This window comes from Streptomyces sp. NPDC127108 (assembly GCF_042677545.1).
In the GTDB taxonomy this organism is placed as follows: Bacteria; Actinomycetota; Actinomycetes; order Streptomycetales; family Streptomycetaceae; genus Streptomyces.
The window spans coordinates 57672-114665 of the sequence record NZ_JBHXTE010000029.1; the positions used below are offsets into that span (position 1 = coordinate 57672).

Here is a 56994-nt window from a genome sequence, read left to right on the forward strand (position 1 = left end):
CGCTTCCGCGGGGTCGGAGTTCCACGGCGGCTCGGCGAAGGCCTCGGCGTAGACCTGCCGGATGCCGTCGCGGTGGGTGAGCAGGTCGGGGCCCGGCAGGCGGCGCACGAGGGTGTCGGTCATCAGGCGACCCTCGCGAACGTCGTCGTGGGGTGCAGCGCCGCGTACTCCAGGGGCGCGGACGGGTCGATCGACACGTCGAGGGGCGCCGGTGCGGCGCCCGCGCGGACCAGCAGGTCACCGACGGCGGCGATCATCGCTCCGTTGTCGGTGCACAGGCCGAGCGGCGGGACGCGCAGGGTGATCCCGGCCGCCCGGCAGCGCTCCTCGGCGAGGGCCCGCACCCGGGAGTTGGCGGCGACGCCGCCGACCACGACGAGGGTGTCCACGCCGTGTGCGGCGCAGGCGGCGACGGCCTTGCGGGTCAGGACGTCGGCGATGGCCTCCTGGAGCGCGGCGGCGCCGTCGGCGACCGGCAGGTCGCCGTCCGCGTGGCCCTCGGCCCAGCGTGCGGCGGCGGTCTTCAGGCCGGAGAAGGAGAAGGCGTACGGGTCGTCGCCGGGGCCGGTCAGCGGGCGCGGGAACACCACGGCGTCCGCGGCGCCGGAGCGCGCCGCACGGTCGACGGCGGGCCCGCCCGGGTAGGGCAGCCCGAAGACGCGGGCCACCTTGTCGAAGCACTCGCCCGCCGCGTCGTCCAGGGTGTCGCCGAGGTGCGCGATCGGGTCGCGGGCGAGGTCCCGGACGAGCAGCAGCGAGGTGTGGCCGCCGGAGACGATCAGGACGACGCAGGGGTCGGGCAGCGGGCCGTGCTCCAGGGTGTCGGCGGCGACGTGCCCGGCGAGGTGGTGCACTCCGTACAGCGGTACGTCCAGGGCGTAGGCGAGGGACTTCGCCCCGGCGAGGCCGACCTGGAGGGCGCCCGACAGGCCGGGGCCCGTGGTCACGGCGACCGCGCCGATGTCGCCGAGGCGCAGGCCCGCCGTGTCCAGGGCGCGGCGGACGACCGGGGTCAGCGCGTGCACGTGGGCGCGGGCGGCGATCTCGGGGACGACGCCGCCGTAGCGGGCGTGCTCGTCCATGCTCGACGCGACCGCGTGCCCGAGCAGGCGCCCGTCGCGGACGAGACCGGCGCCGGTCTCGTCGCAGGACGACTCGATGCCGAGCACGATCGGGGAGGCGCTCATGAGGGTTCTCCCGGCGCCGACGCCCACGCTGAGACCGCGGCCAGCCCCAGACCCAGCCCCAACCCCGACGCCGACCTCGGCACCGGCTCCCCCGCTGCCGACGTCACTCGGCTTCCGTCTCGCATCCGTCCTCGCCCCGCCTTCCCTCTGGCTCGCACCCGTCGCTCACCAGCACGTACTGCCCATGATCGGCCCCTACTGCCCCTCAATAGTAGTTGCAACCAATGTGCAATAAGGGTCGGACCCCAGGACCTCCTCAGTCCCGGGCGCTCCGGTCGAGCGCCGTCTCCACCAGGTGGCGCGCGTACTCCGCCGACAGGCCGTCGGGCCGGAACAGGATGCGGTACATGACCGGTGCGACCACGTGGTCCATGACCGCCTCGCGCGCCGGGAGCCCGTCCTCGCCGCGCTCGCGGGCGCGGTCGAGGACGAGGTCGACCTGCGCGGCGGCGTAGGCGGAGCACTGGCCCGCGTTGCCGCCGTCCGGGTCGCCGAGGAGCGCGTCCCGGATGTAGGCGCGGCCCGCGGTGGACGACATCTCGTCGAGGAACTGCTCGGCCCAGGCCGTGAGGTCGGCGCGCAGGGCGCCGTGGTCGGCGGGTTCCGTGTCGGGCCGCAGCCGTTCGACGGCCACGTCCGACAGGAGTTCCTGGAGGTCGCCCCAGCGGCGGTAGATCGTCGACGGGGTGACCCCGGCCCGCGCGGCGACCAGCGGGACGGTGAGCGCCGCGCGGCCCTGCTCGGCCTCGAGATCGCGGACGGCGGCGTGCACGGACGCCTGCACGCGGGCGCTGCGGCCGCCGGGGCGGGCCATGGGCTTGGGACTCATCCCGTCACCTTAACGCTAATTTCTAGCTTCTACGCTGGCGAGCGCACGGGGTCCCCCGGCATCGGGGCGGGCCCTTCAGGAGTCCCCGCAGTCACCGCCCCGCCCGAAGGGCACCCTCGTCCGGTGCGAGCCGCCCCGCGTCCGTCCGCGTCGCCTCGTACGCGCGCCCGACCCGCAGCACCGTCCCCTCCCCCAGCGGCCGGCCGATCAGCTGCATGCCGACGGGCAGGCCGCCCTCGCCCTGCCCGACGGGCACGGTCAGTGCCGGTACGCCCGTGATGTTCGCGGGCGCGGACAGGCGTACGTAGCTGTCGGACACGCTCTCCACGGAACCGTCGGCCCATTGCACGGACTGCTGCCCCACGGGTGCGGCGGTCAGCGGCACGGAGGGTGCGACGACTACATCGACCTCGGCGAGGAGTCGCGCCCAGGCCCGCCGCATCAGGGTGCGGGCGCGCTGGGCGCGCAAGTAGTCCCCGGCGAGTAGGAGTTCACCCGCCTCAAGGAGGACACGCACGTCGGGGGCGTACAGCTCGGGCGTCGCGCGGAGCGTCCCCTCGTGGTACGCGGTGGCCTCGGGGACCATCAGGCCCCACTGGACCGCCTGGACGTAGCGGGACATGGGGATGTCCACGTCGACGAGTCGGGCCCCGAGCTCGCGCAGCCGGTCGACGGCGTCGCGCACGGCGGACTCGACGCCGGGAGCGACGCGGTCGAAGTAGTACGTGCGCGGGACGCCCACGCGCAGTCCGGTCAAGTCGCTCTCGCCGTACGGGGGGTACGGCTCGCGGGGCACCGTGAGGCTGGCCGGGTCGCGCGGGTCGTGGCCGGTCAGGGCGGCGAGGACGAGGGCGGCGTCGTCGACGGTGCGGGTGACGGGGCCGACGTGGTCGAGGGACCATGACAGCGAGGTCACGCCGTGCCGGGGCACCAGGCCGTACGTCGGCTTGAGTCCGACGACGCCGTTGAGGGCGGCGGGGACCCGGATGGAGCCGCCGGTGTCGGTACCGATGGCGAAGGTGGCCGCGCCGGACGCGACGGCGACGGCGGAGCCGCCGCTCGATCCGCCCGCGACGCGGCCCGCGTCCCAGGCGTTCCGGGTCTGCGGGGTCGTCAGGCCGTAGGCGAACTCGTGGGTGTGGGTCTTGCCGAGGAGGACGGCGCCCGCGTCCGTGAGGCGGGCGGCGACGGTGCTGTCCTCGTCGGCCATGTGGTCGGCCCGGACGGCCGAACTCGCGGTCGTGGGCTGCCCCTTGACGTCGATGAGGTCCTTGAGGCCCATCGGGACGCCGTGCAGCGGGCCCCGGTGGCGCCCCGCGGCGATCTCGGCCGCGGCCTCGGCGGCGGCGCGTCGCGCCTCGTCCGCCCGCAGGCCGACGAAGGCGTGCAGTCGGCCCTCGACGGCCTGGGCGCGCTCCAGGACGGACTCGGTGAGCTCGACGGGGGACAGTTCCTTCGCGCGGATCGCCGCCGCCGCGTCGGCGAGGGTCAGCTCAAACGGTCGCATCGGACACCTCCGAGGCGATCAGGTCCACCGCATAGGCGGAGGCGGGCGGCACATCACCGAAGTCCAGTTCGCGCAGGGTGGCGACGACGGCCTGGATGTGGTTCGCGGTGGCGGTCACGACGTCCAGGCGCTCGCCTTCCAGGGGGAGTCCGGCGCGACGGGCCCACTGGGCGGCTTCCTGGGGGGTGAGGTCGGCGGGCGCGGGGGCCTCGGGGGGCATGGGTTCCTCCGGATCTGAGGCGGAGCCCCTCCGGGCGCCGCAAAAGCTAACCGCTTGCGTTAGTGGACAGTAGCCCCTAACGTCACTTAACGCAAAGGGATTGCTTTTAGTGATTCGCCGCCCGCCCGAAAGGCCCGCCATGCCTCCGCTGCCCCCGCCGCCCGCCACCTGGAACCTCGGCGGCATCACCGCCCACCGCGTCGACGAGGTGGCGCTCCCGCCCGAGACGGGCCCCTGGCTGCTGCCCGCCGCCACCCCGGACGTCGTCGCCGACGCCCCGTGGCTGCGCCCCGACTTCGCCGACGACGCGGGCACGCTCCACCTCAGCAGCCACAGCTTCGCGATCACCCTCGGCGGGCGCCGCATACTCGTCGACACGGGCATCGGCAACGGCAAGGAGCGTGCCAACCCGGCCTGGCACGACCTCGACACCGACTATCTGGACCGCCTGACCCGCGCCGGATTCGCACCCGACTCCGTCGACCTGGTCGTCCTCACTCACCTCCACGCCGACCACGTCGGCTGGAACACCCGCATGGAAGGCGGCAGTTGGGTGCCCACCTTCCCCAACGCCCGCTACCTCACCACCCGGACGGAATGGGACCACTGGGCGGCGGCGGACATGGAGCCGTCCCGGCGCCAGATGTTCCTCGACTCCGTCCACCCGATCCGGGACGCGGGCCTGCTCGACCTGGTCGACGTCTCGGCGGGCCCGGTCGAGGTCGCCCCGGGCCTGCGCCTCCTCCCCGCCCCCGGCCACACACCCGGCCAGGTCGCCGTCGAGCTGCGCGGTGACGACCGGACCGCCCTGATCACCGGCGACGCCGTCCACCACCCCGTCCAGCTGGCCAGGCCCGACATCGGCTCCTGCGTGGACATCGACCCCGCCCTCGCCGAGCGCACCCGGCGCGCCCTGCTCGCCTCGGTGGCGGACACCGACACCGTGCTGCTGGGCAGCCACTTCGCCGCTCCGACGGCGGGGCGGGTCGCCACCCAGGACGGCACACGCCTCCCGAACTCCACGTTCCGCTTCAACTCCGCATTGGCCCAGACCTATTGACGAAAGGTCTATACCTACTTACCGTCTGCCGCATCACGTCCCATCCGTAGCAAGGCCTCCCCGAGGGAGCACGCCATGATCGGTCGGTCGGTACGTCTGTTGGGAGCGGCCATCGCGCTGGCCTTCGCGGCGCAGCTGCCGGCCGCCGCGGCGCCGGACGCGCCCAGCGCGCCCAGGGCTCCGCAGGCGGACACCTGCGCGGTGAAGTCGAAACCCGCGGGCAAGGTGCTGCAGGGGTACTGGGAGAACTGGGACGGTGCCTCGAACGGCGTGCATCCGCCGTTCGGCTGGACCCCGATCACCGACTCCCGCATCGGCGCCCACGGCTACAACGTGATCAACGCCGCCTTCCCGGTGATCCGTTCCGACGGCACCGTGCTGTGGGAGGACGGCATGGACTCCACCGTGAAGGTGGCGACGCCCGCCGAGATGTGCCAGGCCAAGGCGAACGGCGCCACCATCCTGATGTCCATCGGCGGCGCGACGGCCGGGATCGACCTCAGCTCCAGCAAGGTCGCGGACCGCTTCGTCGAGACGATCGTGCCGATCCTGAAGAAGTACAACTTCGACGGGATCGACATCGACATCGAGACCGGCCTGGTCGGCAGCGGCAACATCAACCAGCTGTCGCCGTCCCAGTCCAACCTCATCCGCATCATCGACGGCGTGCTCGCCCAGATGCCGTCCGACTTCGGCCTGACGATGGCCCCGGAGACGGCCTACGTCACCGGCGGCAGCGTGGTGTACGGCTCGATCTGGGGCGCGTACCTGCCGATCGTCAAGAAGTACGCGGACAACGGCCGCCTGTGGTGGCTCAACATGCAGTACTACAACGGCAGCATGTACGGCTGCTCCGGCGACTCCTACTCCGCGGGCACCGTCCAGGGCTTCGTCGCGCAGACCGACTGCCTCAACAAGGGCCTGGTCATCCAGGGCACGACCATCAAGGTCCCCTACGACAAGCAGGTGCCCGGCCTGCCCGCCCAGCCGGGCGCGGGCGGCGGCCACATGTCGCCCGGCCTGGTGAGCCAGGCCTGGCGGAACTACAACGGCGCCCTGAAGGGCCTGATGACCTGGTCGATCAACTGGGACGGGTCGAAGGGGTGGACCTTCGGGGACAACGTGAAGGCGCTGCAAGGGCGTTGATGCACTGCGGTCTAGCTTGACCGGTGGGTCGACCGGCGGTCGGGGCCAGGCTCCGGCCGCCGGTCGCGTGTGCGTACGCCTGGCGGCGGGCGGGGTCCTGGCGCCGTATGTGGTCCCTGCGTCGTGTGTGGTCTCTGCGGCGTATGTGATCTCTGCGTCATGTGTGGCCCGTGCTCACCTTGTGTTCCCGCGTTCCGCGTCAAGGACGCGTCATGACTGCGCCGTCGCGCGTCAGGCCCCCGCCAACGCGGGCCGTGCGCGGGCCCGGCGGGGCGTGTCCTGGTGGCTCGGAGTCCGTGGGGCAGACCACGGGGGTGTACGGCGAGGTGGTCGGCGATGGACGGTGGCGAGGAGCAGACGCGTGGACGGCTGCCGGGAGAGCGGCGGGTCGTCGTCGGCGTGAGCGGCTCGCTGGGCAGCCTCACCGCGCTGCACCGGGGCGCCGACGAGGCACGCCGCACCGGCGCGGTACTCGTGGCCGTGCTCGCCTGGGTGCCGCCCGGCGGTGAACTGGCGCACCGGAAGGCGGCGTTCCCGCCGCCGGAGGACGCGCTGCGGCGCGCGGCGGCGGAGCGGCTGCTCGGTGCCGTCGACGACGCCTTCGGGGCCGACGGTCCTGGCATCCCCTGGGAGGGCTTCGTCGTGCGCGGCACGCCCGGGCCCGCCCTGGTGGAGAGTGCCGACCGGCCCGGGGACGTGCTGGTCATCGGCGCGGGGCGGCGCGGCGGGGTGCGTCATGTGCTGTTCCCGAACGTGGTCCGGTACTGCGTGGCGCACGCCTGCTGCCCGGTGCTCGCGGTGCCGCCCTCGCCGCTGCAGAGCGAACTGGCCGCCGTCCACCGCCGCCTCGGGCGCCGTCGGACGCTCCTCGCGAGGGATCTGACTGAGGGCAGGGCTTAGCTTCGAGACGAGCGCAACCCCGTCAGCGTCGCGTTACGGCGGCCCCCCTCGGCGTCAAGCACCCGTATGCGCGGTGGCCGGGCCCCCGACCAGCGGGCATAGCGTCACCGGCAGCACGAACGGCCACCCGGCCGGACGGCGCACATCACCATCTGCGAGGAGCACCACCATGTCTCCACTCGACCCCGCCGAGGACCCGGAGCCTTCCGAACCCGGACCGGCCGGACCCCAGCTCGTTCTCTGCGTACCCGTCCGGTCGGGCACCACGGGCTGTTCGGCCCGGTTCTTCCGCACCCCCCTGGGGGAGCGCACGGCCGTCGGCTTCACCTCCGAGGCACAGCTCACCGCCACACTCGGCGCGGGGCAACCCTGGATCCGGCTCGCCGAGCCCGCGCTGCGCGCCCTCGCCGCGCCTCTGGGCGTCACCACGGTCACCGTCGACCCCCAGCTCTCCGCGCCGGCCGTCGCGCCCGCCCCGAACACCCTGAATACCCTGAACTCCCTCAACATCCTGCAAGCCCTGAACGGCTGAGGAGGCGTCATGACTGTTTCCGTGGCTTCCACCCCGGCCCTCGGGCCGGACGCGTCCACCGGCTCCTCCGCCGACCGCGACGGCCTCTCCGTGTGGCCCCGCTCGGCCACCGCCGCCGCCGACGCCGACGTCCTCGTCGGCGGGGTCTCGCTGACGGAGGCCGCCGACCGTTTCGGCACCCCCGTCTACGTACTCGACGAGTCGGAGGTCCGCGAGCGCTGCCGCAGCTACCGGACCGCCTTCCCCGAGGCCGACATCGTCTACGCCGCCAAGGCGTTCCTGTGCCGCGCCATGGTGCGCTGGGTGCAGGAGGAGGGCCTGGGGCTCGACGTGTGCTCGGCCGGTGAGCTGGCGCTCGCCGCCGCCACCGGGTTCCCGCCCGAGAGGATCGTGATGCACGGCAACGCCAAGAGCCCGGAGGACCTGGGGTCCGCCGTGCGCCTCGGCGTCGGCCGGATCGTGGTCGACAGCACCTCGGAGATCGCACGCCTGGCCGCGATCGTGCCCGTGGGCTCCCGCCAGCAGGTCATGGTGCGGGTGGTGCCGGGCATCGCCGCGGGCGGGCACACCAAGGTGCAGACCGGGACCGAGGACCAGAAGTTCGGCCTGTCGATCACCGACGGCTCCGCGCAGCACGCCGTCGCCCGGGTCCTGGCCCAGCCCCGCCTCGAACTCGTCGGTCTGCACTGCCACATCGGCTCGCAGATCACCGCCGTCAAGCCCTACCTCGCCGCGGTGCGCCGCATGACCGGTCTGCTCGCCCGCATCCGCGACCAGCACGGCGTCCAGCTCCCCCAGCTGAACATCGGCGGCGGCCACGGCATCGCCTACCGCCCCGGCGAGGACACCCTCGACGTGTCGGTGCTCGCGGGCCGGGTGCGCGCCGAGCTGGAGGAGGGCTGCCACCGCGCCGACCTGACCGTGCCCCGGCTCACACTGGAGCCGGGCCGCGCGGTGGTGGGCCCCGCAGGAGTCGTCGTCTACCGGGTGCTGTCGGTGAAGCGCACGGGCTCGCGCACCTTCGTGGCCGTCGACGGCGGCATGAGCGACAACCCGCGGCCCGCCCTGTACGGGGTGCGCTACTCGCCCCGCCTCATCGGCAGGCACTCGGTGGCGCCACCCGACCTCGTCACGGTGGTCGGCCGGCACTGCGAGGCCGGTGACGTCCTCGCGGACGACGTGCCGCTGCCCGGGGACGTACGGCCCGGTGATCTGATCGCCGTGCCCGCGGCCGGGGCGTACCACCTGTCGATGGCCTCGGGCTACAACCTCGTCGGCCGCCCCCCGGTGGTCGCCGCGGCGAACGGGATCGCGCGCACACTGGTGCGCCGGGAGTCCCTCGACGACATGAGCCGCAGGGACGTCGGCCTCTAGCCCGCCGCCCGCACACCCCGCCCTCCGCCGACCCCCTCCGCCTGACGGTCGTCGGGGTTGGTGCAGCGCGTCGCCGTCTCCGCAGCTGTGCCGTCGTCCCCCGTCGGGCGACGGCACTTCTGCGTGTCCGGCAGCGGTTCGCCACGCTGTGCGTCGGCGGCTGCTACGGCCGTGTGAACACCGTGTGGCAGGGTCCCCGGCGGCGCCCCGGGGCCGTTGACGGGGTCGAAAGTCCGGTGCTCAACTGTTCGCATGTTCCCTTCACTGCCGCTGGTCTCACGCGGCCACATCGACTTCTGTCGGGTGTGGTCGGCCGCGTGTCCTTCTTCCTGACCCGGCAGTCGGCCGTCTGACCGGCCCTTCTCCTCCTCGTTCCCTCTCCCCTTCTCGGGTTCTCGCGTTCTCGCGCTCCCGCGTCACCGCACCGCGCCCGGTCGTGCCCCCACACGGCCGCGGCCGCTCATCCGCGTACGAAAGGCCCTGTCATGCCCGTGGAGTTCCTCGGCATCGCCGCGACCAACGACGGCTCGGAGACAACGCCGCGCTCCGGTGTCTCCTTCGACAAGGAGTACACACTTCGGCTCGCCCGGGCCCACGAGGACCACGGCTGGGACCGGGTCCTGTTCGCGTACGGCTCCGGCTCGCCGATCCCCGCGGCCGCCGCCGGGTACCTGGCCGCGAAGGTCGACTCACTGCAGATCCTGCTCGCGCACCGGCCCAACGTGTCGTACCCGACGTACGCGGCGCGGACGTTCGCGACGCTCGACCAGGTCAGCGACGGGCGGCTCACCGTCCACTTCATCACCGGCGGCAGCGACCACGAGCAGCGCCGCGAGGGCGACACGCTCACCAAGGACGAGCGCTACGCCCGCACCCGCGAGTACATCGAGATCGTCAAGAAGGTCTGGACGCGGCGGGAGGCCTTCGACCACGAGGGCGAGCACTACCGGTTCCAGGACTTCGTCAGCGATGTCTTCCCCGTCCAGGAGCCCCACCCGGGCGTCTCGTTCGGCGGCTCGTCGGCCGCGGCGTACGCGGCGGGCGGCGCCGAGGCGGACATCTACTGCCTGTGGGGCGAGCCGCTGGCGCAGACCGCGCAGCAGATCGAGGAGGTCGGCCGGGCCGCCCGCGCGGCGGGGCGCACGGACGTGCCGCGGATCCAGGTCGCCTTCCGGCCCATCATCGCGCCGACGGAGGAGCTGGCCTGGGAGAAGGCGCACCGCACGGTCGGCGCGATACGTGAGCGGCGCGCGGGCGGGCAGTCGCTCACGCGCCGCCACTCCGCCGACTCCCCGGAGAACACCGGCTCCCAGCGCCTCATCGCCATCGCCGAACAGGGCGAGCGCTTCGACCGCGCCCTGTGGACGCCGACCGCCGCGGCCACCGGCGGCGCGGGCAACTCCAACGCCCTCGTCGGCACCCCGGAGACCGTCGCCCAGGCCCTGCTCGACTACTACGACCTGGGCGTGGACATCCTGTCCGCGCGCGGCTACGACCTCCTCGACGACGCCATCGACTTCGGCCGGTACGTCATCCCGATCGTCCGCGAGGAGGTCGCCAAGCGCGACCGGGAGCGGGCCGAGCGCGGCCCGCAGACGCTGGAGCGCACGCTCGGCGGACTGGCGGTGGCCGGATGACGTCCGTCGCCGAGCCCGCGCACCCAGGACTCACGGTGGTGCGGGCCGCCGTGGGCGATCCGCTGGTGCGGCCGATGCTGCGCGAGCTGGGCGACGAGTACTCCGCCCGCTACGGCAAGGACGCGCACGCCGAGCTGCTGCGCTATCCCGCGGGGGAGTTCGCGCCGCCCCACGGCGCGCTGCTGCTGCTCGTGGCCGCGGGCGAGGCGGTGGCGGGGGGTGCCTTCCGGCGCCACGAGGCCCCGGGCACCGCCGAGTTCAAGCGCATCTGGACGCACTCCGCGCACCGCAGGCGCGGTCTGGCGCGGCGGGTCGTGGCCGAGCTGGAGCGCGAGGCCGCGGCGCGCGGCTACCGGCGCGCCTACCTCACCACCGGGCCCCGCCAGCCCGAGGCCCGTGAGCTGTATCTGGCCACCGGCTACACGCCGCTGTTCGACATCGGGGCGGATCCGGAGTCCATCGGGCCGCTGCCGTTCGAGAAGCAGTTGGGCTCCGCCGGGGAGAGGTCATGAGTACCGGGGTCCGGCCAGGGGCCGGGCCGAAGCCGAGTTCCGAGGTCCGGCCGCACGCCGAGCAAGCGTCGACCCCGCCAGCCCCGTCAGCCCCGTCGGCCCCGTCAGCCTCCGGCACCGACGCCGAGCCGGTCGTCGTCCCGGCCCGGCACTACTGGCGCTGGGCGGCCGGTCTCGCCGTCCTCGTCCTGCTCGCGCAGTTCGCCCACGGCCTGGTCACCAACCCGGCGTGGGAGTGGGAGGTCTTCTTCCGCTACCTCCTCGCGGACAGCGTGCTGCGGGCGGTCTGGGTGACGCTGCAGCTGACGGTGTACGGCACGGCGCTCGGCTTCGCACTCGGTCTGGTCATCGCCCTGATGCGGCTCTCGCGCAGCCCGCTCCTCTCGGGGGTCGCCTGGCTGTACGTGTGGGCGTTCCGCTCCATCCCGCTCATCGTGCAGCTGCTGTTCTGGTTCAACCTTGCTTACTTGTACGAGGAGTTGGGGATCGGCATCCCCTTCGGTCCGGTCGTGTGGAGCTTCGGCACCATGCATCTCGTCGGGGCGATGTCCGCCGCCGTCATCGGCCTCGCGCTGCACCAGGCCGCGTACGCCGCCGAGATCCTGCGCGGGGGTTTCCTCGCCGTGGAGCCCGGCCAGTTGGAGGCGGCCGCCGCGCTCGGCATCCCCCGGCTCCGGCAGTTGCGCCGGATCGTGCTGCCGCAGGCGATGCGTTCGGTCCTGCCCAATGCCGCCAACGAGATCGTCTCGCTGTTCAAGGGGACCTCGATCGTCTCGGTGATGGCGATCGGCGAGCTGTTCTACCAGGTGCAGGTGATCTACGGCCGCAACGGCCGGGTGGTGCCGCTGCTCATGGTCGCCACCGCCTGGTACGTCGTCCTGACCACCCTGCTCTCCGTCGTCCAGTACTACGTGGAGCGGCGCTTCGCGCGCGGCGCCGATCGCACTCCCCCGCCCACGCCCCTGCAGCGCGCCCGCGCGTTCGCCCACACCCTCACGACCCTCAAGAACCGGGGGACCCTCGCGTCCCCTCAGCCCCACCGGGAGAACCGATGAGCACGAGCCCCGTGATGGTGGACATCCGCGGCGTCCACAAGAACTTCGGCACCCACGAGGTGCTGCGCGGCATCGACCTGAAGGTGCGCGCCGGTGAGGTCACGGTGGTCATCGGGCCGTCCGGCTCCGGCAAGTCCACGCTGCTTCGCGCCATCAACCACCTGGAGAAGCTGAACCGGGGCTCGGTCAGCATCGACGGGGAGCTGGTCGGCTACCGGCGGCGCGGCGACAAGCTGTACGAGCTGAAGGAGCGGGAGATCCTGCGCCAGCGCACCCGCATCGGCTTCGTGTTCCAGAACTTCAATCTGTTCCCGCACCTCACCGTCCTGGAGAACATCACCGAGGCGCCCGTCTCCGCGCTGCGCAGGCCGCGCGCCGAGGCCAAGGAGCGGGCCGAGGCGCTGCTCGCCCGGGTGGGGCTCGCGGACAAGGCGGACGCCTATCCGCGGCAGTTGTCCGGCGGCCAGCAGCAGCGGGTCGCCATCGCCCGCGCGCTCGCCCTCGAACCCCGGGTCCTCCTCTTCGACGAGCCGACGTCCGCGCTCGACCCGGAGCTGGTCGGGGAGGTCCTCGACGTCATCAAGGACGTCGCCCGGGCCGGCACCACGATGATCGTCGTCACGCACGAGATCGGGTTCGCCCGCGAGGTCGCCGACACGGTGGTCTTCATGGACGACGGGGTGATCGTCGAACAGGGCCCGCCCGGCGACGTCCTGGACCGCCCGCGCCACGAACGCACCCAGGCGTTCCTGTCCAAGGTCCTGTAAAGCCCCCGTTCCGTCCCTGCCCTGCCCCGAGGAGCCCTCCGTGCCCACCCGCACCACCCCCGTCACCCGCCGCTCCACCCTCACCTTCGCCCTGGCCTCCGCGCTCGCCCTCACCACCGCCGCCTGCGGCACGCCCGAGGACGAGGGCACGGAGAACGCGGGCCGGGCCCAGCCCGGCACCAAGGGCACGAAGGTCAATCTGAGCCCGGACCAGAAACGCGTCAGAGCCAAGAAGGTCGACGCCATCGCCCGGCTCGTACCGCGGCGGATCCGGGACCGGGGCACCCTCGAAGTGGTGGCGTCGGCGGGTTCGGTGCCGCCGCTGACGTTCTACGCCACCGACGACAAGACCGTCATCGGCGTGGAGACGGACATCGCCCACCTCGTCGCCGATGTGCTCGGCCTGCGGGTGCGCGCGCACGCGGTGGACTGGGCGAACATCTTCGTCGGCCTGGACAGCGGGAAGTACGACGTCGGCTTCAGCAACATCACCGTCACCGAGGAACGCAAGGAGAAGTACGACTTCGCCACCTACCGCCTCGACACCATCTCCTTCGAGGCGAAGAAGGGGCGCGGCTGGAAGGTCAAGGGGCCCAAGGACGTGGCAGGCCGCGTCATCGGGGTCTCCTCCGGCACCAACCAGGAGAAGCTGCTCGTCGACTGGAGCAAGCAGAACGTGAAGGCGGGCCGCGCGGCCACCGACATCAAGTACTTCCAGAACACCAGCGACTACTACCTTGCGCTCGGCTCGGGCCGCATCGACGCCTATCTCGGCCCCAACCCCGTCGCCGCCCACCACGCGCTCAGCACCGGCAAGACCGAGGTCATCGGCAGCTTCTCGGGCGCGGGCGACGGGCTCCAGGGCAAGATCGCCGCGACCACGAAGAAGGACAACGGCCTGGTGAGGGCGCTCCACGAGGCGCTGGAGCACCTCATCGACGAGGGCGGTTACGGGCAGGTGCTCCGGCGGTGGGGTCTTTCGGACGAGGCCGTGCGCGCTTCGGAGGTGAATCCGCGGGGGCTGCCGAAGAGCTCATGAGTCGTCGTTGCTGTGGCTCAACCTGTTGTACAGGTGAGGGTGATGAATCCTGAGGTGATCAACGATCAGGGACGCCATCACTGCGGAGGAATCGACCGCCAGCCACCCGAAGAGGAGCATGGACTGCTGCGGATCGAGCCGGGGCAGGTCCCGGTCGAGCAGCGCTCTCAGGACGAGCGTGAGACGCTGGGCGGCCGCCGACGACAAGCTGAGGACCGGCACGGCCGCACCGATCCTGCGGTACAGCTCCATGATCTCCTCGGCGGCCAGCTCCGAGCCCCTCAGCCACAACCGCAGCAAGTCGTGCACGGCAGAGGTCGCGGGTCCCGTCCCGCCACCGCTGAACGTGGTCACCATGGGCCCCAGCGACTCGAACAACGGCCGCAGGGCCTGGAGCGCGACACCGTCGTTCGTCCCGGCCGAGACGTCCATCTTGTGCCAGATCTCGTTCCAGTACGTGCGGTGCCAGACGGGTTGTCCCTCCTCCCAGGGGGCCCGGTAGAGCCAGTACGCGTCCACCGGCTCCGGAGGCACCAACTCGCCCCGCTGGAGGGCCACTTCGAGATCCCGCTCCTTCCCCTGCCTGGTGCGCCGCACCCGGAGCGAGATCGCGAGGTCGGTCCACTCCGCCTCGTTGAGAGAGGACCGCCACAGCAGCGCGTGCCGGTGCCACGCGCTGCCCACGTCCCCCGCCGACGGGAACAGCGCGGAGGCCGTCGTGCCGCCGGTCAGCGTCAGGGCGAGCACCACCAGATTCGCGCTGTAGATCCCGTGCCGCGATGCGACGCGGATACGTCGCGGGGCATACGCCGCGTACGGCTGCTCGGCGCGCAGCTCCCGCTCCCCCATGGCCCGTATGACGAGTCCGCCCAGGGCGGCCCGTTCCGCTTCCGGGATGCGTGCGACGCGGGCACGGGCGAAGCGGAGCATCTGCCGGGAGAAGAGCGGCGCGTAGGAGAGCAGGGCGAACATCAAGTCGTCGTTGAGCGGTTCGCGGCCCGTCGAGAGGGCGGGGCGGTGGTCGAGAAGGCCGGACACGAGCCGCACGGCGAGGCGGACCGCCAGGTACTCCCCGAACGTCGCGTGCAGGAACTCGTAGGTGGACAGCGTCCGGCCGTCCCTGATCGACTGCGCGCGCTGCACGAAGAAGAAGCGCCCGAAGGCGGCCTCGGCCTGCCCCAGCGGCGCGCGCAGCCCGGAGTGCCGCGTCGACGCCCGCCCGAGAAGAGCTGCCAGGTCCTCGTCCAGCTCGGCCGTCGACACCCACTGGCGCCGCCGGTTCAGGATCGCGAAGGCCACCAGCGAGAGCCGTTCCAGCTCCTCCTCGACGCGCTGCTCCACCTCGTGGTCGGAGACCCGGCTGTCCTTCCAGACCTCGCGGCGGGCGAAGGAGCCGAGCAGCGCCTCGTAGAGGTCGGCCTCGTCCAGGGGACGGTCGTCCTCGCCCCGCAGGTCGTTGCCCGCGGCCTGGTACAGGGCGAGCATGGTGAGGAGCAACGGCTGTCCGGCGAGCGCGCGGTGCGGTGCGACGGCGTCCCAGGTGAGCGGCGGCACCCGCATGGCCTGGAAGTTCATGGCGTTGGTCAGGTTCCACTGCTCGATCCAGAGCTTGATCTGCTCCTCCTGGAAGGGTTCGAGGCGCAGCGCGACGGTGCCCAGCGGATAGCGCGCCCGGTCGGCGACCGCGGTCCGGCTGGTGACCACGGCCAGCACCGGACGCCCCTGCTCCGCCTCCCGCTCCTGGAACCGGGCCACCCGCACCAGGAAGTCGTTCTGGTGCACCCCGGTGGTCTGCAGGAGTTCGTCGAAGCCGTCGAGCAGGACGACCGGGACCGCCGCGCCCGCCGAGCGCACCAGGTCGGGCCAGGTGGCCCGCTCCCCGGTGGCCTCCCGGATCGCCTGCTCGATCTGGTCCTGGACCTCGTCGTCCGCGCGTACATCCCTGAGCGCGACCCGCACCGGCAGGAACCCCGCCGCCGGCAGCCGGGCCGCGAGGATCCGCATCAGCACGGACTTGCCCGCGCCCGGCTGGCCGAGCACGAGCAGCGGGGCGGCCGTCAGGCCCTCCGACGTCAGGGCTCCGGCCAGGTATTCGGTCAAGTCCTGCCGGACCGGAGCGCGCGCCCACCACTCCTCGTCCGCCGGGCTGCCCTGTCCGTCCACGGCCCGCACCCGGAAGTCCGGGTCGAGGTAGGCCTGGGACAGCGTCGGCACGAGGATTCCCTCGGGGGCCTCCTGGGCGTCGAGGATCCGCTGTTCCAGCGCCGACTGGTGGGCCCGGGAGAGGGCGCCCGCGACGTCCACAGGGCGCTGACGGAGTGCGGCGCTCGCGGCGAGGACCCGCTCCAGACCGGCGAGCGCCCTGCGCAGTTCCGCGCGTGTGGCCTGGTGCTCCACCTGGCCCGACCAGAAGCCGAACTCCGGTGCTTCGAGGACGAGCCGCGCGTACAGCGGCTCGTACTCCTCGACGGCGAGGCCCGGCACCACGACGCGCACGGTGCGGGCCGCCGCGTCGCTCGCGGCGTCGTCGAGGCCCTCCCACACGGCGAGCCCGCGCAGGAAGTCCAGCGTGCGCATCGCCAAGTGCTCGTACCAGGAGCGGAGTTCGCCGACGTGGTCCTCGTAGGGCAGGTGCGGCGCGGGACGCGGTGCGTCGACGTGTGCCGCGTCCTGCGTGAAGCCCTCGCCCGAGGGCAGCCCGGCGCCGGCCACCAGCAGTTGCTCGCGTCCGGTCAGCGCCACCTCGTCCAGGGAGAAGGGCAGGTCGGCCTTCTCCAGGGCGTCGAAGAAGGCGAGGACGACGATCACGGTGTGGGCTGCCTCCAGGACGGAGGCGCGCTCCACCCGGCCGTCCGTACGCCCGAGGCGCTCCTGGAGACCGCGCCAGGCGTCGCGCCCCAGGCCGAGCACCCGCCCCCGGGCGTCGAACATGCCGAGCACGCCGCCGCTGAGGCCGCCGGTGGCCAGATTCAGCGCGCCGCCGAGCGCGCGGTCGAGCGCCGCCACGGCGGGCGGATCGCCGCCCAGGAGCTTCAGCGCGTCCCCGAACGACAGCAACCTGCGCGGTGTCAACAAATCCCCCCGAGCGTGCGTTCCACGGTCCTCGGGGTCAGCCTGACACGAATGGAGCACCCGGGACCCCGGTTCGCCGCGCATCGCCGGAGTCCGCCCAGCAGGGCGGATCGACCGAGCGAGCCCTCTTGTTGCCGGTCGGGGCATCTGCTTGACTCCGCCCGCCGGAGCGCCACCTCACGGGCGGAGGAAGCCTGATGGACATCACCCGCAGACGTCTGCTCTCCGCGCTGTCGGCGGCGGGGCTGCTCGCCGTGGTCCCGGCGGGCCCGGTGAGCGCGGCCGCCGCTGCCGAAGGGGTGGCACGGCTGCGTGCCAACACCGTGGCGGTGTTCGCCGGGACGCCCGGGTCCAACGCCCGGCCGGAGACCGCCGCGAAGCTCGCCGCCGTCGACAGGGCGGCGCGGACGAACCTGAAGGCGATGGACGGCGCGGGCGTGGGCGAGCTGTTCGCCGGTCTGGCCCTCGGCACGGACGACGCGAACCTCCACACCGCCTACCGGTGGCTGTACGAGATCGCCCTCGCCACCCGCACCCACGGCGGCGGCCTGTACGGGGACGCGGCCGCGCGGCGGCGCGTCATCGACGGCCTGGTGTGGCTCCACGAGCGCTACTACGGCGATCAGTCGAAGGGCTATTACGGCAACTGGTTCAACTGGGAGATCGGCATTTCCCAGCAGGTCAGCAAGACCCTGGTGCTGCTCCACGACGAGGTGCTCGCCCAGCGCCCGGACCTCGTGCGCACCTATGTCGCCTCCATGGACGCCTATCTGCGCAACGGCAAGGACGGCGACGTGAACCTCGACTCGCGCTTCCACACCGGCGCGAACCTCGCGGACATCACCACCAACCGCGTCCTGCAAGGAGCGCTCCTGGATGACACGGCCCGGATCCGCAAGGCCCTCACCGACCAGCTGACGGTGTTCGCCACCATCGACCCGTACCAGCTCAACCACGGTGTCACGGACGGTTATTACGCCGACGGCTCCTTCATCCAGCACGCGTCCGTGGCGTACACCGGCTCCTACGGCAAGGGGCTCCTGACCCGGGTCGTACAGACCCTGAAGATCCTCGACGGCACGGGCTTCGCGCACGGCGAGGAGCTGGTGCCGGTGGTGCACGGGTGGGTGCGCAACGGGTTCGCGCCGCTGATCTTCGAGGGCTGGATGATGGAGATCGTCAAGGGGCGGGCGGTGTCGCGGACCGACTCCGGCTACACGGACGTCGCCGTCGTCGTCGAGGCCGCCGTCGACCTCTCCTCACTCGCCGAGGGCGCCGTGGCCACCGGCCTGAAGAGCTATGTGAAGCACATCCGCGAGACCTCCCGCGCCGCCCTCGACCCGGCCCGCTTCGTCTCGCCGATCAGCGTCGTGCGGTACGCCGACATCCTCGCCGACGCCTCCGTCCCGGCCGCCGACCTCAATCCCGCCGCGCGCAGCGTCGCCTTCAACGCGATGGACAAGGCCGTGCACCGCAGACCCGGCTACGCCTTCGCGCTGTCCCGCAGCTCGGCGCGGATCAGCAAGTACGAGTACATGAACGGCGAGAACCTGATGCCCTGGTTCCAGGGCGAGGGCGCGCACTACCTCTATCTGTCCGGGCAGGACCAGACCCGGGCGTACGGCGTGGACTACTTCACCACGGTGTCGCCGTACGCGCTCGCGGGCGTCACCGCCCCGGCGGAACAGCGGCGCACCGTACCGGAGTTGTACGGCAAGCCCTACTACGACAACCCCGGGCACCCGCTGAACTTCACCTCCTCGTCGGAGTCCCAGAACAAGTACGTGTACTTCCCGCGGGGCACCCACGCGCACTCCGGTGGCGCGGTGCTCGGGGCGTACGGCGCGAGCGGGATGGTGCAGTCCAGCGATGTCGCCTTCCAGGACCGGGAGTTGCTGCCGGACGACTTCGTGGTCCACCGCAACGCCGCCGCCACGAAGTCGTGGTTCCTGCTCGACGACGAGATCGTGGTCCTCGCGGCGGGCGTCGGGGATCCGGCCGGGCGCGCGGTGACGACGGCCGTCGACGCGCGGATCGCGGCGCCGGACGACGCGGTGTCCGTGACGGGTGTACGCGACGACGGGCGGCCCTGGTCGGGCCCGGGCACGGCGGAGCTGCGCTGGCTGCGGTACGCCAACGCCACGCAGGGCACCGCCGTCGGCTACCTCTTCCTCGACGCGCCGCCGGTGCGGGTCGCCCTGGACCGGGTGACGCGCAGCCGTCGCGTCGTGCGCACCGCCAACCCGGACACGGCGGTGACCCGCCAGGTCCTCGGCGTGTCGGTCGACCAGGCGGCCGGGGCGCGCCCGATCCGTCTCGCGTACGCGCTGGTCCCGAACGCGGACGCGTCCCGGCTGCGGGCGTACGCGAAGGGCCCCCTGCGCGTCCTCGCCAACTCCCCCCGCACACAGGCCGTGTCCCACCGCGGCCTCGGCCTCACCGCCCTCAACACCTTCACCTCGGGCCGCCACGACGTCGGGACCCTGCGCGTCGACGGCCCGTCGTCCCTCCTCGTCCACCGCCCGCCGGACTCCGGCCTCACGTCCGTCGCCGTGTCCGACCCGACCATGGGCCGGGACACGGTCAGCGTGCTGCTGCGGGGGCGACGACTGCGGCCGGTGACGGCGGACGAGGGGGTCCGGGTGCGGGCGGTGGCCGGCGGCACCCGCGTCGACGTGAGCACGCGCCACGCGTACGGGCGGAGCTTCACGGTGACGTTGCGCGGGCCGCGCTGACTCCTGCCCGCGTCACGCGGCCACCGCGTCGTGGTGGATCGGCGTGTGCGCCCCGCGGAGCGGCACCCCCGTCCCGCCCCGCCGTGCGGCGACGATCTCCGCCGCGATGGACAGCGCCGTCTCCTCCGGTGTGCGCGCGCCGAGGTCGAGCCCGATGGGCGAGTGCAGCCGGGCCAGCTCGCCCTCGGTGACCCCGGCCTCGCGCAGCCGGGCGTTGCGGTCCTCGTGGGTGCGCCGTGACCCCATCGCGCCGACGAAGGCGACCGGCATCCGCAGGGCGCGCACCAGGACCGGCACGTCGAACTTGGCGTCGTGCGTGAGCACGCACAGCACGGTGCGGGCGTCGGTGTCGGTGCGCTCCAGGTACCGGTGCGGCCAGTCGACGACGATCTCGTCGGCCTCGGGGAAGCGCCCCGCCGTGGCGAACACGGGCCGGGCGTCGCACAGCGTCACGTGATACCCGAGGAACTTGCCCGCCCGCACCAGCGCCGCCGCGAAGTCCACCGCGCCGAACACGATCATGCGCGGCGGCGGCACGCTCGACTCGACGAGCAGGGTGAGCCCGCCGGGGCAGTGCGCGCCGTCCTCGGACACCTCCACGGTCCCGGTCCGGCCCGCGTCGAGCAGCGCCCGCGCCTCGGCGGCCGCGGTGCGGTCCAGGCCCGGGGCGCCGCCGAAGCCGCCCTCGTACGTGCCGTCGGGCCGCACCAGGAGCGCGCCGCCCCGCAGGTCGTCCGGGCCGCGGGCGACCCGGACGAGCGCCGCGGTGCGCCCGTCGGCGGCCGCCTCCAGGGCGGTCGCGTACACGGGGCGGTCCGGGGCGTCGACGCCGACCGGGGTGATGAGGATGTCGATGACGCCACCGCAGGTCAGGCCGACGGCGAAGGCGTCGTCGTCGCTGTACCCGAAGCGTTCGAGGACACTGTGGCCGTCGTCGAGCGCCTGGGCGCACAGGTCGTAGACGGCTCCTTCCACGCAGCCGCCGGACACCGAGCCGATGACGGTGCCCTCGCGGTCGACGGCGAGGGCGGCGCCGGGCGGCCGGGGTGCGCTGCCGCCGACGGCCACGACGGTGGCCACGGCGAACTCGCGGCCCTCCGCGGCCCACCGGCGCAGCTCGTCGGCGATGTCAAGCACGGGCGTGCCCCTCGGGTCCGGCCGCCGCGCCCAGCACCCGGTCGGGGCGGATCGGCAGCTCGCGGTGGCGGACGCCGGTGGCGTGCCAGACCGCGTTGGCGATCGCCGCGGCCCCGCCGACGATCCCGATCTCGCCGATGCCCTTGATGCCGACCGGGTCACCCGGGGCGGGTTCGCCGATCCAGTCCGCCTCGACGACGGGGACGTCGGCGTTGGCGGCGAAGTGGTAGCCCGCGAGGTCACCGTTGGCGAGTGCGCCGGATGAGCGGTCCCTGATGGCCTCTTCGTGCAGGGCCATGGACAGGCCCCAGATCATCCCGCCGACGAGCTGGCTGCGTGCGGTGAGGGGGTTGACGATGCGTCCGGCGGCGAAGATGCCGAGCATGCGGCGCACCCGCACCTCGCCGGTGCTGACGTCGACGGCGACCTCGGCGAACTGGGCGCCGTAGGAGTGCCGTTCGAGCTGGGCCTGCGCGCCGATGGCCTCGGTGGTGTCGGCGCGGACGGTGATGCCCTCTGGCGGGATGTCCGCTCCGAGGGCGAGGCGTTCGCGCAGCTCGGTGATGGCGGCCATGACGGCCCAGGACCACGAGCGGGTCCCCATGGAGCCGCCAGACAGCCAGGCCTGGCCGAGGTCGCTGTCGCCGATGCGCACCCGGACCCGCTCGACGGGCACGTCGAGGGCGTCGGCGGCCACCTGGGCGAGCGCGGTGCGGGCGCCGGTGCCGACGTCGGCCGCGTTGACCCGCACGGTGAACGTGTCGTCGGCCTCGGCGGTGACCGCGGCGGTCGAGGGGGCGGCACCGGCCGGGAAGGTGGCTCCGGCCGTGCCCGTGCCGATGAGCCAGCGGCCTTCGCGGCGCACGCCGGGGCGCGGGTCGCGGTCGGCCCAGCCGAAGCGGCGGGCGCCCTCGTGGAAGCAGGCGAGCAGGTCGTTGTCCTCGAAGGGCAGGCCGGTGACGGGCCCGACGGTGGGTTCGTTGCGGGCGCGCAGCTCGATCGGGTCGAGGCCGCACTTCTCGGCGAGCTCGTCGAGGGCGGACTCCAGGGCGAACGACCCGGGTGCCTCTCCCGGCGCGCGCATGAACGTCGGCGTGGGCACGTCGAGCGGCACGACGTGGTTGGCGGTGCGGTGAGCGTCGGCGTCGTACAGGGCGCGGCCGAACGCGCTGCTCGCCTCGACGAACTCGGTCAGGGTCGAGGTGAGCGAGACCCCGTCGTGGTCGAAGGCGCGCAGCCGCCCGTCGGCGTCGGCGCCGAGCCTGACCCGCTGGGTGGTGGGGCTGCGGTAGCCGATGAGGGAGAACATCTGCCGGCGGGTCATGACGACGCGCACGGGGCGGCCGATGACGGTGGTCGCCATCACGGCGAGCACGTTGTGGGCGCGGGCCATGGCCTTGGAGCCGAAGCCGCCGCCGACGTGCTCGGAGCGCACCCGCACCGACGCGGGGTCGAGCTGGAACAGCGTGGCGATCTCCCCGGCCGTCGCGAACGTGCCCTGGCTGGAGTCGACGATCTCGAGGCGGCCGTTGTCCCAGCGGGCCATCGCCGCGTGCGGCTCCATGGCGTTGTGGTGCTGTTCGGGGGTGCTGTAGCGCTCGTCCACGAGCACGGCGGAGGCGGCGAGTTCGGCGTCCAGGTCGCCCTTCTCCGTGACCGCGGGGCCCATGGCGCTGGCCTCCGGCGTGTAGCGCGCGGGGTGGTCGGCATGGAAGTCGACGTCGTGCGGCTCGGTGTCGTACTCGACGACCAGCGCCTCGGCGGCCTCCCTGGCCTGTTCGGAGGTCTCGGCGACGACGAACGCCACCGGCCAGCCGATGTGCGGCACGCGGTCGCGCTGGAGGATCTCGGCGACCGGGTCGGGCCCGAACTGTCCGACGAAGTTCTCCTGGAGCCGGGGCGCGTTGCCGTGGTGGAGGACGGCGAGCACGCCGGGCATCCGCAGGACGGGTTCCGCGTCGACGGAGCGGACGCGGCCGCGGGCGACGGTGGACACGACGATCCAGCCGTGGGCGAGTTCGGCGTAGGGCACCTCGCCCGAGTAGCGGGCCTCGCCGGTGACCTTGGCGAGGCCTTCGAGGCGGGTGCGCGCGGCGCCGACGGCGCCCTTGCCGCGGGTCGTTCCGGTGGCGGTGGTCATCGGGCGGCCCCCTCGGTCGCTTCTTCGGTCAGCTCGCTCAGCAGGGCCACGGTCAGGTTGCGCAGGAGCGGCACCTTGTAGCCGTTGTCGGACAGGGGTGCGGCGGCGGCCAGTTCGGCGTCCGCGGCGGCGGCGAAGGCGGTGGCCGTGGCCGGTTGGCCGGTGAGGGCGGCCTCGGCCGCCCGCGCCCGCCACGGCCGCGACGCGACCGCGCCATAGGCGAGCCGCACATCGCGTACGACGCCGTCCTGGACGTCGAGCGCGGCGGCGATCGAGCCGATGGCGAAGGCGTACGAGGCGCGCTCGCGGACCTTGCGGTAGCGCGAGTGGGCGGCGACGGCTGCGGGGGGCAGGGTGATGCCGGTGATCAGGGCGCCGGGCGGCAGCGCGGTCTCACGGTGCGGGGTGTCGCCGACGGGCAGGTAGAAGTCCGCCAGGGGCGTCTCTCCGGGCCCGTCGACGGTCTCGTACGAGACGACCGCGTCGAAGGCCGCGAGTGCCACCGCCATGTCGGAGGGGTGGGTGGCGACGCAGTGCTCGGAGGCGCCGAGGATCGCGTGGTTGTGGTGCTCGCCGTCGTGGGCGGAGCAACCGCTGCCGGGCACGCGCTTGTTGCAGGGCCTGGTCGTGTCGGCGAAGTAGCCGCAGCGGGTGCGCTGGAGCAGGTTCCCGCCGACGGTGGCCATGTTGCGCAGCTGCCCGGAGGCGCCCGCGAGGACGGCCTGGGTGAGCGCGGGGTAGCGGCGGCGGACCTCGGGGTGGGCGGCGAGGTCGCTGTTGGTGACGGTCGCGCCGACGCGCAGGCCGCCGTCGGCCGTCACCTCGACGGTGTCGAGGGGCAGTTCCCGTACGTCGACGAGGAGCGCGGGCCGTTCGACACCGGTCTTCATCAGGTCGACGAGGTTGGTGCCGCCGCCGAGGAAGCGGGCCTCGGGGTCGGCGCCGAGCAGGGCGACCGCTCCGGCGACGTCGTGAGCGCGCTCGTATCCGAACTCCCTCATGCCGCCGCCTCCTTGCTCTCCGCGCCGTCGGCCCGCATGTCCTCGGCGGCGCGGGCGACCGCCCGCACGATGGACACGTACGCGCCGCAGCGGCAGAGGTTGCCGCTCATGCGTTCGCGGATCTCGTCCGGGTCGAGGGGCGGGGCCGCCTCGGGGCTGACGTCGGCGGTGGCGGCGCTCGGCCAGCCCGCCGCGTGCTCCTCGATGACCGCGATGGCGGAGCAGATCTGGCCCGGTGTGCAGTAGCCGCACTGGTAGCCGTCGAGGTCGAGGAAGGCCTGCTGGACCGGGTGCAGCCGGTCGCCGTCGGCGACGCCCTCGATGGTGGTGATCTCGCGGCCGTCGGCGGCGACCGCGAGCTGCAGACACGACAGGCTGCGGCGGCCGTCGACGAGGACCGTGCAGGCACCGCACTGGCCCTGGTCGCAGCCCTTCTTCGTGCCGGTCAGGTCCAGGCGCTCGCGCAGCGCGTCGAGCAGGGTGGTGCGGTGGTCGACGGGAAGCGTGTGCTTCTCGCCGTTGACGTTCAGGGTGATGCCGCTGGACGTCGTGGTGGCGCCGGGCGTCGGTGGAGCCATGGTCGGCCTTCTTTCGCGGTTGCGGGTGCGGTGCGCGACGGGCGCCGGAGTGCTGGGGCGGCGCGGGAAGGGGAGCTTCGGGAGGTTCGCGAGGTGAACAGTGTCCGGAAACTGACGTGGGTGCGGGGAGGCGGCCAGGCTGAAGCGGAAGGGCGGGCGCCGCACATCGCGGCGTCTCCGCGGGGATTCAGGGCAGGTGTCCTGGTGAGGACACCGAGCGCTCGCGGTGGGCAGGTGTCACCGGCCGACTGCATCCGGCCACACCTGACGCTATGGTGGAGTGGACTCAAACGGACAGCTGTCCGTTACCCCTCGAAATTTAGCGGACACCTGTCCGCTTAGCAAGGCCGTTCCTCGCCCGCCGCGGGACACGCGCCCCCGACCGACTGGAGGACGACGAGTGCGCGAGAAGCGCGAGACACCCCTGCGCTCGGACGCGCAGCGCAACCGCGAGCGCATCCTGGCCGTCGCGCTCGAGGAGCTGACGCGGTCCGGCGACGCCCCGCTCAGCGCGATCGCCAAGAAGGCCGGAGTCGGACAGGGGACGTTCTACCGCCATTTCCCGAGCCGCGAGGCACTCGTCCTCGAGGTCTACCGGAACGAGGTACGACAGGTGGCCGACGCGGCGGCGCGGCTCCTGGAGACCCGGCCGCCGGAGTGCGCGCTGCGGGAGTGGATGGACCACCTCGCCCGGTACGCGATGACCAAGGTGGGCCTCGCCGACGCGATGCGGGTGGCGACCACCAGCCACGGCACCCTGATCAGCGTGGCGCACGGCCCGCTGACGTCGGCCATCACCCTGCTGCTCGACGCCAACGAGGAGGCGGGCACGATCCGTTCGGGCGTGAGCGCCGACGACTTCCTGCTGGCCATCGCCGGGCTGTGGCAGATCGACCCGCACCAGGAGTGGCAGCCGCGCGCCGGGCGCCTGCTCGACCTCGTCATGGACGGCCTGCGGGCCGGCGCACCGCAGGGCCGGGCGCCGGCCGCGGAGCGCTAGCGGCCCTCCTTGCAGACCTGCTGGATCGCCGTCACCAGCTGGTCGCGGTGCGGCTGCGCCGCGCGGTCAAGCTCCAGCGCGAACGGCAGCACGGCGCCGTCGGGCCTCGTGATCCGGCGCGGCGGCGCGACCAGCCGCATCTCCTCGGCGGCCGCGGCCACGATCTCGGCGCCGAGCCCGCAGAAGCGGTTGGAGTCGTCGATGACGACGAGGCGCCCCGTGCGGTTCACGGACGCGGCCAGGCCCTGCCAGTCGAACGGGTACACCGAGCGCGGGTCGAACACCTCCACCGACACCTCGTCGGCCAGTTCCCCGGCCACGTCCACGGCCTGCCCCACGTACTGGCCGACCGCCACCACCGTCACATCCGTCCCCGGCCGCGCCACATGCCCCACACCGAGCGGCAGCGGCGCCAGCGCCGCGAGGTCGACGCTTTCGAAGCTCATCGACGAGGCCGCCGGGGTGAGCACCACGACCGGGTCGTCGTCACGGATCGCCGACACCATCAGGCCGTAGGCGTCCGCGGGGCCCGACGGCACCACGGTCTTCAGACCGACGTGCGCGAAGAGGCTGTACGGCTGGTCGGAGTGCTGGCCCGCCCAGCCGGTGCGGGAGCCGGAGCCGGGCACCAGATAGGTGACCGGCACCTTCACCTGGCCGCCCGTCATGAGCGAGAACTTGTGCGCCTGGTTGGCGATCTGCTCGAAGACCAGGAACATCAGCGACGGGATCTGGAACTCGATGACGGGGCGGTGCCCGGACAGGGCGGCGCCGGTGGCGAAGCTGGTGAACGCCTGCTCCGACAGCGGCGTGTCGACGATCCGCTCCGGGCCGAAGCGCTGCACGAGCCCCTTGGTGACGTTGGCGACGCCCACCCGGATATCCTCGCCGAACACGCAGACGTCGGGGTCCCGCTCCAGTTCGTCGCCCAGGGCCCGGGTGAGCGCGGTCAGATAGCCGAGCTTAGGCATGTGTGCTCACTCCCGCCCGGGGCCGCAGGCCCGTCGCGTACAGATGGTCGAGTGCGTCGGCCGGGTCGGGTCTCGGGCTGTCGAGCGCGAACCGCACGGCCGTCTCGAGGACGGCCTCCACCTCGTCGTCGACGCGGGCGCGCTCGCCCTCGGGGATCCGGTCGCCCTGGATCCGCAGGGGGTCGCGGCGGCGCCCCTCCTCCACCTGCTCCGGGGTGCGGTAGCGCACGAACGACCGGTGCTCCCAGGTGTGGTGGGCGTCGAACCGGTAGGTGCGGCACTCCAGGAACGCCGGTCCGCCGCCCGCCCTGGCCCGCTCGACGTGCTCCCGCGTGGCGGCGGCCACGGCCTCGGCGTCCATGCCGTCGACCGTCTCGGCGGACATCCCGAAGGCGACGGCGCGCCCCACGATCGTGCCCGCGACCATGTCCTCCACGGTGGCCGTCGAGGAGTAGCCGTTGTTCTCGCACACGAAGAGGACCGGAAGCCGCCACAGCGACGCCAGGTTGAGGGACTCCAGGACGACGCCCTGGCTGACCGCGCCGTCGCCGAAGAAGCTCACGGCGACCCGGTCGGAGCCCGCGCGCGCCGCCGCCCACGCCGCCCCCGTCGCGATCGGGGCGCCGGCGCCGACGATGCCGTTCGCCCCGAGGATGCCGAGGCCGACGTCGGCGGCGTGCATGGAGCCGCCGCGCCCCTTGTTCAGCCCCGTCGTGCGGCCCATCAACTCGGCCGCCATGCGGTTCGGATCGGCGCCCTTGGCCAGGACGTGGCCGTGGCCCCGGTGGGTGCTGGTGATGACGTCGTCGGGGCGCAGCGCCGCGCACACCCCGGCGGCCACGGCCTCCTGGCCGGTGTAGGGGTGGATGCCGCCGACGATCTCACCCGCCTTCACCAGCTCGACGCAGCGCTCCTCGAAGCGGCGGATCAGTCGCATGGTGCGGTAGAGCGCCACCGCGTCCGGACCGGGCCCACCGGTGTCCGCTGAGGGTTCCGGCATGCTGTCACTCACTTCCCTTCTCCTTCGTGGCGGCTCACCCGCTGGGCGAGCGCGGCGACGGTGGGTGCCTCGAAGACCGCGCGGATCCCGAGGGGCGTGTCCAGCGCGGCGCGGATGCGGGACACGAGCTTCACGGCGAGCAGGGAGTGCCCGCCGAGGTCGAAGAAGCTGTCGTCGACGCCGACGTCCGGTACGCCGAGGGCGTCGGCGAACAGCGCGCACAGCGCCTCCTCGGTCGCGGTGCGAGGGCCCCGGCCCGCCGCCCGCCCCGCGCCCTCGTCCGGCGCGGGCAGGGCACGCCGGTCGAGCTTGCCGTTGGGGCTCAGCGGCAGCCGCTCAAGGGGCACGAAGACGGCGGGCACCATGTACTCGGGCAGAGTCCGCGCAAGCCGGTCCCGCAACTCGGCGCCGTCCGGAGCGCGTTGCCCGGACCCGTCCGGCACCCAGTACGCGACCAGGCGGCGGTCCCCCGGCCGGTCCTCGCGCACGACGACCGCGGCCTGCGCGATGCCGGGGTGGGCCACCAGGGCGGACTCCACCTCGCCCGGCTCGATCCGGAAGCCGCGGATCTTCACCTGGTGGTCGGCGCGCCCCAGATACTCCAGGTTCCCGTCGGCCCTGCGGCGGGCCAGGTCGCCGGTGCGGTACATCCGCTCCCCCCGCCCGCCGAAGGGGTCGGGCACGAACCGTTCGGCGGTGAGCCCGGGCCGGTGCAGATAGCCGCGGGCGAGCCCGGCCCCGGCGACGTACAACTCGCCCGTCACGCCGGTCGGTACGAGCTGGAGGTGCTCGTCGAGGACGTAGGCGCGGGTGTTGCGGACGGGGCGGCCGATGGGCGGCGCCTCCGGGTCGGCCGCGGCGGCGGAGTCGGCGAAGGTGGCGGGGTCCGTGTCCGAGAACCACGCGGTCGTGTAGACGGTGGCCTCGGTCGGGCCGTAGACGTTCACGATCCGCGCGCCCGGCACGGCGGCCCGGATCTCCGCCAGGGTGTGCGCGGCCAGTGCCTCGCCGCCGAGGGCGACGACGTCCGCGCCCAGGTCCACGTCGTGGTGGCTCAGCAGCTCTTCGAGGGCCGAGGGGACGGCGCAGATCAGGGTGGACCGCCACGGCCCGTCCATGCGCTCGCCGAGGGACAGCACGTCGGCGACGACCTCGACGACACCTCCGGAGAGCAGCGGTCCGAAGATCTCGAAGACGGAGACGTCGAAGGTCAGCGGGGTGGCGGCCAGGGCGTGGGCGAGGTGCGCGGTGCCCAGGGTCTCGCGGCCCCACAGCACGAGGTCCACGACGTTGGCGTGCGGGACGAGGACTCCCTTGGGGCGGCCGGTGGACCCGGAGGTGTAGAGGACGTAGGCGCCGTTGGCCGGAGTGAGGGGGCTGATCCGGTCGCTGTCACGCGGGTCCGTGGCGGGCCCGTCGACGTCCGTGTCCAGGTGCACGCGCGGCACGTCCGCGGGGAGTTCGCAGTCCACGTCGCGCGCGGTGACGACGCAGGCGGGCGCGGCGTCCCGGAGCATGAAGGCGATGCGGTCGGCCGGGTGGCGGGGGTCGACCGGCAGATAGGCGGCGCCGGTCTTCAGGACGGCGACGAGGGCGACGATCAGCTCGGCGGAGCGGGGCAGGGCCAGGGCCACGACCTGCTCGGGTCCGGTGCCCTCGGCGATGAGCCGGTGCGCGAGGCGGTTGGCGCGCGCGTTCAACTCCGCGTACGAGAGCCGCACTTCGCCGAAGACGACGGCCGGGGCGTCCGGGGTGCTCGTCACCTGCTGCTCGAAGAGGTCCACCGCCGTGAGCGGCGGGATGGGCCGTGTGGTGTCGTTCCACTCCTCGAGGAGGAGCCGTCGCTCCTTGGCGCTGAGCACGTCGAGGCGGCCGATCGGCAGGTGCGGGTCGTCGGCGGCCGCGCTCAGGAGCCGGGCGAGGCGGGTCGCCACGGCGTCCACGCTCCCGGGGTCGAACAGGTCGGTGCTGTACTCGAAGAACCCGGTCAGACCGGCGGGACGGCCGTCCTCGGTGAAGCGTTCCTCGATGTTGAGGAGGAGGTCGAAGCGGGCCGAACCCGGGTGCAGGAGGTCGGTGGCGATCGCGAGGCCGGGGACGTCGAGGCGCGGCGCCGGGGCGTTCTGCACCACCAGGGACACCTGGAACAGCGGGTGCCTGCCGATGGCGCGGGGCGGGTTGAGGTCGTCGACCAGGTACTCGAAGGGCACGTCCTGGTGCTCGTACGCGTTCAGGGACACGTCGCGGACCCGGTGCAGCAGATCGCGGAAGGCGGGGTTGCCGGAGGTGTCGTTGCGGATGACGAGGGTGTTGACGAAGAACCCGACGGAGCGGTCGAGGCCCTGGTCGGTGCGGCCCGCGATGGGTGATCCGATGGGGATGTCGGACCCGGCGCCGAGCCGGGTGAGCAGCGCCGCGAGTCCGGCCTGGAGCACCATGAACAGGCTGGTCCCGGTCTCCTGGGCGAGCGCGGAGAGCCGTCGGTGCAACTCGGCGTCCCAGGCCACGGAGAGGGTCTCGCCGCCGTAGCCGGGGGCGGTGGGGCGCGGCCGGGCGAAGGGCAGATCCACCTGCTCGGGCAGGTCGGCGAGCTGACGCCGCCAGTAGGCGAGTTGGTGGGCCAGGGGGCTCGCCGGGTCGTCGGGGTCGCCGAGGAGGTCGCGCTGCCAGAGGCCGTAGTCGGCGTACTGGACGGCGGGGGCGGGCGCCGGGTCGGCGTCGCGGGGGACGCTGTTGCGCTCGGCGGGCGTCGGACCGGCGTCGTACGGTGCGCCGTTCCTCTCGGCCGTCGCCGCGCGGTGTGCCTCGTACGCCGCCATCAGATCCTCCGTCAGCGGCGCGAACGACCAGCCGTCGCAGGCGATGTGGTGCACCAGGAGCAGCAGTACGTGCTCGCTCGCGCCGACCTGGAAGAGGTGGGTGCGCACCGGTACCTCGGCCGCCAGGTCGAAGTGGTGGCCGCTCACCGCGGCGAGCGCGCCCTGCAGCTCCGCCTCGGTCGTGTGGGTCACGGGCAGCGGCGGCCGGGCGCGCTCCGGCGGCAGGATGTGCTGGCGGGGCTCGCCCTCCTGGTCGGGGAAGACGGTGCGCAGGGACTCGTGGCGGGCGACGAGGTCGGCGACGGCGGCGCGCAGCGCGGGAACGTCCAGGTCGCCGCTGAACCGCAGGGTCCAGGGGACGTTGTAGGCGCGGCTCATGCCTTCGAGGCGGTGCAGGAACCACAGGCGGCGCTGGGCGAAGGACAGCGGGAGCGGATCGGGGCGCTCGGCCGCCCGCAGGACGGGGCGGGTGTCCGGGGCACTGGTGGCAGGGGTTCCGGAGGTGCCGAGGGCGTCCAGGTGCGCGGCGAGTCCGGCGACGGTGGGGTGTTCGAAGAGGGCGCGGATGGTCAGCTCCGCGCCGAGCCTGGTCCGTACCCGCGCGGCGAGGCGGGTGGCGAGCAGCGAGTGGCCGCCGAGCGCGAAGAAGTCGTCGTCGATGCCGATGCCCTCGACGCCGAGGATCTCCGCGAACAGGGCGCACAGGACCTCCTCGCGCTCGGTGCGCGCGGCCCGCGCGGACTGCGCCTCGACGACCGGCGCGGGCAGCGCGGCGCGGTCCAGCTTGCCGTTGACGGTCAGCGGAAGCCGTTCGAGGAGCACGATGGCCGACGGCAGCATGTAGTCGGGCAGCCTCTCCCGCAGGTGCTCGCGCAGGGCCGCGGTGAGTTGGCCGCCGCGGCGTGCGGCCACGGGGCTGGTGGCGTACGCCAGCGGATCGCCGGGGGTGCCGTCGGGCTCGTACGCCTCCAGGACGCCGCCGTCCCCTGCCTCCAGGACGCCGCCGTCCCCTGCCTCTGGGACGCCGGCGCCCCCCGCCGCCAGGACGGCACCGTCCCCGCCGCTCCCCCCGCTCGCTCCCCCGCGCCGCACGAACAGCGCGTCCACCGCGTCCACCGCCGTCGCCGCCGGGGTGACCGCGACCCGGTAGCCCAGGCGCTCGCCGAGCAGATACAGCTCCTCGGGGTCGACGCCGTGGGGCTCCTGGGCGAGGAGGCGGTGGGCGTCGGCGACGGCGGCACCGTTGTCGAAGGCTCGGGCGGCGGCGGTCTCCTGGGCGGTGCGGCGGTTCGGGACACCGAGCACGCGCAGCCGCTCGGGGGTGTGCCGCTCCAGGTGGGCGCCGAGCGCGCCGGTGTCCTGCACGTCGTCGCCGAAGGTGAGCCGGGTCCCGCCGCCGGGTGCCGTCGCCGCGGGCGTCTTGTGCAGGACGACGTCGTAGCGGTACCGGGTCATCTCGTTGTGCCGGGTGCCGCGGCGCACCTGGATGTCGACCGCGCCGACCGTGCCCTCGCGGGCCGCGAAGGCGTGGAAGAAGTCGGGCGCGAGCAGCAGTTCCTCCTCGCGCACCAGGGCCCGCTCGACCACGTGCCGTACGGTGGCGCGCTCGGCGTCGGCGGCGGCCCGGCGCAGTTGCACGGCGGTGCCGAAGGAGCGCAGGGCCCGCAGGTCGCGGACGTCGCCGACGAAGACGGCGCCGCCGGGCGCGGTGCGCTCCAGGGCCTTGGCGAGGACGTCGAGGAGGTAGCCCGCGCTGGGGAAATACTGGAGGACGGAGTTGATGACGACGGCGTCGAAGTGGCCCTCGGGCAGACCGCTGATGTCGTGCGCGGCCTGGTGGCGCAGCCGTACCCGGTCACAGAGCCCGGGGCGGGCGGCGACTTCGCGGGTCAGCTCGTCGACGGCGCGCGCCGAGACGTCCGTGCCGACGTACTCCGCGCACTCCGGGGCGAGCCGGGACAGCAGCAGGCCGGTGCCGACGCCGATCTCCAGGACGCGGCGGGGGCGCAGTTCCCGGACGCGGCGGACCGTGGTGTCGCGCCACTCGCGCATGTGGTCCGGCGCGATGGGCCGCCGGTCGGTGTAGCTGTCGAACCAGCTGGCGAAGTTCTCGCCGAACGCGGGACGCGCCGCTCCGACGCCGGTCCCGGACCCGGCCCCGGCGTACTGGGCGTCGAACACCTTCTCCCAGTCGCCCACTTGACGGGCCGCGGTGCCGTCGGCGGTCGCCTCGTCGGGCTCCTGGCGGAACTCCGGTACGACATAGGCGACCAGGCGCCGGTCGCCCGGCCGGTCCTCGCGGGCGACGACGGCGGCCTGACGGGCGGCGGGGTGCGCGCCGAGCGCGGCCTCGATCTCGCCGGGCTCGATCCGGAAGCCCCTGATCTTGATCTGCTGGTCGGCGCGGCCGACGAACTCAAGGACGCCGTCCCCGTCGCGCCGCACCACGTCCCCGCTGCGGTACATGCGGCCGCCGGGCGCCCCGAACGGGTCGGCGAGGAAGCGCCCCGCCGTGAGGCCGGGGCGGCCCAGATAGCCGCGGGTGACGCCGGGCCCGGCGACGTACAACTCCCCCGCCACGCCCGGCGCGCACGGCCGCAGGGCCTCGTCCAGGACGTACAGGGACAGGTCGCGGATGCCGACGCCGACGCGGCTCGGGGCGTGCGGCGCCGCGTCCTCGGCGGTGAGCCGGGTCAGGGTGGTATGGACGGTCGTCTCGGTGATGCCGTACATGTTCACGAGCACGGGGGCGTCGTCGCGGTGGCGGGCGTACCAGGGCGCCAGCTTGCCGAAGTCGAGGGCCTCGCCCGCGAACACCACCAGGCGCAGGGCGAGTTCACCGCCGTGCGCGGCGCCTTCGCGGTCGGCCTCCATCAGCGGGTAGAACGCGGACGGGGTCTGGCTGAGGACGGTGACCCGCTCGGCGGCGAGCAGCGCGCGGAAGCGCTCGGGCGCCCGGCTCGTCTCGTACGGTACGACCACGAGGCGGCCGCCGTGCAGCAGGGCGCCCCAGATCTCCCACACGGACACGTCGAAGGCGTAGGAGTGGAACAGGCTCCACACGTCGTGCTCGTCGAACCGGAACTCGGCGGCCGTCTCGGTGAACAGGCGCACGACGTTCTCGTGCGAGACGACCACCCCTTTGGGGCGCCCGGTGGACCCGGAGGTGTAGATCACGTACGCGGTGGTCGCGGGCGTGACGGGCCCGAGGCGGTCGGTGTCGGTGGGGTCGGTGTCGGGCCTTACGGCCAGTTCCTCGACGGTGCCGCGGGCCGAGAGCACGAGCCGGGGGACCTCGGCGCGCACGTCCATCGGGTCCTGGCTGAGGAGCAGCACGGGGCGGGCGTCGGCCAGGGTCCTCTCGACGCGGTCCGGCGGGTGGTCCAGGTCGAGCGGTAGATAGCCGGCGCCGGACTTCAGGACGGCGAGGATCGCGACGACGGCGTCCACCGAGCGCGGCAGGGCGAGCGCGACGAGGCGTTCCGGTCCGGCGCCGCGGGCGAGCAGGGCGTGCGCGAGCCGGTTGGCGCGGGCGTTGAGGGTGGCGTAGTCGAGGTGTTCGCCGCCCAGGGTGAGGGCGACGCGGTCCGGGTGGCGGGTCACCCGCGCCTCGAACAGGTCGGTGAGGGCGGCGGCCGGGCCCGGGGCGGGGTCGGTGGAGGTGCCCGGGGGTGGGCCCGGCCGCGGCCTGCGGTGGCCGGTGAGCGCGCGGTCCGCCTCGGCGAGGGCGCGGTCCGATCCGGTGAGGACACGGTCCGCGCCGGTGTATGCACTGTCCGATCCGGTGATTGCCATTGCCAAGCCCCTTGGTCGCTCGCCGACGCTGTCGCGCCGTGCCGTTCGTGACCGTGCTCGTGCCGTGCCTGTGCCGCACGCCGCGCCCGCGCGCCGGTGCTGTCGAGTCCCGCACCCCGTCCGCCGGTGCCGTCGGGTCCCGCACCACGCCCGCCGTCGGGCCCTGCCCCCCGCCCGCCGACGCCGTCCGGCCCCGCACCCCGCGTCGGCGCCGACGCCCCCGCCTCAGCCCGCCGGGCGGCTGCCCGGCGGCAGGACGCGCAGCAGGTTCTCGCGCAGCAGCAGGTTCCGGTCCGTCCTGGACACCCCGGCGAACACGGTCGGGCCGTCGACGACCTCGCTGATCAGCCCTTTCAGACCGCCGTTCAGACGGCCGAGGGGCCAGTCCGTACCGAAGATGATCTTGTGGTTGACGCCGAGCCGGAACAGCTGGTTCAGGTGCCCGGGCCAGTGCGGCAGGCTCGGCCCGCTCGCGAACCCGCCCGTGTCCACGTACACGTTGGGCCGGTACGCCGCGAGGTAGGCGCAGGTGTCGACGTGGGTGAGGCCGCCGTGGCCGAGGACGAACGGGACGGCCGGGAAGTCCCGGGCCGCCCGGTCGATCCGCATCGGGTGTGCCGGTCCGTAGTCGAGGCTGCGGGCGGTGGGCCCGGTGTGCACGAACACCGGCAGGGCCCGGGCCGCGCAGATCTCGTAGTACGGGTACAGACCGGGGTCCGACGGCGAGTAGCCGCACGGCGGATACAGCTTCACCCCGTCGAGGCCGTAGGCGTCGACCATGGCCTCGAAGGCCGCCACACCCGCGGGCCCGCGCCGGGGGTCCACGCCGATGTAGACCCAGAAGCGGCCCGGGTGGCGCAGCCGGATCTCGTGGTGCAGCCGCGCCGCCTCCGCGGGCTCGGCCGTGCCCGCCATCCGCAGGCCGAAGTCGGGCACGAGCAGCACGGCGCGCTCGACCCCGGCCGCCTCCATCTCCGCGACGAGCCCGTCGGCGAGGTGGTCCTCGTGCTGCGCGGCGAGCCCGTCGGCGACGCGCCCCGGTTTCGGGGCGACGCCCATCGAGCCGAGCCTGCACTGGACGTTGCTCGCCACGTCCTCGACGAAGGCCCGCGGGATGAAGCGGCTCGACGCCACGTGGCAGTGCCCGTCGAAGACCCCGGTCATCCGACGCAGTGCTTGATCAGGCCCTGGATGCTGACGCCCTTCATGGGGTCATACGTGGCGAAGTCGAACTCGGCGTCCGCCTGTTCCTCCAGATACGAGATGAGGCCGACGATGGCCATGGAATCGAGCAGACCGGTGTGGCTGAGGTTGGTCCTGGCGCCGATGGCCAGGTCGGACTCTCCCTCGATCCACCGCTCCACCCACTCGACCAGCAGTTTCTCCAGCTCCGCCGTGTCCGCGCTCATGCCCGGCCTCCCCGGTCCGTGGTGGTGTTCGTCGTCGTGGTGTCGCCTCGAAGGGCGGCCTTGGTCTCGGTCCGTGCGGCCCCGACGAGGCGGAGGCTGTTCCCGCCCATGATCATTCTTCGGTCGGCCTCCTTGATCCCCGCCACCGCAGGCTGCCCCTTGGCGAAGGCGGCGACCAGGCCGGGCAGCGACTCGGAGAGCCGGTACGACGGCCAGCAGGTGCCGAAGAGGATCTTGTGGCTGATGCCTAGGCGGAACAGCCGGTTCAGGTGGGCCTGCCAGCCGTCCGCCGCGAGGACGGAGTGGAACTGGCTGATGTCCAGGTGCACGTTGGGCCGGTGGGCGCACAGGTAGGTCGCCTCGTCGACGTGGGTGACCCCGCCGTGCCCCAGGATGAAGTTCACCCGGGGGAAGTCCCGGGCGGCCTCGTCGAGCAGCAGCGGCATGCCGTACTCGAAGTCGAGCTGGCCCCAGCCGGGCCCCGTGTGGCTGAGCACGGGCAGGCCGCGCTCCTCGCACAGCTCGAAGTACGGGTACAGACGGCGGTCGCTCGGCGAGTAGCCGCACAGCGGGTACAGCTTGAGCCCGGCGAAGCCGTAGTCGCCGACGCACCGCTCGAACAGGTCGAGGCCGTCCTTGCCGCCGCGCGGGTCGACGCCCCAGAAGACCCGGAAGCGGCCCGGATGACGGCGGTTGACCTTGTCCAGATGACCGGCGAGCTCGGCCGGGGTGAGGGCGCACCGGGCCACGTGCGAGTAGTCGGGGACCACGAGGAACGCCTCGTCGACCCCGGCCTCGTCCAGCTCCGCGACGAGCCGGTCCGCGTCGTCGTCCTGGTGCACCGACAGGACCCGGTCCAGCATCCGCTCGGGCCGTACGCTGTGGCCGTACGCGGTCAGCCGGTGGTGCGCGTTCGCCGCCTGGTACTCCAGGAACGCCCGCGGGATGGCGAGTTGGCTGCCGAGCTGGACCTGCGCGTCGACGATCCGGTGCCCGCTCCGGCCCGGCCCGGGGGTGTCCGCCGCCGGCGCCGCCATCAGGCCCCCGCTCCGGCGGCCCCCGCGAGCCGCTCCGCGAAGTGCTCGGCCGCCCGGGCCCGGCTCAGCTTCATGTTGGCCGTCATGAAGGCGGGGTCGGCCCGCAGCGGCGTGTCCGAGAAGACGAGGGACATCACCCGCTCATGGGCGTCGAGGCCCGCGTTGACCTCCTCGATCCGCTTCTCGATGTGCGCGCGCAGCGCGGTGTCGGCGGGGTCCGCCGGGGTGACGAGGGCGCCGAGCCGGTTGGACTGCGGTGTCGGTACGACGACGATCTCGGCGACGCCCTCGACGTCCGCGAAGGACGCCTCGATCTCGGCGGGATGCACCTTGCGCCCGCTGCCGAGCGCGATGACGTCCTTCTTGCGCCCGATCAGGGTGAGGAACCCGTCCTCGTCCAGGCGGCCGTAGTCGCCGGTGAGGATGGAGCCGTCGGGCCGGAAGATGCCCTCGGCGGACGGGTCGCCGTCGGTGTCGAAGTAGCCGCGCCCGAGCGGCGCGTCCCGCGTGATGATCACCTCACCGTCGTCGAGGAACGTCACGGACTCCGGGTCCATCAACTGCCCGACGGTGCCGACGCGGTGGCGGTCGGGCGTGTTCCAGGCGACCATGCCGGTCTCGGTCAGGCCGTAGGCCTCCAGGAGCGCCACGTCGCGGCTCCAGTAGCCGTCCAGGGTCTCGCGCCGGATCGGCGCCATGCCGGTGATCATGAAGCGGATGCGGCCGCCCAGGAAGTCGGCGAGCGAGGCGTCGCCACCGGACTTCACATACAGCTGGAGCGCGGCGTCGTAGAAGACCGGCGGTCCGATCAGGAAGGTCGGGCTCTCCTTGCGGACGGCCTGGAAGACCCGCTGGTAGGGCGCGAGCACGAGGTCGGCGCCCAGCCACAGGCAGAGGTAGACCGACAGGCGCTGCTGGTTGTTGGCCAGCGGCAGGAAGATCAGGTGCCGGTCGCGCTCGGTCATGCCGAAGGCGTCGATGAAGCGGTTGATGACGTACTCGGTGCCCTTGGCGCTGATCTCCACGCCCTTGAGCCGCCCGGAGGTGCCCGAGGAGTAGACCAGGCTGTGCACGTCGTCGACGTCGATCACCACGGCGTCGGAAGCCGCCGCGCCCGGTGCGGGGGCGCCGCCGGGACGGACGACGGCGGGCGCGTCGGCGGGCACGGGCTCGTCCGCGATCAGCAGGGCGAGGCGGTGCTCGGCGATGAACGCGCCCGGGTCGTCGATCTCGGTGGTGTCGCCGAACGCCTTGAGCCGGGCGCCGGTGGCGAGGGCGGCCAGGTCCCAGGAGAGCCAGTCGAGGCTGTTGCCCGCGCGGATCCCGATCACGTGGCCGGGGCGCACACCGGCCGCCGTGAGCTGGTCGGCCCGGGTGCGGGCGAGCGCGGTCAGCTCGCTCTGGGTCATCTCGCGCCGCTTGCCGGAGATGTCGATGTCGACGACGCGGGCGGTCGTGTGGTGGATGGAGCGGTCCAAGAGGCCCGCGAGGTTCATGCTCACGTGTCGGCCGACTTCCTTCCTGAGGTGTCCGGTTGCGCCTCGCCTGGTGCGTGCGCCTGTGCGTCGAGTTCCGCTGCCAGTGCGGTGATCAGCTGGTCGAGCCTGGTGCCCGCCAGGAAGCCGATGCGGCCGCCGAGCATGTCCTCGTACGCTCCGCTGTCCGTGTCCCAGGCGACGTGGACGTCGAGACGGCTGCCGCCGCCGTCGTCCGTGACGGTCACCCGGCGTTCGAGGGTGTGCCACAGCCAGTCCGGCTCGGCGCTCGACAGCACGCCGTCGGCGCGGAGTCGAGTGCGGTCCGACCACACCACGGCGTCGTCCCCGAGCCGCCCGGCGAACTCCGCGACCGGACCTTCGCCCGCCCGCAGACCGGTGTCGGCGGCGAACGGGTCGAGCAGGCGGGGGCGGGCGCGCAGGAGGTCCAGGACACGCCCGGGCGGGTGCGGCAGCCGTACGGTCCGTGTCACCGGGGACAGTTCGGCCGCCTGGGGACCGTCGGCCGCGGTGGCGCCGCGGTGGGCGTCGGCCTCCGCGAGGATCCCTTCGAGCACGGACAGGCCGTGGTCGAGGTCGTCCTCGGAGATCACCATGGGCGGCTGCACCCGCAGGACGTTCGGGTGGTACAGGGAGTACGTGGACGTCACGCCCTCTTCGAGGAGGCGGCCGAGGACGAGGCCCGCCGTCGCGCCGTCGGTGAACTCCAGGCCGTGCATCATGCCGAGGCCGCGGTGTTCGGTGACGATGCCGGAGTGGCGCTCGGCGGCGGCGCTCAGGCGCTCGTCGATGGTGCGGGCCCGCTCCTTGACGCCGGTGAGGAACGCCTCGTCGGAGGCGATGGCGATCGATTCCAGGCCGACGCGGCACGACAGCGGGTTGCCGCCCAGGCTGGATCCGAAGGTCGAGGGCAGCACCCGCAGGACCTCCCACACCTCCTTGGTGCCGAGGACGGCCGACAGGGGCAGCACGCCACCGCCGAAGGCCTTGCCCACGCACACCAGGTCCGGGGTGACACCGAACTGCTCGTACGCGAAGAAGGTGCCGCAGCGGCCGAACGCCGTCTGCATCTCGTCCAGGACGAGCAGCGCCCCGGCCTCCGTGCAGAGCCTGCGCACCTCCTGGAGGTAGCCGGGCGGCGGCACGATCACTCCGGCCTCCGCCTGGACGGGCTCCAGGAGCACGGCGGCCACGGTGTCGTCGAGCGCGGCGGCCAGCTCGTCCAGGTCCCCGAAGCCGACCTGCCGGAAGTGCGGCATGAACGGGCCGAGCAGCTCCCGGTGTTCGGGGCGGTCGGAGGCGCTGAGCGTGGCGAAGGTCTTGCCGTGGAAGCAGCCTCGGGCGCTGATGACGCCGGGGCGGCCGGTCGCGGCGCGGGCCAGCTTGAGGGCGTTGTCGATGGTCTCGCCGCCGCCGTTGGCCAGGTACGAGTAGGGCAGGAGCTGTCCGGAGGCCTCCGCGAGGCGCTCGGAGAGCCGGATCTGCACTTCCTCGAACATGATCTTCGTGCTGTTCAGCACGCCGGTGTCGAGCTGGTCGCGGACGGCGGCGACGATGCGCGGGTGGGAGTAGCCGAAGGACTGGTTCCCGTACTGGTCGAAGAGGGCGAGATAGGGCGTTCCCTCGTCGTCGTCCAGAACGCGGCTTCCTGTCCCCTTTCCCTGGACTCCGCAGCCCATGACGAACGCCATTTTCGCGTATGCGGGGTGGTTGTGGGCCGCTTTGGTCTCAGCCAGCCGCTGGCGCCGTGTCCGCATCCGTCACCTCCTTGCGCGCATAGCTGTCGTAGTCGCCGAAGAAGTACTGGAGCAGTCGGCTCTTCCGGCCTTCGGGCGTCCGGGCCCTGCTGACCGCCTCGGTGACGTCGAGGGCCGCGACGAGGCTGAGCGGGGCGCCTTTGAACCGGGTGTCCTCGTAGGGCTCGTGCAGGGCGAAGAAGCCGATTTCCTTGTAGAAGCCCCGCAGCCCCTCGGAGTCGTCCACGAAGAAGTCGCCGAGTATGTGCGTCATGTCGTGTTTCCTGGCGCTGTGGATCACGGCTTCGCGCATCAGCGCCATGCCGATCTCGCGGTGGCGCATCGACGGCAGCGTCATCAAGTGCCCGAATTCCACGAGCCTGTTGCCGACGCGCAGCGCCGAGATGTCCACGGTGTCGTCGCACGGCAGTCCGGCCGCCGAGTCCGGCACGACCTTGACGGTGCCCGCGGCCTGGCCGTCGACGTATCCGAGGATGTATTCGGCGTGGGCGTCGAACCGGTCGAAGGTCGCGGCGGTGTCGGCCGCGTCGGCGAGGCGGCCCTGGTCCGCGACGTAGACGGCGTCACGGAGCCGCAGCACGTCGGCCACGTCGGCCTCGGTGCGCGCCAGTTTGAAGGTCACGTCCACCTGACTCTCCTCTCACCCGCGTTGCGATGGCTCACCCGGTGGCTCACTTGCGGAGCAGCTTTCCGAAGTACTCGATGTAGCCGCGGTTGAAGTAGCGAATGCGGTCCTTCACCTCGCCGTGCAGATCCGGCAGTCGCTCCAGGGGGAGATTCGGCATCAGGTGGTGCTCGACGTGGTAATTGTTGCCGTTCGTGAACCACGTCAGGATGCGATTGGAGCGAATCGTCCTCGTGTTGGCGAACGGGTCGCGATTCAGGACCTCGCAGCCGAAGTGCTCGGGCAGTTCGATGAAGGCGTGCACGGGCCCCGCCACAAGCACCAGCGGGATCAGCCATACCCACAGGACGACCGCCGAACCCAGCGCCAGAGAAAGGCCGGAGAAGGCCAGGAGAGCGCCGAGGGCAAGAAAGTGGTCCCGTCGTATCCGGCGCGATACGCGGACGCTCTCGCCCTCGAATTCCCGGCCGCGCAGGGATCGCCCGAGATTCACCACGAACAGCGCGTAGTGATGGACCATCGTGAAGCGCACGGTCCAGTCCAGGAAGGTGCCGAACCTGGAGCGTTCCTTGGATCCGTACTGATCGCCGTAGTCGAAGAACTCACGGTTCTCCGGCGTACCGAGATCGCGGTGGTGCCGCATGTGCGCGGCCTTGTACGCGGCGAATGAAATCAGCATCGGCAGTCCGAGGATGATGCCGGTGACCGTGTTCGCCTTGCGACTGCGGTACGCGAGGTTGTGCAGCGTCTCGTGCTGGAGTTCCGCGGCGTGCGCGAGCATGCACCCGATGAGGACGACTCCGACGACGCGGCACCAGAGGACCGGCTGCAGCACGATCACCACGCCGAGAACGGTGAGTGCCACGCAGAGGGCGAATTTGAGGGAGAACACCCAGCCCCGGGGCTCGGTGCGCAGGTGTTTCAGTGACGCTCTGAGTTCGGTGGCCTCCTGTGGATTCCGCATGGCCGGGTCGACGGCGTCACCCGCTGTCAGATCCATCGTAGTTCCCTCGATTTCCCAGTAGCTTTCCCGGTGGCGGTGCGGCACCGCGCACGGTTCACGGCATGACGGCGCGACTGACCGACGTGCGGCGAACGGACGGGGCCAGTTCGATATCGGGGCGTGGTGGACGTGCGCTGCCCGAAGATGTCCGCCCGTGCGACCGGGCGCGGTACGGCGCGGCATCGCGGCGGCACCCGGACGGGCCGTATGCCGCTCTTTCGATACCGCTGGGGGTGCCGCTGCGTTCAGGGTGCGGCGGTCAGCCGGCTGCCTCGGGCACCGGTGCGGTGCTCAGGTCGCGCACGGGGGTATGGGGATCGGCCTTCTCGATCGCGTCGAGCAGGGCCAGGATTCCGTCCATGTGCGCGTCCGTTTCCCGCGGACTGAAGAGTTCGGGGTGGACGTCGAGAATGACTTCCGTCGTTCCGTCGGCCGCGGTCTGGAAGAAGTACACGGTCATGTCGATCGTGAGCGGAATCGACATGGTGCGCATGGATGCGACGGCTCCCGCGAAATCCAGTTTGTAGTCGAACTTCATCACATTGACCATTGGTCCCCACAGCCGTGCCCCGCCGCCCTGTGCGGCGACTTCCCGGGAGATCTCGGCGGTGGGATAGCGGGAGTGCAGCAGGACCTGCCGCACCTCTCGCGACACGCGCCGCGCGAACTCGCCGAGGGGCAGGGCCGCGTCGGCGTCGAGGCGCAGCGGCAGGATGTTCATCGTCATGCCGGGCACGTTGCGCACCTGTGGGCTCAGCCGGCCGCCGGTGGGCAGTCCGAGCTGGAGGTCGCGGGCGCCCGTACGGAGGCCCACGTACGCGGCGATGGTGCTGACGGCGAGGTCCGACCAGGTGACGCCGAGTCTGTCGGCGGCGGCTTCGAGGCGGCCGACCCGGTCCGGGGTGAGTTCGGTGGTGCGGCGGCGGCCGACGGCGAGCCCTGCGCTGCGGCCGGAGAGGCTGACCGGTGCGGGGCGGTCGGCCGTCCTGTCCAGCCAGTGGGCGCGGTCGCGCGTGAAGCTCTTCCCCTCGCGGTAGGCGGCCTCGGTGTCCGTGAGGCGCGTGAACGCGGGGAACGCCCCCTCGTCGGCGGGGAATCCGCGCGCGAGTGCCGTGTACACGGCGGCGGTGCGGTTGAAGATGAGGGCAAGGCTATATCCGTCGACGACTGCGTGGTGCACACGTCGGTACAGGACGAAGTGGTCGTCGGCGACTTTCAGCAGTGCCGCGCGGCATAAGAGCTGCGGGTCGACGGGCCCTTGGGCGTCCTTTTCCATCCACTTCCCGGCCGCTGCCGCGGGGTCGGACCCGGCGCTCACGTCGATGAAGTCGAGTGGGGCGGGTTCGGCCCGCAGGAATTGGCCGTACCCGCCTTCCACTTGATCCGACGGGACAATGACGAGACGCAATGCCTCGGCCTCGCGCTCGACCTGTTCATGTGCCAGCACCATCAGTTCCGGGACAATGTGCCCGCGGATGTCGAGATAGTCGCAAATACAGTAGACAGGGTTGGCGAGATCTTCGGCTTGAGCCATCCATGTGCGCAACTGCGTAGCAAGGAGCGGTAGTTCTGTTCTCTCGCGATTAAGCAACGTTCACCCTCCTCAAGAGGACACTTGCTTAAATCGACGCCACATCGCACAGACGTCACGGACACCATGTATCGGTCGCGCGTACCCATTGGCGGGGAACAGTTTCGAAGTCCGGGAAGTGGTGGGGGGATTGGTGGGGGCCCAGGACAACGAACGGTAGCCTACCCGTCACTTGATCGAACGTCCATACCCAATCGGGGGCATGTGCCAATGTCACTGAATGCAATGGCCACCAGGTCTGTTACCGAAGCCCCAATCACACAAAGCGACGACTATTGGACTCGGCCAACTCGACGCATATCGGCCACACCTTCACGACCAGGGTTTACGCTGGCCCGCGGCCGCCGTCACGATCTCCAGGGCGGCCCTTGAAACTCCCTTTGCCTACCGCCCGTTGAAGCAAGAACCGGCAGTTCCGAACTCGTGTGTACGCACTGTGAACGTGGAGGATGGATGGCGACGGACCGAACAGCTACCCCACCCGGCACCGGCTGGGCCGGGAACCGACGCGGCGTGGCCGTGGTGGCCGCGCTCATGCTGGGCGCGTTCACCTTCAACACGACCGAGAATCTGCCGATCGGCATCCTGAAGCTGATGTCGGACGACATGGACGTCTCCCTGGCCGCCGTCGGGCTCCTGGTGTCGGGTTACGGCCTGACCGTCGCCATCGTCTCGGTGCCGATCGCCCAGCTCACCCGGGCCGTGCCGCGCCGCCTGGTGCTGTGCCTCCTGCTCGGCGGGCTCTTCGTGGCGAGTGTGGTGGCGGCGGTGGTCTCCTCGTACTGGGTGCTGCTGGGCAGCCGGTTGGTGACGGCGGTGGCGCAGGCGCTGTTCTGGGCGGTGATGGGGCCGGTCGCGGTCGGGCTCTTCCCGCCGCACGTGCGCGGCCGGGTCATCGGCGCGCTGTCCGTGGGCGGTTCGGCGGCCCTCGTCCTCGGGGTGCCCGGCGGCACCTGGCTCGGCCAGCACAGCAGTTGGCAGGTGCCGTTCCTGGTGGTCGGCGCGCTCGCCATCCCGTCGCTCCTCGTCATCGCGACGGCCCTGCCGTCCACGCCCCCGGAGGAGAGCCACGCCGTGCGCGGCGTCGCCCCCGACACCCGCCGCTTCGCCGTCGTCCTGACGGTGACCGGCCTGACGGTCACGGGTGTCTTCGCGGGCTACACGTACATCTCCAAGTTCCTCGTGGACGAGAGCGGGTTCACCGAGTCCACGGTCAGCACGCTGCTGCTCGTCCTCGGTGTCACCGGCATCGTGTCCGTCGCGGTCTACGGCCGCCTCCTGGACCGCTTCCCCCGCGCCACGCTCACGATCCCGGTGACCACGCAGGCGGTGGGGCTGCTCGGCCTGTACGCGGCGGGCGGCTCGAAGGTCGTCGCCGTGGCCATGATGGTGTTCCTCGGCGCCTCGCTCGGGCCGGTCTTCATGGCCACCCAGAGCCAGGTCATGCACTTCGCGCCCGGCCGCACGGAGACCGCCATCGCGGCGAACGGCGCCGCGTTCAACACCGGAGTGGCCGCGGGCGCCCTGGCCGGCGGCCTGCTCCTGCCGGTCATCGGCGTACGCGGCACGTTCCTCGTGGGCGGCCTGATGACGGTGGCGGCCCTGGCCCTGCTCCTGGAGGAACAGTTCCTGTCCTGGGGCCGCACGAAGGCGTGGTCGGACGCCCCGCGCACGGCCCCGGCGGACGACGACGTCTACTCCGAGCGCTGAGGGACCCCGAGGCGTGGGGCTCCCGCCCCACGCCCGAGCGGCTCGGGTGAGGTTGGCTGCCTGCCCGGTGGGGCCGCGGCCGCTTCGCCGAAGCCGCTCAGCCGCGCTCGGGCCAGACCGGACCCTCGTCGGTCCAGATGACGCCCTTGTTGCGGCACAGGCAGAAGGGGTGGCCGATCGGGTCGGTGTAGATCTGCCAGCCGTAGCCCTCGGGGCCGATGAAGTCCTGCCTCAGCGTCGCGCCGAGGTCGAGGACGCGGCGCTGCTCGGGCTCGATCTCGTCCACTTCGAAGTCGAGGTGGAACTGCTTGGGGTGCTCGGTGTCGGGCCACTGCGGGGCGCGGTAGTCGTCCACCCGGATGAAGGCCAGCTCGATCTCACCGAACTGGATGCCGGCCCACTCCTCGGAGCTGCCCTCCTTGATCGGACGGCCCGTGACCTCGGCGTAGAAGGCCGCCAGCTTCATCGTGTCCGGGCAGTCGATGATGAAATCGGTGAGTCGCAGCATCCCGCGATCTTGCCACAGGCCCACACCCGACTTCGAGAGCAGTCCCGGGGCAGCTCCGGCGGGAGCCGCCTACACCTCCCGCGTGGGCAGCACGGAGAGGTGCGGCAGGTTCACGTGGCGGGGGCGGCCGACGGCGAAGGCGATGAGCTCCGCGACGTCGGTCCCGGAGGGGATGCCCTCGATGGAGCCGACGGCCTCCTGGACGGCGGCGCTGATCGCGGGGTCCTCGATGTGGTCGCGCAGCTCGGTGTCGACGGTGCCGGGTTCGATGTTCGTGACGCGTACGTCGGCGGGGTTCAGCTGGGCGCGCAGGTTGCGCGAGAGGTGGCTGAACGCGGCCTTGCTGGCGGCGTATCCGGCGAAGCCGGGCAGGACGCTCTGGGCGGCGGCGGAGGAGATGTTGACGAGGTCCGCGTGGCCCCGTTCGGCCGCGGCCGCGAGCAGGTCGGGGACGAAGGCCTCGACGACGGCGAAGGCCCCGGTGACGTTCACGTCGATCATGCGCTGCCAGTTGCCGGTGGCTGAGCCGTCGAGCTGGTCGGGCAGGGCGAGCCCCGCGTTGTTGACGAGGAGGTCGACGCGGCCGAGCCGGGAGCGGACGTCGGCTGCGGCCGCCGCCAGGGACGCGGGGTCGGTCACATCCGTCGGGAGGGCGAGCGCGCTGCCGCCCGCCTCCTCGATGCGTGCCACGTGTGCGGCGAGCCGCTCGCCGCGCCGTGCGAGCAGGGCGACCCGCGCGCCCTGGGCGGCGAGCACCTGCGCGGTGGCCTCGCCGATGCCGCTGGAGGCACCGGTCACGACGGCCACCCGGCCGGTGAGGGGGCGGGCGAGGGACGTCGTCCGAGCGGTGGTGAGGGTCATGGTGGTCTCCCGGGGTACGGGGGCGGACCGCGTTTCCGCGGTGGCCGCTTCGTGCGGCCTCGGGAACGACTCTGCGCGAGTTCCACGCGCCCACCCAGGGCCCCGCTCGACCCTGGGTCTGGCAGAACCACCCTCGCGTCGGCACTACGGGCGCAACCGCCCCTGTCCTGGCAGGCCCCTGGGCCCGGCAGCCCCCTGCTTCCCGGCAGACTCCCCCCGTGCCGGACAATCGGTCCATGGACTTCCGCAGCGAACTCGCCGCCTTCCTCCGCTCCCGCCGCGCCCGGCTGCGGCCGGAGGACGCCGGGGCGCGTCCGTTCGGCGGGCGCAGGCGCGTGCCGGGGCTGCGCCGCGAGGAGCTGGCGGAGCTGGCCGGAGTCAGCGTCGACTACTACGTACGGCTCGAACAGGGCAGGACCCACAACGTCTCCGACGCCGTCCTGGACGCCGTCGCCCGGGCCCTGCGGCTCGACGACGCCGAACGCGCGCACCTGGGCCATCTGACCCGCGCCCTGCGCCACCCCGCCTCCACGCCGCCCGCCCCACAGCCGGTCAGGGCGGGCGTCAAGGTGCTGCTCGGCGCGCTGGACGGCGTGCCCGCGTACGTCGTCGGCCGTCGCCTGGACATCCTCGGCTCCAACGGCCCGGCCCGCGCGCTGTTCACCGACTTCGACGCGCTGCCCGTCGAGCGGCGCAACGTGGCGTGGCTGCACTTCCTCGACGCGGGCGTACGCGGCCGCTACCCGGACGCCGAGGCGTGGCAGGAGACCGCCCGCGACACCGTCGCCGCGCTCCGCATGGACCTGGGCCGCTACCCGTGCGACGACCGCCTCTGCGACCTGCTCGGCGAACTCTCCGTGCGCAGCGAGGAGTTCAGCGCGCTGTGGGCCGAGCAGCTGGTGCGCGAGCACTCCCACGGCGTGGAGCGGCTGCGCCACCCGGTGGCCGGTGAGCTGACCCTGCGCCGCGAGACGCTGCGGCTGCCCGACGCGCCCGACCAGGCCCTGGTCACGTACGCGGCCGACGAGGGCACGCCGTCCCGCGCGGCGCTCGCCCTGCTCTCCGCGCGCGCCGGGGATCAGCGCTGCGGTGAGGGGAACGCGACCGGGCTGCGCAGGCCGGAGCGGCTGACCGCGCGCACGCCGAAGAAGACGTTGTCCTTGGACAGGTCGACGGTGTGACGGGTGGCGTCACCGACGTCGATCACATGGGTCCAGTCTGAGGCGGTGGTCTCGCGCCAGACGACTTCGTAGCCCGCCAGGTCCTTCTCCAGGCCCCGCTCCCACACGAGTTCGGTGGCGTTCGTCAGCGCGGCGGTGAGGATCTTCGCGCCGCGCGGGGTCCCTGGGGCCTGGGCGAGGCTCCACAGGGCGGCGGCGTTCACGCGGGCCACGCGCGCGATGTACGGGAAGTCGCAGAACTCCGGCAGGTCCCCGTACTGCTTGCCGTCCTGCACGCGGACGTCCTGGTGCTGGTGGGCGTAGTCCTCGGCGGGCTCGGTGAACCGGGCCGCCGGGTAGGCGCGTTCGAGGAAGGGGATGTGGTCGCCGCCGCGCAGATAGCGGTCGCGGCGGTAGACGACGCGGACCTTCATGCCGGTCGCGTCGTTGTCGGCGACGTCCCGTACGAAGCGGGCGAGCTGGCGCGACGGTGAGTCGTTCTCGCCGCCCACCGAGCGCCGCACGGCGGCCTCCTCGGGGGTCTCGGACGAGGGCACGCCCTCCGCGAAGAGGCGGATCGTGCGCGGGTCGCGGGTGCCGTCGTCGGCGGTGGGGCTGCCGACGATGTCGTTGGTGAACATCCCCTGGACGTCGGCCTTCTGGAGCTTGTACTGCTCCGCCATGTGCGCCGCGCCGAACAGGCCCTGCTCCTCACCGGCGACGGCCGCGAACACGACGGTCGCGCCGAGCCGTCGGCGCGCCATCACCCGCGCCAGCTCCATGACGACCGCGACCCCGGAGGCGTCGTCGTCGGCGCCGGGCGCGTCACTGGTGAAGTCCATGACGTCGCTCGCCCGCGAGTCGTAGTGCCCCGACACGACGTACAGCCGGTCCGGGGACGCCGAACCGCGCAGCGTCGCCACGACGTTGGTGATCCGCGTCGGCTGCGGGATGCGCGGGCCCGGCTCCTGGACGTACGACTGGAGCTCCACGCGCATCCGGCCGCCCGCCGCGCCCGCGTGGCGCCGCATCTCGGCGAGGATCCAGTCACGTGCCGCGCCGATGCCGCGCTCGGGGTCGTCCTGCGCGGACAGCGTGTGCCGGGTGCCGAACGCGGCGAGCCGCCGCACGGTCGCCTCGATGCGACGGTGGTCGATCTCCCGCAGGATCGCCCGCAGTTCACGCGACGGCTCCTGCGCGGTACGGCTCCGCCCGTCATCATCGCGCGCCGCCGCGGGACCGGCCTGAAGGCCGAGGGATCCGGCCGTGGTGGCGGCCGCGGCCACCGCGAGAACACTGCGCCGGGACGTACCCGTCTGCTCCGCCATGCGGCCATAGTCATGGACACCACAAAGCGCCGCAAGGGGGCATGGGGAAGGGTGGGGCGGGCCGGGACGACTATGGCGAGTACGGCGGTGCGGGATGGCTGTGCGGGTGGACGGGGCGGCTTGGGCTGGCGGGTGCGGGGCGTGGGCGGGCCGCCTGGGACCGGACGACTATCGCGGCGCGGGACGGCTAGGAGCGGCGGCGGGGCTTGCCGCGCTTCGCGCCCTGGGAGCCGCCGGTGGCGCGCCGCGGGTTCTTGCCCGCCGCGGCCCTGCCCCCGGAGGGCTTGCCCGCCGATGCCTTGCGGGTGCCCTTGCCCGACGCCGACGCGCCGGAGCCCTGCTTGCCCCCGGCCTTGCCGGTCCCCGTCCCGCCCTTGCGGCGCGCGCCGTCCTTCTCCGCGCTCTGGGCCTTCGCCTGTGCGGCCGGGGCGCGGCGGCCGCGGGTGCTGTTGACGGTCCGGCCGCGGATGATGCCGATGAACTCCTCCACCAGGTCGGTGGTGGCGTCCTCGGGCCACGAAAGCACGACGCTGGACTGGGGCGCGTCGGTGACCGGCCGGTAGGTGAGGTCCTTGCGGTGGTGCAGGCGGGCGAGGGACTGCGGGACGACGAGCACGCCGATGCCCGCGGCGACCAGCTCGATCGCGTCGGCCGTGGTGGCGGGGCGCTCCAGCGCGGGGCGGCCGGGCAGGCTGTCCCAGTCGAGGGTGTCGTCCTCGGGGTGCAGCACGATCTCGTCGGCCAGGTCCTCGGCGCGGACCTCGTCGGCGGCCGTCACGACGTGGTCCTTGGGGACGACGACCACGGTCGTCTCCGTGTAGAGGGGGATGGCGCTGAGGACCGTCCGGTCGACCGGCAGCCGCACCAGGCCGGCGTCGGCGGTGCCGTCGCGCAGAGCCGCGTCCGCGTCGGCGGGCGCCACCGGTACGAGGGTCAAGGGGACGTCGGGCAGCCGCTCGTTCCAGACACGCACCCACTTTGTGGGTGTCACCCCCGGGACATAGGCGAGCCGGAACGAAGGGGTTACTTCCGAGCCTGTCACCCCGCCAGGCTACCCGGCGTGGTCAGAGGTCGCTCAGGCGCTCGATACCCTGGTGACCATGACGTCGCACCAGACCACCCAGACGATGAAGCCCGCGACCGCGGCGAAGAAGCTGGGTGTGTACCTCGAGGCCACCCCCGCCGAGTTCCAGGAGGGCGTGATCTCGCGGGCCGAGCTCAACGCACTGCAGGCCGACCCGCCCCAGTGGCTGCAGGACCTGCGCCGCACCGGCCCGCACCCGCGCCCGGTGGTCGCGGCGAAGCTCGGCGTCTCCATCTCGGGCCTGGCCCGCGGCGGCGTCACCGAGGCGCTCACCACGGAGCAGATCGACGCCCTGAAGACGGAGAACCCGGAGTGGCTGCGCCGGGAGCGCGCCACGCAGGCCGACGTCCGCAAGGAAGCGGCGCGCCTGAAGGAGAAGCAGCGCGAGAACGACGAGGGCTGAGAACGACGAGGGCTGGGGGCGACGAGGGCCGAGGGGACCCGGCGTCACACGGGTGAACCCTCCGCCCCCGCAGTGAGCGCGCTCTCCAGATCCCCGGTGATCTCGAACGTGTCGGCCAATCCGGCCAGCCGAAGGATCTTGCGGAAGAACACGTTGTCGACGACCAGGGTCACCCCCGCCTGACGCTGCTGTGCCCCGTCCCGAGCGCGGCACAGCAGCGTCAGCCCCCCGCAGTCGAGGAACGACACCGCCCGCAGGTCAAGGACGAGGTCACGGTGACTCTCCCGTGCCAGTCGCGTGAGCGGGGCGGCGAGAACCTCGTCCGCGAGGATGTCCAGCTCGCCCCAGAACGTGACGACCAGCCGCTCCTGCCGAACCTCGGCCCGGAGGCCGAACTCGGCGTGGTTCTCGAGCATCGTTCCCCCTCAGGGCACCGTGAGAGCGGCTCCGGGGTGAGTCAGTGCGATCCACCGGCGGGGTCTGAGCGATGAGCTGTCGCCACCGGGGACAGGGGTGGCACGTTCTTGCCCTTGGCATACCCGACGGCCGGAGAATAATGCAACTGCCCTGCATTAAACAAGAGTTGGCCGATTACTGCTGACACGTGCCGACACCGCCACACGCCACCCGCGGCAGGCGGACGACGGCGGCGCGGTCAGTCCCGTCCGCCCCTGCCGACCGCCATGGCCAGGCATTTCGCACCGGTCCACAGCGCGTGCCCGACCATCACGAACACCCAGATCTTGCCGCCGTCCTCAAGCACCCGGGCGAACCCGGACTCCTGACCGCCACCGTGGAGCAGTACGTCGACGGTGTCCTGGGTGACCAGATCGCGCAGCCACGAGAGCCCCACCAGCATCAGGAGCACCTGTACGACGGCGAACACGGCCGCGTGCCGCCCGAGTTCCCGCAGGAGTTGCTCCCGGGTCCTCGGCGGCTCCTCCTTCGCGCCCGCGTCCTTCACGACGGCGCTCTTCGCCGCGGGGTCCTTCACGGCGGCGCTCTTCACGCGCGGCGGCGTACCGTCGGCCGGGCTCGTCGCGGGTGTCGCTTCCGGCTCCGGTACGGACGCGGCCTCGGGCTCGGGATCGGGTGCACGCTCGGCTTCGGGCGGCGGCGGGGGTACGTCGGCGACGCCCAGGCTCCGTACCGCACGGGGTACGACGACGGCGCCGGCCAGGATCAGGGCGGCCGCGCTGAGGCAGGCGACGGTCCAGTCGGCGCCGTCGTACAGCATGCCCGCGGTGAGGGCGCCGATCAGCGCGCCGAGCAGGTTGGCGGACTCGTACACACCCATGCCCCGGCCCGTGTGCTCGCCCGACGCCTCCGCGATGACTGCCTGCTGGATGGGGATGACCGCGGCCCAGGCCAGCCCGCTGAGGATCCACAGCGCGGCGATGACGACGGGGTTCGGCGCCCAGGCGAGTCCGGCCGCGAAGGCGGCGCTGGCGAACGAGGCGCACATCAGGATGCGGGTGCGGCCGAAGCGGACCACGTAGCCGTGCAGGCGCTCGGCGGCGACGCTCATGGCGATGGCGCCGGGCAGGAAGACGTAAGCGACCTGGACGACCTCCAGGTCGAACTCGCGCTGGAGGTGCATCAGGAGCAGCAGCGAGATCGCGGCCTCGGCCGTCATCGTCACGACCACGGCGAGCAGCATGGGGCGGAGCCTGCGCCCGACGGCGCCGAGTCCGGCGATGGCCGAGCCCGCCGCGCTCTTCGCGTCCTGAGCCGCGGCACCCTCCGGCCCGCTCACGCCCTCAACGCCCTCCGGCCCGCTCACGCCCTGAGCGCCGCCCGGCCCGGTCGCGCCGGGGGCACCACCCGCTCCCCCGCCCCGCGGGCCCGCGGGATCCTGTCTGCGGGGCGCGGACAACAGCAGCGCGGCGGCGAGCAGACAGGCCCCCGCGCAGACCCAGAACACCCCGTCGAAGCCTATCTCGCCGATCAGCACCATGCCCGCGACGAAGGCCACCCAGGAGCCGGTCTCCTGGGAGGCGAGGAGCCGGGGGAAGACCGCGGAGTCCTCCGCGAGGCGTTCGCTGATGATGGCGCGGACCGCGACCCACAGCAGGGCGCCGCCCACACCGCCGACCGCCGCGGCGGCGTAGGCGGAGGCCGCGTTCTGCGCGAGGGCGTATCCGGCGGCGGAGGCCGCGTACAGGACCGCGCCCGTCGCGGCGACGTAGCGCCGCTCGAAGAGGTCGGCGAGCACACCGGCGATCGGCCGGGCGATCACGGAGAGGGCCATCTCGACGGCCATCAGGATGCCGACCTCGGTGGCGCTCAGGCCGAGGGCCGCGCCCGCCCAGAGGGGCAGGATGAAGTCGAAGAGCTCGTTCGGGCCGTTGGTGAACGCGGCGGCGTGCAGCGTTCGCTCCTCGCGCCGCCGGGGCGCCCGCGGGCTCTTCGTGGCCGCCGCGGGAATGTCTCCGATCATGTATCCGCCCCAAACTCCGACCGACGCCGTCTGACTCTGCCCAATCTCCGAGCACTGTTCGGTTAACTCCGAACGGTATACTGAGTTTCGTGGTGATCGCAAAAGGTACGCCGCTCAGGACGGCGTACGAGCCGGAGGGTGCCGCACGGTGACGGATCCGCTGACCGCCTCGACCCCGCTAGAGCGCGCGCTCGCGCTGCTCTGGGGACGCGACACGCGCGGCTCCCGCGGACCGGCGCGCGGGCTGACCCTGGACCGGATCGTCGAGGCCGCGATCGAGGTGGCCGAGCAGGAGGGCCCCGCCGCCATGTCGCTGCGCCGCGTCGCCGCGCGGCTCGGAGTCGGCGTCGCCTCGCTGTACACCTACGTTCCGGGGCGGGCCGAGCTGGAGGCCCTGATGCTCGACGCCGTGGCGATCGGCCGGACCCTGCCGCACGAGTGGCCCGGCGACTGGCGCGCCAAGCTCACGGCTCTCGCGCACGACGACTGGCGGGAGATCCGGCTCCACCCCTGGGTCCTTGAGCTGGGCGCGGCCGAGCAGGTGCCGGGTCCGAACATGCTGCGCTGGCTCGACTCGGCGCTGCGGATCTTCGACGACACGGGGCTCAGCGAGGCGGAGAAGCTGTCGGCGATCGAGACGGTGGACGCGTATGTGCGGGGGCTCGGGCGGCTGCGGGGGCCGGAGGCCGACCGTTCCGCGTCCGGGACCGGGGCCGTGGACGCCGCCGAGGACACCAAGGAGCGGGACCAGGTCCTCGGGCGGCTGGTGGACTTCGACGCGTACCCGGCCCTGAGCCGGGCGCTGGCGGCGGGCGGCACGCCGTACTCCGGAGCTCCGTTCGAGTTCGGCCTCGAGCGGCTCCTGGACGGGATCGAGCAGTTGGTGCTCCGCCGCTCGGCGTAGGCCGCGGCGGGCGGGACAGGGCAAGTCCGCGCGATACGGGGGAGGAAGCGATGACACGGTCGGTTCTGGTGACGGGCGGCAACCGGGGGATCGGGCTCGCGGTGGCCCGCCGTCTGGCCGAGGACGGTGACCGGGTGGCGGTCACGTTCCGTTCGGGCTCGCCGCCCGCCGGGCTGTTCGGGGTGCGGTGCGATGTGACGGACCCCGAGCAGGTGGACCGCGCGTTCAAGGAGGTCGAGGCGGAGCAGGGCGCGGTGGAGGTCCTCGTGGCGAACGCGGGCATCACTCGTGACCGGCTTCTCGCGGTGATGGCCGAGGACGACTTCACCGCCGTCCTCGACACCAACCTGGGCGGGGCCTACCGCGTCGCCAAGCGTGCCGTCCGCCCCATGATGAGAGCGCGCCGGGGCCGCGTCGTCCTGATCTCGTCGGTCTCCGCCCTGCTCGGCACGGCGGGCCAGACCAACTACGCCGCGTCCAAGGCGGGCCTCATCGGCTTCGGCCGCTCCCTGGCCCGGGAGCTGGCGCCCCGGAACATCACGGTGAACGTCGTCGCGGCCGGCCTCATCGACACGGACATGACGGCGTCCCTGCCCGAGGCCCGGCTCGCCGCCATGACGGAGGGCGTGCCGCTGGGCCGCGTGGGCACGGTGGCGGAGGTGGCGTCGGTGGTCGCGTTCCTCGCGGGGCCGGACGCCGGATACATCACGGGGGCCGTGGTGCCGGTGGACGGGGGCTTGGGGATGGGCCACTGAGGGGTCGCCCCGGCCCACCTCTGCCCCCGCGCCCCGTCCACCAGGGCCCGTCCGTTGGATCGCCCCAACGGTCCGGCCCTAGTGCCCGCCGGAGCCGTCCGAGCACTCGTTGCCCGGGGCGGGGTTGAGCACGCCCACGACGTTCACCGTGTTGCCGCAGAGGTTCACGGGGACATCGACCGGCACTTGGAGGAGGTTGCCGCTGAGCACGCCGGGCGAGTTCTCCACCTTGCCGTGGGCCTCGGCATCGCCGTCGGCGGCGGCCGAGGTGGCGCCGCCGACCAACGTGGTCACGGCGAGCGCGGCCGAGGCGAGGAGCACGCGAGTGCGCATGGGGGTACCTCCTGGTGCGAAGGGAACGTCCTTCCCGAGCCTCCCTGCGGTGCGGTGGGCGAGAAAGTCCTGGTAGCCCGATGGAATGACCCGCGACTGACGAGGCGTCGACCGGCCCGGAGCAGCAGGCGGCGGGGCCGAAGGAGGCCCGCCACGGCACTCCAGTCGTCGACCTGGTCGTACGCGACCTGGTCGTACGACCCGTCGGACCGTGCCTAGCCCGACCTGCCCGCCTTGTCCGACCCGCCCAGGCTCTCGGTCCCGTCGGCCCCGCTCGGGCAGCTCGCCCCGCCCTCCTGCCCCGCCTCGCCGTCCCGCGCCAGCGCGGCCACCGTGCGGGACAACCCCACGTGCAGCGGCACCCGTGGTGCCCAGCCTGTCGCCCGGCGGAACGCGGTCGCGTCGACCGTGAAGCTGTGGAAGTCGACGGGGGTCGCGTGGTCCGGGGGCTCGACGGTGACGACAGGGACCGGGGGGCGGCCGGTGGTGTCGGCGGTGAGGCGGGCGACGGTGCGGAACAGGTCGCCGAGCGTGGTCATGCGGCCGGTGCCCACCACCCAGTGCCGTCCCGCGAGTTCGCCGACCCGGTCGAGGCCGGTGACGAGGGCGCGGGCCGCGTCGTCGACGTGCAGCAGGTCCCGGCCGATGGTGCCGTCCCGCCACACCGTCAGGGGCTCGTCGGCCAGGGCGCGCCGGGCCATGGCGGTCACCACGCCGCCGTCGGCGGCGGTCGGCGTGCGGCTCTCGCCGTAGACGGTCGGCAGTCTCAGGGACACCGCGCGCAGCACGCCCTCGCGGGTGGCGTCGAGGAGCGCCCGTTCGGCCAGGGACTTGTGGCGGTCGTAGCCGCTGGCGGGGTGATCCTCCTCGGTGCCGTCGACGCGGTCCCGTGCGGTCAGCCCCACCTGGCTGGCCGACCCGGCGAAGACACAGGCGGGCCGCCGCGCGCCGGGGGCCGCGCGCAGGATGTCGACGAGCGCGTGCACCATGCCGACGTTGACCCACTCCCCCAGCGGATCGTCGTCGGTGCGCCAGGCGCGCGCACCGGACCGGTGGCACACCAGATGGACGATCGCGTCGACGTCACCGACGGCGGCGGCCAGGCTCGTGGTGTCGGTTAGATCGGCGGCGCGCACCTCGACGTCGGCCACCGCGCCCACCGGGACCGCGCTGGGGCGCCGTGCCACCAGCCGCAGGCGCAGCCGCCGCCGCGCGAGCATCGCGGCGACGGCGGAGCCGAGGAAGCCGGAGGCGCCGAGCACGGCGACGCGGGGCGGCTCGGCGACGGCGGAGGGGCGGTCGCGGAGGGGCGCGCCGGAGCTGCGGGGGCGGCGGTCGGTGCCGTCGGGCTTGGGGGTGTCGTGGGCGGCAGTACCGCTGCGGCCGGTGCCGAGGGAATCACCGGAACCCCCGGACCGGCCGGAATCCCCGGAACCGCCGGAGCCGCCGGACCCCCCGGGCCTCGCGGGCCTCGCGGAGCCCCCGGAGTTACCGGGCCCCCCGAAACCCACACGTCCACCCCCCACCCCCACCTCACCCATGCCGCTCCCCCTCACGCGCCCCCGCCCCCGCCAGCGCCGCCTCCCGCAGGCGGGCGTCCAGGCGCAGGCACGTCTCGTACTCCGGCAGCAGGCCCGCGCGTTCGGCCGCGGCGAGGGTGGGGGCGCTCTGGTCGCGGGGGGACAGGATGCGCGGCAGGTCGTCGCGCAGGGGCAGGGCGAGGGCGGGGTCGGCCACCGACACCGCCTTCTCGTCGTCGGCCGCGTAGCCGCCGGAGAGCAGGTACTCCATCACCGTGTCGTCCTCCAGGGCCTGGAAGGCGTGGCCCACGCCGACCGGCAGGTGCACGGCCCGGAACGTCTCCGCGTCCAGGACCAGGCAGTCCCAGCGGCCGAACGTGGGCGAGCCGACGCGCAGGTCGACGACGAGGTCGAGCGCGCTGCCGCGGGCGCAGTGCACATAGGTGGCCATGCCGGGCGGGGTGCGGGTGAAGTGGACGCCGCGGACGACCCCGCGCCGGGACCTGCTGTGCCCGGTCTGCGCCACGGGGAACAGCGGGCCGCCGACGGCGTGCATGTACGCGGGCCGCTGATAGGGGGCGACGAACAGACCGCGTTCGTCGGGGAAGACGGTGGGAGTGAACGCGTACGCGCCGCGTACGCCCAACTCGCTTGTCCGCACGGCACCTTTCCTTTCCACAGGGTTCGCGAGGTTCCGCGGGGGTGGGGCACGGGTGGTTCACGGGAGGGACGCCAGGCAGGCGAGGAGACTGCGTGCCTGGACGTTGACGTGGTGGCCGATGGCGACCAGCGCGTGGAGTTGATGGGGCGTCAGCCAGCGGTAGTCATCAGGGAGTTGAGCGTCACAGGGCGGGAGCGTGGCGTCCGCCTCGATGATCCGGTAGCGGGTCGCCGCCCGGTGGAAGCGGCCGCCCTCCTCGGACAGCTCCGCGTCGAAGCGTACGCACGCCGGGTCGTCGGACAGCGCCGAGCCGTCGAACGGTCCGGCCTCCTCCGGCACGGCGGGCCCGATGTCGTCGGACCACTGGACGGTGGGGCCCAGCTCGACGAGGTCTCC

At 72.9% G+C, this 56994-nt stretch carries 48 protein-coding genes (2 of these 48 running past the window's edge); 17 read left to right on the forward strand and 31 right to left on the reverse strand.

The features are described 5' to 3' along the window. The 5 genes from ACFVHO_RS24505 to ACFVHO_RS24525 form a co-directional block, all read right to left on the reverse strand. On the reverse strand, window positions 1-123 hold the 5' end (the start) of the coding sequence (locus ACFVHO_RS24505; protein ID WP_385718379.1) for a GNAT family N-acetyltransferase. Its footprint begins 453 nt before the window's first position; the window shows 123 of its 576 coding nt (coding positions 1-123); its start codon is at window positions 121-123; the stop codon falls past the left edge of the window. Further along, on the reverse strand, window positions 123-1187 hold the full coding sequence (tsaD, locus tag ACFVHO_RS24510) for a tRNA (adenosine(37)-N6)-threonylcarbamoyltransferase complex transferase subunit TsaD (RefSeq protein ID WP_385718381.1): 1065 nt from the start codon (window positions 1185-1187) through the stop codon (window positions 123-125). Before tsaD ends, ACFVHO_RS24505 begins: the two co-directional genes overlap by 1 nt. Before the next feature lie 256 nt (window positions 1188-1443). Continuing rightward, window positions 1444-2016, reverse strand: a complete 573-nt coding sequence (locus tag ACFVHO_RS24515; RefSeq protein WP_385718383.1) for a TetR/AcrR family transcriptional regulator — start codon at window positions 2014-2016, stop codon at window positions 1444-1446. 91 nt (window positions 2017-2107) lie between these two features. Beyond that, window positions 2108-3523: an amidase gene (locus ACFVHO_RS24520; protein WP_385718386.1), complete on the reverse strand. Its 1416-nt coding sequence runs from the start codon at window positions 3521-3523 to the stop codon at window positions 2108-2110. Further along, window positions 3510-3743 (reverse strand): hypothetical protein, encoded by a 234-nt coding sequence (locus ACFVHO_RS24525; protein WP_385718389.1) that lies wholly within the window; start codon window positions 3741-3743, stop codon window positions 3510-3512. The genes ACFVHO_RS24520 and ACFVHO_RS24525 overlap by 14 nt, the downstream gene beginning before the upstream one ends. Before the next feature lie 139 nt (window positions 3744-3882). Here ACFVHO_RS24525 and ACFVHO_RS24530 point away from each other — a divergent pair, with 139 nt between their 5' ends. The 10 genes from ACFVHO_RS24530 (at window position 3883) to ACFVHO_RS24575 (ending at window position 13765) form a co-directional block, all read left to right on the forward strand. Then, a complete protein-coding gene (locus tag ACFVHO_RS24530) occupies window positions 3883-4803 on the forward strand; it encodes an MBL fold metallo-hydrolase (RefSeq protein ID WP_385718392.1) in 921 nt (306 codons plus the stop codon). 75 nt (window positions 4804-4878) lie between these two features. Next, window positions 4879-5949: a chitinase gene (locus ACFVHO_RS24535; RefSeq protein ID WP_385718395.1), complete on the forward strand. Its 1071-nt coding sequence runs from the start codon at window positions 4879-4881 to the stop codon at window positions 5947-5949. A gap of 336 nt (window positions 5950-6285) precedes the next feature. Continuing rightward, window positions 6286-6849: a universal stress protein gene (locus ACFVHO_RS24540; RefSeq protein ID WP_385718397.1), complete on the forward strand. Its 564-nt coding sequence runs from the start codon at window positions 6286-6288 to the stop codon at window positions 6847-6849. A 169-nt stretch (window positions 6850-7018) separates the two neighbouring features. Then, window positions 7019-7381 carry an SAV_915 family protein gene (locus tag ACFVHO_RS24545; protein ID WP_385718400.1) on the forward strand — a complete coding sequence of 121 codons (363 nt, stop codon included), beginning with the start codon at window positions 7019-7021 and terminating at the stop codon, window positions 7379-7381. A gap of 9 nt (window positions 7382-7390) precedes the next feature. Then, complete coding sequence (lysA, locus tag ACFVHO_RS24550; protein ID WP_385718403.1) at window positions 7391-8755, forward strand: diaminopimelate decarboxylase; 1365 nt, start codon at window positions 7391-7393, stop codon at window positions 8753-8755. A 485-nt stretch (window positions 8756-9240) separates the two neighbouring features. Next, window positions 9241-10392 carry an LLM class flavin-dependent oxidoreductase gene (locus tag ACFVHO_RS24555; RefSeq protein WP_385718406.1) on the forward strand — a complete coding sequence of 384 codons (1152 nt, stop codon included), beginning with the start codon at window positions 9241-9243 and terminating at the stop codon, window positions 10390-10392. Next, entirely contained in the window at window positions 10389-10904 is a 516-nt protein-coding gene (locus ACFVHO_RS24560) for a GNAT family N-acetyltransferase (protein ID WP_385718409.1), read from the forward strand. The genes ACFVHO_RS24555 and ACFVHO_RS24560 overlap by 4 nt, the downstream gene beginning before the upstream one ends. Continuing rightward, the gene (locus ACFVHO_RS24565; protein WP_385718412.1) at window positions 10901-11959 is read left to right on the forward strand and encodes an amino acid ABC transporter permease; all 1059 of its coding nucleotides are present in this window, start codon (window positions 10901-10903) and stop codon (window positions 11957-11959) included. Before ACFVHO_RS24560 ends, ACFVHO_RS24565 begins: the two co-directional genes overlap by 4 nt. Next, a complete protein-coding gene (locus ACFVHO_RS24570; RefSeq protein WP_385718414.1) occupies window positions 11956-12726 on the forward strand; it encodes an amino acid ABC transporter ATP-binding protein in 771 nt (256 codons plus the stop codon). The genes ACFVHO_RS24565 and ACFVHO_RS24570 overlap by 4 nt, the downstream gene beginning before the upstream one ends. A 40-nt stretch (window positions 12727-12766) precedes the next feature. Then, window positions 12767-13765, forward strand: coding sequence for an ABC transporter substrate-binding protein (locus ACFVHO_RS24575; protein WP_385718417.1), 999 nt, complete (start codon window positions 12767-12769; stop codon window positions 13763-13765). Here the strand turns inward: ACFVHO_RS24575 and ACFVHO_RS24580 are convergent. Then, entirely contained in the window at window positions 13760-16837 is a 3078-nt protein-coding gene (locus tag ACFVHO_RS24580; protein ID WP_385718419.1) for an NACHT domain-containing protein, read from the reverse strand. The genes ACFVHO_RS24575 and ACFVHO_RS24580 overlap by 6 nt on opposite strands. Window positions 16838-17034: 197 nt before the next feature. Here ACFVHO_RS24580 and ACFVHO_RS24585 point away from each other — a divergent pair, with 197 nt between their 5' ends. Then, window positions 17035-19572, forward strand: coding sequence for a polysaccharide lyase family 8 super-sandwich domain-containing protein (locus ACFVHO_RS24585; protein WP_385718422.1), 2538 nt, complete (start codon window positions 17035-17037; stop codon window positions 19570-19572). Between the two features lie 12 nt (window positions 19573-19584). Here the strand turns inward: ACFVHO_RS24585 and ACFVHO_RS24590 are convergent, their stop codons facing one another. From ACFVHO_RS24590 to ACFVHO_RS24605, 4 genes are read right to left on the reverse strand one after another with little or no spacing between them, the layout of a single operon-like run. Then, complete coding sequence (locus ACFVHO_RS24590; RefSeq protein WP_385718425.1) at window positions 19585-20709, reverse strand: XdhC family protein; 1125 nt, start codon at window positions 20707-20709, stop codon at window positions 19585-19587. Beyond that, on the reverse strand, window positions 20702-22849 hold the full coding sequence (locus ACFVHO_RS24595) for a xanthine dehydrogenase family protein molybdopterin-binding subunit (protein ID WP_385718428.1): 2148 nt from the start codon (window positions 22847-22849) through the stop codon (window positions 20702-20704). The genes ACFVHO_RS24590 and ACFVHO_RS24595 overlap by 8 nt, the downstream gene beginning before the upstream one ends. Continuing rightward, the gene (locus ACFVHO_RS24600; RefSeq protein ID WP_385718431.1) at window positions 22846-23850 is read right to left on the reverse strand and encodes an FAD binding domain-containing protein; all 1005 of its coding nucleotides are present in this window, start codon (window positions 23848-23850) and stop codon (window positions 22846-22848) included. Before ACFVHO_RS24600 ends, ACFVHO_RS24595 begins: the two co-directional genes overlap by 4 nt. Beyond that, complete coding sequence (locus tag ACFVHO_RS24605) at window positions 23847-24428, reverse strand: (2Fe-2S)-binding protein (protein ID WP_385718433.1); 582 nt, start codon at window positions 24426-24428, stop codon at window positions 23847-23849. The genes ACFVHO_RS24600 and ACFVHO_RS24605 overlap by 4 nt, the downstream gene beginning before the upstream one ends. Before the next feature lie 400 nt (window positions 24429-24828). On the opposite strand from ACFVHO_RS24605, the gene ACFVHO_RS24610 reads away from it, so the two are divergent. Next, window positions 24829-25428 carry a TetR/AcrR family transcriptional regulator gene (locus tag ACFVHO_RS24610; RefSeq protein WP_385718435.1) on the forward strand — a complete coding sequence of 200 codons (600 nt, stop codon included), beginning with the start codon at window positions 24829-24831 and terminating at the stop codon, window positions 25426-25428. On the opposite strand, the gene ACFVHO_RS24615 is transcribed toward ACFVHO_RS24610, so the two are convergent. The 11 genes from ACFVHO_RS24615 to ACFVHO_RS24665 form a co-directional block, all read right to left on the reverse strand. Next, window positions 25425-26399, reverse strand: coding sequence for an alpha-ketoacid dehydrogenase subunit beta (locus ACFVHO_RS24615; RefSeq protein ID WP_385718438.1), 975 nt, complete (start codon window positions 26397-26399; stop codon window positions 25425-25427). The genes ACFVHO_RS24610 and ACFVHO_RS24615 overlap by 4 nt on opposite strands. Next, window positions 26392-27411 (reverse strand): thiamine pyrophosphate-dependent dehydrogenase E1 component subunit alpha, encoded by a 1020-nt coding sequence (locus ACFVHO_RS24620; RefSeq protein WP_385718441.1) that lies wholly within the window; start codon window positions 27409-27411, stop codon window positions 26392-26394. The genes ACFVHO_RS24615 and ACFVHO_RS24620 overlap by 8 nt, the downstream gene beginning before the upstream one ends. After that, window positions 27408-34013 carry an amino acid adenylation domain-containing protein gene (locus ACFVHO_RS24625; RefSeq protein ID WP_385718443.1) on the reverse strand — a complete coding sequence of 2202 codons (6606 nt, stop codon included), beginning with the start codon at window positions 34011-34013 and terminating at the stop codon, window positions 27408-27410. The genes ACFVHO_RS24620 and ACFVHO_RS24625 overlap by 4 nt, the downstream gene beginning before the upstream one ends. 225 nt (window positions 34014-34238) lie before the next feature. Continuing rightward, a complete protein-coding gene (locus ACFVHO_RS24630) occupies window positions 34239-35177 on the reverse strand; it encodes an amidohydrolase family protein (RefSeq protein ID WP_385718446.1) in 939 nt (312 codons plus the stop codon). After that, a complete protein-coding gene (locus ACFVHO_RS24635; protein WP_385718448.1) occupies window positions 35174-35422 on the reverse strand; it encodes a hypothetical protein in 249 nt (82 codons plus the stop codon). Before ACFVHO_RS24635 ends, ACFVHO_RS24630 begins: the two co-directional genes overlap by 4 nt. Beyond that, a complete protein-coding gene (locus ACFVHO_RS24640) occupies window positions 35419-36459 on the reverse strand; it encodes an amidohydrolase family protein (RefSeq protein WP_385718451.1) in 1041 nt (346 codons plus the stop codon). Before ACFVHO_RS24640 ends, ACFVHO_RS24635 begins: the two co-directional genes overlap by 4 nt. Next, entirely contained in the window at window positions 36459-37955 is a 1497-nt protein-coding gene (locus ACFVHO_RS24645) for an AMP-binding protein (RefSeq protein ID WP_385718541.1), read from the reverse strand. Before ACFVHO_RS24645 ends, ACFVHO_RS24640 begins: the two co-directional genes overlap by 1 nt. A 2-nt stretch (window positions 37956-37957) precedes the next feature. Then, window positions 37958-39712, reverse strand: coding sequence for an aspartate aminotransferase family protein (locus tag ACFVHO_RS24650; protein WP_385718453.1), 1755 nt, complete (start codon window positions 39710-39712; stop codon window positions 37958-37960). Then, on the reverse strand, window positions 39684-40340 hold the full coding sequence (locus ACFVHO_RS24655) for a GNAT family N-acetyltransferase (RefSeq protein WP_385718456.1): 657 nt from the start codon (window positions 40338-40340) through the stop codon (window positions 39684-39686). Before ACFVHO_RS24655 ends, ACFVHO_RS24650 begins: the two co-directional genes overlap by 29 nt. Window positions 40341-40383: 43 nt before the next feature. Beyond that, window positions 40384-41337 carry a fatty acid desaturase family protein gene (locus ACFVHO_RS24660; protein WP_385718459.1) on the reverse strand — a complete coding sequence of 318 codons (954 nt, stop codon included), beginning with the start codon at window positions 41335-41337 and terminating at the stop codon, window positions 40384-40386. 262 nt (window positions 41338-41599) lie between these two features. Then, on the reverse strand, window positions 41600-42931 hold the full coding sequence (locus ACFVHO_RS24665; RefSeq protein ID WP_385718461.1) for a condensation domain-containing protein: 1332 nt from the start codon (window positions 42929-42931) through the stop codon (window positions 41600-41602). A gap of 453 nt (window positions 42932-43384) precedes the next feature. On the opposite strand from ACFVHO_RS24665, the gene ACFVHO_RS24670 reads away from it, so the two are divergent. Further along, a complete protein-coding gene (locus ACFVHO_RS24670; protein ID WP_385718463.1) occupies window positions 43385-44641 on the forward strand; it encodes an MFS transporter in 1257 nt (418 codons plus the stop codon). A 97-nt stretch (window positions 44642-44738) separates the two neighbouring features. Here the strand turns inward: ACFVHO_RS24670 and ACFVHO_RS24675 are convergent, their stop codons facing one another. Next, window positions 44739-45149: a VOC family protein gene (locus ACFVHO_RS24675; protein ID WP_385718466.1), complete on the reverse strand. Its 411-nt coding sequence runs from the start codon at window positions 45147-45149 to the stop codon at window positions 44739-44741. A 69-nt stretch (window positions 45150-45218) separates the two neighbouring features. Then, a complete protein-coding gene (locus ACFVHO_RS24680) occupies window positions 45219-46010 on the reverse strand; it encodes an SDR family oxidoreductase (RefSeq protein ID WP_385718468.1) in 792 nt (263 codons plus the stop codon). Between the two features lie 236 nt (window positions 46011-46246). On the opposite strand from ACFVHO_RS24680, the gene ACFVHO_RS24685 reads away from it, so the two are divergent. Beyond that, entirely contained in the window at window positions 46247-47191 is a 945-nt protein-coding gene (locus ACFVHO_RS24685; protein WP_385718471.1) for a helix-turn-helix transcriptional regulator, read from the forward strand. On the opposite strand, the gene ACFVHO_RS24690 is transcribed toward ACFVHO_RS24685, so the two are convergent. After that, window positions 47089-48498, reverse strand: coding sequence for a M20/M25/M40 family metallo-hydrolase (locus tag ACFVHO_RS24690; protein WP_385718474.1), 1410 nt, complete (start codon window positions 48496-48498; stop codon window positions 47089-47091). The genes ACFVHO_RS24685 and ACFVHO_RS24690 overlap by 103 nt on opposite strands. 187 nt (window positions 48499-48685) lie before the next feature. Beyond that, window positions 48686-49540 carry a LysR substrate-binding domain-containing protein gene (locus ACFVHO_RS24695; protein WP_385718477.1) on the reverse strand — a complete coding sequence of 285 codons (855 nt, stop codon included), beginning with the start codon at window positions 49538-49540 and terminating at the stop codon, window positions 48686-48688. A 58-nt stretch (window positions 49541-49598) separates the two neighbouring features. On the opposite strand from ACFVHO_RS24695, the gene ACFVHO_RS24700 reads away from it, so the two are divergent. Further along, a complete protein-coding gene (locus ACFVHO_RS24700) occupies window positions 49599-49985 on the forward strand; it encodes a DUF5997 family protein (protein WP_385718480.1) in 387 nt (128 codons plus the stop codon). A gap of 44 nt (window positions 49986-50029) precedes the next feature. Here ACFVHO_RS24700 and ACFVHO_RS24705 read toward each other — a convergent pair whose 3' ends face one another. After that, the gene (locus ACFVHO_RS24705) at window positions 50030-50401 is read right to left on the reverse strand and encodes an STAS domain-containing protein (RefSeq protein ID WP_385718483.1); all 372 of its coding nucleotides are present in this window, start codon (window positions 50399-50401) and stop codon (window positions 50030-50032) included. Between the two features lie 239 nt (window positions 50402-50640). Beyond that, window positions 50641-52425 carry an MFS transporter gene (locus tag ACFVHO_RS24710; protein ID WP_385718486.1) on the reverse strand — a complete coding sequence of 595 codons (1785 nt, stop codon included), beginning with the start codon at window positions 52423-52425 and terminating at the stop codon, window positions 50641-50643. A 148-nt stretch (window positions 52426-52573) separates the two neighbouring features. On the opposite strand from ACFVHO_RS24710, the gene ACFVHO_RS24715 reads away from it, so the two are divergent. Together ACFVHO_RS24715 and fabG are read left to right on the forward strand one after the other, a co-directional pair. Beyond that, window positions 52574-53329, forward strand: a complete 756-nt coding sequence (locus ACFVHO_RS24715) for a TetR/AcrR family transcriptional regulator (RefSeq protein WP_385718489.1) — start codon at window positions 52574-52576, stop codon at window positions 53327-53329. A 50-nt stretch (window positions 53330-53379) separates the two neighbouring features. Continuing rightward, complete coding sequence (fabG, locus tag ACFVHO_RS24720; RefSeq protein ID WP_385718492.1) at window positions 53380-54084, forward strand: 3-oxoacyl-ACP reductase FabG; 705 nt, start codon at window positions 53380-53382, stop codon at window positions 54082-54084. 78 nt (window positions 54085-54162) lie between these two features. Here the strand turns inward: fabG and ACFVHO_RS24725 are convergent, their stop codons facing one another. The 4 genes from ACFVHO_RS24725 to ACFVHO_RS24740 form a co-directional block, all read right to left on the reverse strand. Next, on the reverse strand, window positions 54163-54417 hold the full coding sequence (locus ACFVHO_RS24725; protein WP_385718495.1) for a chaplin: 255 nt from the start codon (window positions 54415-54417) through the stop codon (window positions 54163-54165). A 215-nt stretch (window positions 54418-54632) separates the two neighbouring features. Next, window positions 54633-55928, reverse strand: coding sequence for an NAD-dependent epimerase/dehydratase family protein (locus ACFVHO_RS24730; protein ID WP_385718498.1), 1296 nt, complete (start codon window positions 55926-55928; stop codon window positions 54633-54635). A gap of 22 nt (window positions 55929-55950) precedes the next feature. After that, window positions 55951-56598 (reverse strand): dTDP-4-dehydrorhamnose 3,5-epimerase family protein, encoded by a 648-nt coding sequence (locus ACFVHO_RS24735; protein ID WP_385718501.1) that lies wholly within the window; start codon window positions 56596-56598, stop codon window positions 55951-55953. A 57-nt stretch (window positions 56599-56655) separates the two neighbouring features. Continuing rightward, window positions 56656-56994, reverse strand: partial view of an NDP-hexose 2,3-dehydratase family protein gene (locus tag ACFVHO_RS24740; RefSeq protein WP_385718504.1) — the end only. 1107 nt of this gene lie beyond the right edge of the window; 339 of the gene's 1446 nt are visible here — the last part of the coding sequence; its start codon lies off the right edge, out of view — the gene reads right to left on this strand; its stop codon occupies window positions 56656-56658.

Excerpts from the sequence above, each read along its gene's own strand:
- ACFVHO_RS24565 (WP_385718412.1), top strand. The coding sequence starts at position 10,901 with ATGAGTACCGGGGTCCGGCCAGGGGCCGGGCCGAAGCCGAGTTCCGAG.
- ACFVHO_RS24605 (WP_385718433.1), bottom strand. The coding sequence starts at position 24,428 with ATGGCTCCACCGACGCCCGGCGCCACCACGACGTCCAGCGGCATCACC.
- lysA (WP_385718403.1), top strand. The coding sequence starts at position 7,391 with ATGACTGTTTCCGTGGCTTCCACCCCGGCCCTCGGGCCGGACGCGTCC.
- ACFVHO_RS24630 (WP_385718446.1), bottom strand. The coding sequence starts at position 35,177 with ATGACCGGGGTCTTCGACGGGCACTGCCACGTGGCGTCGAGCCGCTTC.
- ACFVHO_RS24525 (WP_385718389.1), bottom strand. The coding sequence starts at position 3,743 with ATGCCCCCCGAGGCCCCCGCGCCCGCCGACCTCACCCCCCAGGAAGCC.
- ACFVHO_RS24520 (WP_385718386.1), bottom strand. The coding sequence starts at position 3,523 with ATGCGACCGTTTGAGCTGACCCTCGCCGACGCGGCGGCGGCGATCCGC.
- ACFVHO_RS24585 (WP_385718422.1), top strand. The coding sequence starts at position 17,035 with ATGGACATCACCCGCAGACGTCTGCTCTCCGCGCTGTCGGCGGCGGGG.
- ACFVHO_RS24570 (WP_385718414.1), top strand. The coding sequence starts at position 11,956 with ATGAGCACGAGCCCCGTGATGGTGGACATCCGCGGCGTCCACAAGAAC.
- ACFVHO_RS24725 (WP_385718495.1), bottom strand. The coding sequence starts at position 54,417 with ATGCGCACTCGCGTGCTCCTCGCCTCGGCCGCGCTCGCCGTGACCACG.
- tsaD (WP_385718381.1), bottom strand. The coding sequence starts at position 1,187 with ATGAGCGCCTCCCCGATCGTGCTCGGCATCGAGTCGTCCTGCGACGAG.
- ACFVHO_RS24635 (WP_385718448.1), bottom strand. The coding sequence starts at position 35,422 with ATGAGCGCGGACACGGCGGAGCTGGAGAAACTGCTGGTCGAGTGGGTG.
- ACFVHO_RS24700 (WP_385718480.1), top strand. The coding sequence starts at position 49,599 with ATGACGTCGCACCAGACCACCCAGACGATGAAGCCCGCGACCGCGGCG.
- fabG (WP_385718492.1), top strand. The coding sequence starts at position 53,380 with ATGACACGGTCGGTTCTGGTGACGGGCGGCAACCGGGGGATCGGGCTC.
- ACFVHO_RS24625 (WP_385718443.1), bottom strand. The coding sequence starts at position 34,013 with ATGGCAATCACCGGATCGGACAGTGCATACACCGGCGCGGACCGTGTC.
- ACFVHO_RS24615 (WP_385718438.1), bottom strand. The coding sequence starts at position 26,399 with ATGCCTAAGCTCGGCTATCTGACCGCGCTCACCCGGGCCCTGGGCGAC.
- ACFVHO_RS24560 (WP_385718409.1), top strand. The coding sequence starts at position 10,389 with ATGACGTCCGTCGCCGAGCCCGCGCACCCAGGACTCACGGTGGTGCGG.
- ACFVHO_RS24645 (WP_385718541.1), bottom strand. The coding sequence starts at position 37,955 with ATGAACCTCGCGGGCCTCTTGGACCGCTCCATCCACCACACGACCGCC.
- ACFVHO_RS24690 (WP_385718474.1), bottom strand. The coding sequence starts at position 48,498 with ATGGCGGAGCAGACGGGTACGTCCCGGCGCAGTGTTCTCGCGGTGGCC.
- ACFVHO_RS24670 (WP_385718463.1), top strand. The coding sequence starts at position 43,385 with ATGGCGACGGACCGAACAGCTACCCCACCCGGCACCGGCTGGGCCGGG.
- ACFVHO_RS24680 (WP_385718468.1), bottom strand. The coding sequence starts at position 46,010 with ATGACCCTCACCACCGCTCGGACGACGTCCCTCGCCCGCCCCCTCACC.
- ACFVHO_RS24595 (WP_385718428.1), bottom strand. The coding sequence starts at position 22,849 with ATGACCACCGCCACCGGAACGACCCGCGGCAAGGGCGCCGTCGGCGCC.
- ACFVHO_RS24710 (WP_385718486.1), bottom strand. The coding sequence starts at position 52,425 with ATGATCGGAGACATTCCCGCGGCGGCCACGAAGAGCCCGCGGGCGCCC.
- ACFVHO_RS24545 (WP_385718400.1), top strand. The coding sequence starts at position 7,019 with ATGTCTCCACTCGACCCCGCCGAGGACCCGGAGCCTTCCGAACCCGGA.
- ACFVHO_RS24675 (WP_385718466.1), bottom strand. The coding sequence starts at position 45,149 with ATGCTGCGACTCACCGATTTCATCATCGACTGCCCGGACACGATGAAG.
- ACFVHO_RS24640 (WP_385718451.1), bottom strand. The coding sequence starts at position 36,459 with ATGGCGGCGCCGGCGGCGGACACCCCCGGGCCGGGCCGGAGCGGGCAC.
- ACFVHO_RS24535 (WP_385718395.1), top strand. The coding sequence starts at position 4,879 with ATGATCGGTCGGTCGGTACGTCTGTTGGGAGCGGCCATCGCGCTGGCC.
- ACFVHO_RS24600 (WP_385718431.1), bottom strand. The coding sequence starts at position 23,850 with ATGAGGGAGTTCGGATACGAGCGCGCTCACGACGTCGCCGGAGCGGTC.
- ACFVHO_RS24705 (WP_385718483.1), bottom strand. The coding sequence starts at position 50,401 with ATGCTCGAGAACCACGCCGAGTTCGGCCTCCGGGCCGAGGTTCGGCAG.
- ACFVHO_RS24555 (WP_385718406.1), top strand. The coding sequence starts at position 9,241 with ATGCCCGTGGAGTTCCTCGGCATCGCCGCGACCAACGACGGCTCGGAG.
- ACFVHO_RS24650 (WP_385718453.1), bottom strand. The coding sequence starts at position 39,712 with ATGCGGACACGGCGCCAGCGGCTGGCTGAGACCAAAGCGGCCCACAAC.
- ACFVHO_RS24660 (WP_385718459.1), bottom strand. The coding sequence starts at position 41,337 with ATGGATCTGACAGCGGGTGACGCCGTCGACCCGGCCATGCGGAATCCA.
- ACFVHO_RS24530 (WP_385718392.1), top strand. The coding sequence starts at position 3,883 with ATGCCTCCGCTGCCCCCGCCGCCCGCCACCTGGAACCTCGGCGGCATC.
- ACFVHO_RS24515 (WP_385718383.1), bottom strand. The coding sequence starts at position 2,016 with ATGAGTCCCAAGCCCATGGCCCGCCCCGGCGGCCGCAGCGCCCGCGTG.
- ACFVHO_RS24540 (WP_385718397.1), top strand. The coding sequence starts at position 6,286 with ATGGACGGTGGCGAGGAGCAGACGCGTGGACGGCTGCCGGGAGAGCGG.
- ACFVHO_RS24685 (WP_385718471.1), top strand. The coding sequence starts at position 46,247 with ATGGACTTCCGCAGCGAACTCGCCGCCTTCCTCCGCTCCCGCCGCGCC.